A 49,013-nucleotide genomic window follows, 5' to 3' on the forward strand; every position below is an offset into this window, starting at 1 on the left:
ACATATATGTATCACTACAATTATAAAAGATTCCAAAAACGACTAAACCATCGTGCTCCAGTTGAATATCGGATCACGATGGCTGCATAGTCTTTTTAGAGCTGTCTACTTGACGGGGTTAAGTCCATTAACTGGAGCCTTTTTCATATTCCAAACATCTTACCCTGCGCCATTTATTAGATGAAGGACGCTCCAACAATGATAAGAAGTATGAACAATACTACGATTAAAACAAAGCTGTTACCAAAGCCGAAACCTCCGTAGCCATAACCGCCGCATCCGTATCCAAACATATTTATCACCACCCTTTGTTTTTCTAAAGAGAAAACCCTTTTCCATATATATATATTTTTTAAGAGAAGGGACGATTGGACAAACATCATAGTGACAAAAAAAAATCAGTGTTTTCTTTAAAAGTAAAGAGACGTCTGCAATACATGCAAACGTCCCTTTGGAGGTAAATATTTATGTCTTTGGCGGTGGCAATAATAATATATGTCAGATTATTAAAATGGAGTGGACAAGTGCTGATTTAATGAAGAAAAATTTTACTATTATGAAATAGGCTTTTACATCAGTAACAATGACCTAAAAAGAATCATAATTTGTTTAAGAGAGTACGAGAAGGAGCCTACATGGGTTAATAAAAAACTATTCAACTCTCTATACAGGTGGATAACCTGATTATAAATAGCAAAGGGGAGGAAAATATGCAGAATTTCCATAATGATCTTCAATCCTTAGGGATGGATCCTTACCAAGTGGGTCAGTTAGTTCCTATGGATTTTCAAACTCAAGATGCTAATCTTTTTGACGACAGGCGTTGTGGTGGCTGTGGTCGTTGCGGCGGCATGTGTGGTGGCTTTGGTCGTTGCGGTGGCTTTGGCCGTTGCGGTGGCTTTGGTTTTGGTCGTTGCGGTGGATTTTTCCGTTGCGGCGGCTGTGGTAGTTGCTTCGGTTTTAGTTGTTTTGGTATTGGTTTTAGCTGTTTTGGTTTTGGTTTTAGCTGTTTTGGTTTCTGGTGGTAATTTTTGGAAAAATCTATTGGAAAGAAATGCCCCTTCTGCAGGGGCATTTCTTTTTTACCGATAGGAAAGTAGCTGCTTTCCAATCGGCAAGTTGGCTTTATTTTACTCATATTGGACAAATAAAAGTACATAAACTGATAGTGCATATCTAGGAATAATTTGAACGAAGGAGGAGCTGAATGACAGAACTAAACACAAATTCACGTCTCAAGGTGAAAAGAGATACCTTTTATTTACCTGATCCACAAGGTGGTGTGTATTTTAGAAATAATCAAAGTTCATTCCGCTTGGAAGGCGGTACCATCTATCAATGGATTGAAAAACTGATGCCAATGTTCAACGGGGAGCAATCATTAGAACGTATAACAGAAGGATTAACACCCCCATATCGTAACAGGGTATATGAGATTGGAGAAACATTGTACAAGAATGGTTTTGTTCGAGATGTAAGCCAAGATCATCCCCACCAATTAAATAGCAACATTCTCGAAAAGTACGCTTCACAAATTGAATTTATCGAGAGTTTTGTAGATTCCGGTCCGTACCGTTTTCAACAATACCGACAGGCAAAAGTTTTGGCTGTTGGCTCAGGATCCTTTTTGGTTTCATTGGCTGATGCCCTACTTGAATCTGGGCTTCCGAAATTCCATTTCATGATGACGGATTCGGTACCAACAAATGAGGTACGGATTCAGGAACTCGTTCGCAATGCCCGCAACGATGACTCCGAGGTGATGGTAGAACAAATACGATATCACGCTGATGGCAGGGATTTTTGGCAAGAAGCTGTACAGCCCTATGATTGGATCCTATATATCTCTCAAGATGGAAATGAAAAAGAGCTTAGGGAGTTAAATAGGGTGTGCAAAGAGGAGCGGAAGGTATTTGTACCGGCCATCTGCTTAGACCAAGTGGGGCTTGCTGGTCCAGTGGTTCATCCTGAATCAGAGGGATGCTGGGAATCCGCATGGCGCCGAATCCATCAATCTTCCTTGCAGTTAGATCGACAGCAGCAATCTTTTTCGGGTACAGCCGGAGCGATTCTTGCTCATGTCATGGTATTTGAATTTTTTAAAAAGGCTACAGACATAGCAGACTCCAATCAGAGTACCAAAATTTACAATCTTGATCTTGAAACACTGGAAGGAGACTGGATTTCATTCATTCCCCATCCATTGGTTGAGAATTATGATGTTTCGCCTCGACTAGTGGAAGTTCTCGATGTAGGGTTAAAGCAAGAAGAGAGTGAAAAGGATCCAAATCATACCATCTTGGAGTATTTCAATCTTATAACTTCTGTAGAAACAGGTATTTTCCATATCTGGGAGGAACGAGACCTGAAACAGCTTCCTCTATCACAGTGCTATGTTCAAGCTGTTAATCCAGTTTCAGAAGGACCGGCAACTCTCCTGCCGGAGGTGATCTGCTCAGGATTAACACATGAGGAAGCAAGAAGGGAAGCAGGACTCACAGGTATAGAAATGTATGTCTCGCAAATGATAAAGGAATTTACAGATCGGAAAAATAGTGTGAATATACATGGTCGATTCATGGGCGTAGGTGCGGGAGAAACAATCCAAGAGGCAGTTTGTCGAGGTCTTCAGGCATATATTGATGAAGAATTGAAACAAAGAAAGGCCAATCATAACAGCACGATTTTCCAAATTCCACTGGGAACGATAGAAGATCAACAGTGCCGAATATATTTAAATGCCTTAACAACCTTAAATGGTGCACCGACAATCGGCTTGAAAGAGGATATTCTAGGATTCCCTGTCATCGGGGTACGATCGAATGGACGATGGTACACAAGGGCAGGTTTAAATACGGCATTGGCATTACGGTATTCATTACAACAGGCGCTGTTGGATGCGCAAAACGACTTGAATGTAACCGAGAGGGAAATGGAGTCAGCTGTTTTTCTGAAAGAAAAGAAATTTAAGCTCGATATCCCCTCATGTGCAGAAATAACACAATTGGAGTTATTGCAATCTTCATTACAGGTGTTGAACAGAAAGAACAAACAGCTATTCATTTATGATCTTGCGTTCGAACCTTTTTTAAAACAAGAATTGGCAGGAGTTTATGGTGTACAGGTCCGAGAGGGGGAATTCTGATGGCTGCCCAGATTCTTATTGAGGGACAGGGATTATTAGCGGATTTTGTCTCTGATCGATTGTCCGTCAGCTATCTCGTTATGCGTCAAAGCCTATTAGAAGAAATCCCCGAAGACACAGAATTCGCGCTTGTACTAAACGATGCCTGGAATCCATTGGATCATAAAAATGCGGAAGAAAGATTCAGGAAATCAGGAATACCCTGGCTTCGGGGATTCATCTCCTTTGGGGAGGGAATCATCGGTCCGATCGTACGTCCCGATAGACCAGGATGTTCTCGTTGTGCAGACATCCGGCGCATATTAGCTGGACCCGATCGCCGTGAGATGTGGGGATTTCAGATGAGCAGGGTTAGAGGAGAAGGTGGAATGCGAGATGCTTGGGTATCACGAACGGGTCTATCGCAAATCGCCGCGTTGATATGTAACGAAGTACAAAAAGTTTTTCAAGGGGAACCAAGCCATTTGGAAGAAAGGTTCTTCATTATGAACCTGAGGACGTTAACGAACTCTATTCATCCTTTCTTGCCAGATCCATTATGCCCCATCTGCAGTCCATTACCTGATGACACACCGGAATTGGCTCAAATCAAGTTGGAATCCAGTCCTAAAATAAATAGTATGGGTTACCGCACACGTTCGATGGAGGAATTGAAACCATTACTCGTCAAGGATTACCTCGATTATCGCAGTGGGGTGATGAATGGTAAAATGCAGGATTTCTCACTGCCGTTCGCGGATGTATTAATAAACCTGCCGCTGTTTGAAGGGGATGAGGGAGTAGCGGGAAGGTCTAATTCTTATGAAATGAGCGAGTTGACTGCTATTTTGGAGGGCTTGGAACGATATTGCGGAATTGAGCCGCGAGGAAAAAGAAAGATTGTTCGCGACAGCTATCACAATTTAGAAAAAATAGCATTAAATCCAGCAAGGGTAGGTTTACATGAAAAAGAACAATATAAAAAGCCCCATTTTCCGTTTAAAGCATTTCATCCTGATACCCCGATGAATTGGGTTTGGGGCTATTCGTTCTTACAAGAGCGACCTATTTTGGTACCGGAGTTACTAGCATATTACAGTTTGGGTTATGGGGAGTGTTTCGTTTATGAAACCTCCAACGGATGTGCATTAGGGGGGAGTTTAGAGGAAGCGATTTTCCATGGAATCATGGAAGTCGTTGAGCGGGATTCCTTTTTGTTAACCTGGTATGCCAAACTTCCTCTTCCGCGCATTGACCTTCTTTCTGCCAACGATAAGGAATTACGGCTGATGGTCGACCGAGTAAATGAAGTGACAGGTTATGACCTTCATTTTTACAATTCGACGATGGAGCATGGAATTCCAAGCGTATGGGCACTAGCAAAAAATAGAAAATCCAAGGGGCTAAACCTGATTTGTGCAGCCGGAGCGAACCCTGATCCTGTAAGGGCCGTAAAAAGCACGATTTACGAGCTTGCAGGAATGATGGCTAGACATGACGAAAAATTGGATAAAAACCGACAGAAATATAAAGATATGCTGCATGATCCGTTCGCAGTACGTACGATGGAGGACCATGGTTTGTTATACGGTCTTCCTGAAGCTGAAGAACGGCTGGATTTTATATTAGATGATAAGCGTCCATTACGTACGTTTGCTGAAGAATTCAAGCAGCCTCCGGCCAATTCTGATTTGAAGGATGACCTATTGGATATTTTAAACAGATTCCGCCGCTTAAACCTCGAAGTCATTGTGGTTAATCAAACAACCCCAGTTATAGAACGGAACGGATTATTCTGTGTAAAGGTTTTAATTCCAGGAATGTTACCAATGACGTTTGGTCATCACCTTACCCGTGTGAAAGGGCTGGAGAGGGTACTCAAGGTACCGATGGAGCTAGGATTTAAGAAGACACCGTTATCATACGAACAACTAAATCCATATCCTCATCCATTTCCATAATTGAAGAGTAGGAGGTTTAAGTTTGGAGCTCGATACATTTCTATACAATTTGCATTTTGACCAGGAAAAAATCTTTCCGCCTGATTGGCAGGTGGACTGGGAAGATGGACCCCTGCCATATAAACTGTATCGCGGCTTACCAGTGATTCCTCTCAACACAGAAAAACCTTTATCCCTCAAGCGAGGAGATTCTCAGCAAAAACCAAGTCTGGAGGAGCTTGGCCATTTCTTATGGTATGTATATGGCCTAACACAATATTCACAAACCGCAATAAACGTTGGAACTTATGAAAATGATGTCATGTTTGCCCAATCAAAAAGGAGATTTGTTCCCTCCGGAGGAGCGTTGTATCCGAGTGAATTATATGTTTATGTTAATCTAGAGGGTGCTCCAAATGGAATTTACCATTACGATGTAGCCCATCACCGCCTTGTTTTGCTGCGAGAAGGAAACTACGATTCCTACTTATCTAGAAGTCTTGGTAACGGTTTTGATATTTCAAACAGTTTTTGCACCGTTTTTGTCTCGACGATGTTTTGGAAGAATTACTATAAATACAATAACTTTTCTTATAGACTCCAAGGGTTAGATGCAGGAGTGCTAATAGGGCAAACGTTGGCAGTGGCCGATCAGATTGGGTTTTCCTCTCGCGTATGCTATCAATTTCTTGATCCGGCCATCAATCATTTACTGGGATTATCTGAAAAGGAAGAAAGTGTATATGCGGTTATTCCATTAACCATACATCAACCTATCCATTATGTTGACAATGAGAATAATAGAGACATTGTTTCTGCGACTGAATTATGCAGGGAAATTCCCACGTTGAAACATGTTTATTATAACCGATCAAAGAGAGTCCTTGATTATCCGATGCTGAGAAAACTTAATGAGGCATCGAGGATGGAAACGACTGAGTCATTTGTGAAAATCATGAAAAATAAAAGTAAAAAGCTTTCCTTAAGTGCTGAGATGTTATTTTTGCCCTTAACAGAACACGTATCGTACGATTTCGCATCCATTTGCAGGGAGCGTCATTCACTTGATAGCGATTTTGTTTTGGGAAATGTAAGTCAAATTCAACTTTCGACTTTGTTAAAAGAGACATTTTCCTTCTCGTATCAAAATGACCTCGATGGAACAGAAGGGCAGATAGAGACTCGTTTTTCACTGTATGGCAGTCTTTATAACGTCGAGGGCGTTCCAAATGGTACCTACTCCTATGACATTAGTACTCATGCCCTACGGAGAATTAATCAGGGTGATTTCCGGCAACTTTTACATTTTGGATTAACAATGCCCAATGTGAATCTGTTTCAAGTTCCGTTATGTATGCATGTCGTTGGAGATAAGGATTACAACAAAGAGGAATTAGGGTATAGAGGATATCGTATTCAACAGATGGAGGCGGGCATTCTCGTGCAGCGGCTGCTCCTAGCTTCGGGTGCCTTGGGGATGGGGGGCCATCCATTGCTGGGTTTCGATGTGAACCAATGTGATGAACTTTACAGGATCAATTCGAAAGGAAAAACCAGCTTGATTAAAATCCCTGTTGGAACTTATCGTCCCCGCGCCTGGTTAAAGGGAAGTTTGCGAAGCTAGGTTTTATTGCAAAAATAAACTATTATGAAGGTTCCCTTAGTATAAAAAAGTTATTTAACTTTTCTAACCGAAGTGTTAATATTATTCTTAAAGGTTAACATTACAAATTAATATTTTAAGCAATTCCGCTAGAGGTGCCTTTTTAAAGGGCTGAGATTGAAGTGTAACTTCGGGACTCTATGAACCTGATCTGGGTAATACCAGCGTAGGGAAGTGGAAAACTGGATATTTGGAGAACCATCGTTTTTATTCAAATTTTCGACCACTTCCGTAAACATTTGGAAGTGGTTTTTTGTTTTTCACTTTAAATCATAGATAAGCGGAATCTTCTCAAAGGGGGGACTTGTATTTTCACTAGTTTTAATGGGAAAGAGTTCCATATTATCTCCAATGGAAAAATGCCGATCGAGCAATTATGTGAAATTGTAATGGATATTCACCCATATGTAACCGCGATTCACTTACGAGAGAAACAAAGATCAGCTAGGGACCTTTTTCAAGCAGTTGAACTTTTAACAAAGAAAAACATACCGCTATCTAAGATCATTATTAATGATCGGGTCGATGTTGCCTTCGTAACAAGTGTCAGGGGAGTTCAATTAGCCTTTCATAGTTTAGATGCAGACCTTGTAAAAGAAAATTTTCCTCAACTTATGCTAGGGAGTTCTATTCACTCCTACGAGGAAGGAGAAAAAGCAAAAGAGAAGGGTGCTGATTACCTCCTATTCGGTCATGTTTTCCCTTCACAGTCAAAACCGGGTAAGACCCCAAAAGGGTTAGAAGAGTTATCGAGGCTAACACAACTATACATTCCTGTTATTGCCATCGGAGGTATAACCCCAGAGAATACGGGGCAGGTACTTCAGGCAGGGGCAAAGGGGATTGCCGTCATGTCAGGAGTCTTAGAAGCGTCCGATCCGTTATCCGCTGTAAAAACATACATTCATGCATTGGAGGAGGGGTAAAGTGGAAAATTCATTTGATGTTGCCATAATTGGTGGAGGAATTAACGGGACCTCCATTGCCTATCAACTATCAAAAATGGGAAGAAAAGTAATCATCATTGAGAAAGATCAATTGGCTTGCCAAGCGTCAAGTGCGGCTGCCGGAATGCTTGCAGCACAAGCGGAGATTGAACAAGACGGTCCTTTATTCCAGCTGGCTTTAAAAAGTCAGGCGATGTTTTCTGCAATCACAAGTGAGTTGTATGAATATTCAGGTATCGATATCGAGTATGTGAATAAAGGGATGTTCAAAATTGCTGAAACCGAAGAAATAGCAAACGAAGTAAAAAAACAGGTCGCCTTTCAAAGGAAATGGGATCCAACGATTAAATGGCTGGATGCAAAGGAATTACAAGAAATGGAACCGTCCCTTTCGCCAAATGTAGTCGGAGCGATGTATCTCCCTAACGATGGGCATGTGCAGCCAGCAAAGTTAACCGAAGCGTTTGCCAAAGCGGCTGTCTATTTTGGGGCGGAAATACGTGAAAACACCGAGGTCCTTTCGTTTATTTTTGAAAATGGACAGGTGAAAGGGATTATAACCACCAAAGGCATCATACATAGCGAGCAAGTGGTCGTAGCAACTGGGGCTTGGGCGGCGAAATTAATGCGTGAATCTGGGCTGGATATTAGTGTTTACCCTGTTAAAGGTGAATGCTTTTCGATAAGAACAGATAAACCGATCATCAACACGACGATTTTTTCCGATAAACGCTGTTATCTGGTCCCAAAACGAAATGGGGAAATTTATATTGGGGCGACCATGATTGAACATACCTTTGATAACAAGGTAACGCCAGAAGGAATTACTACATTAATAGAAAGAGCCTCTCAACTTGTTCCTCAGATTAAGGAGGCAGCGTGGGAGCGGGTGTGGTCGGGAATTAGGCCGCAAACTTCCGATGGACTTCCTTACCTTGGTGAGCATCCCAACTGGAAGGGACTGTTTGTTGCCTCGGGGCATTTTCGAAATGGGATTTTATTAAGTCCGATTACAGGGAAACTAGTAGCCGATCTATTGGCAGGCAGATTGCTAGATGAGAGTCTTCTCTCAGCATTTCAACTAGAAAGACCTAAAGAAAAGATAGGTTTAGGAGGTTAAATATGAAGGTATTATTGAATGGCGAGATGGTCCAATTGCCAGAGCATGTCTTGTTTGTTTCAGATGTTCTTAACCATTATGAAATCCATGATAAGGTCGTTGTCGTGGAAGTGAACGGTGAGATATTAACCAAGTTAGAACACCAAAGTACTAGATTGGCAGATAAAGATAAAATTGAAATAGTCCATTTTGTAGGAGGCGGTTGATTATGTTAAAAATCGGTTCATTATCCTTTCATTCTCGTTTGTTACTGGGAACGGGAAAGTATCCAAGCTTTGAAATCCAGAAGGAAGCCGTGGAAGTTTCCGAAGCAGAAATCCTTACGTTTGCGGTTAGACGTATGAATATTTTTGAATCAAGCCAGCCGAATTTTTTAGAACAGCTAGACACTAATAAATATAAGCTTCTGCCAAATACAGCAGGAGCAAAAACAGCAGAAGAAGCTGTTCGGATCGCCAAATTAGCGAAGGCTTCAGGGCTATGCGATATGATAAAAGTAGAAGTAATCGGCTGTGATAAGACCTTGCTTCCTGACCCGATTGAAACCCTAAAGGCTACAGAAGAATTAGTGAAGGAAGGATTTATTGTCCTCCCTTATACCTCCGATGATGTAGTTTTAGCCAGGAAACTTCAAGAAGCAGGCTGTCATGCTGTCATGCCAGGGGCATCGCCAATCGGATCTGGTCAAGGAATCATCAATCCCGTTAACCTGAGCTTTATTATCGAACAAGCAGTCGTTCCTGTGATTGTGGATGCAGGGATTGGCTCACCAGCGGATGCGGCTTTGGCAATGGAATTAGGAGCGGATGGAGTGTTATTAAATACGGCTGTGTCAGCGGCCAAGGATCCGGTCAAAATGGCCAAAGCGATGAAATTAGCGATAGAAGCGGGACGATTAGGCTATGAAGCCGGTCGAATCGAGAAAAAGAGATATGCAACAGCAAGCAGTCCAAAGGAAGGAATGAGTATTGGGTGAATAATCGGTACTCAAGGCAAGAGCTATTTTCACCGATCGGAAAAGCAGGGCAGCAACGAATTTTCAATAAACATGTACTCATTATAGGAGTGGGAGCACTTGGGTCAGGTTGTGCGGAAGCACTCGTCCGCGCTGGAATTGGAAAACTAACCATCGTGGATCGTGATTATGTGGAATGGTCCAATTTACAGCGGCAGCAGTTATACTCAGAAGAAGATGCCAAAAACCGGATTCCCAAAGTGATCGCGGCTAAAAATCGCTTAACAGCTATTAACTCGTCTGTGGCCATTGAGGCCATCGTTGGGGATGCTACAGTCGTAGAGCTGGAAGGCTGGGCAGAAAAAGTGGATTTGATAATGGATGCAACAGATAATTTCGAAACCAGAATGATCATCAACGATGTATCGCAAAAAGTTGGTGTCCCATGGATTTACGGTGCTTGTGTTGGAAGCTATGGAATTTCCTACACGATTATTCCTGAAAAGACACCTTGCCTTTCGTGTTTATTAGATACGGTTCCTCTAGGAGGATTAACCTGTGACACAGCAGGGATTATAAGTCCAGCCGTGAATATGGTCGTTTCTTATCAAATAAGTGAAGCAATGAAAATTTTGGTCGGTGATATGGATTCCTTGCGAAACAAACTCGTTTCTTTTGATTTATGGAAAAATCAATTTAGTGCCGTTCAAGTGGATAAATTGAAAAAAGAGGATTGTCCTTCATGCGGCAATGAACGCTCTTATCCTTATTTGTCATTTGAAAACCAAACAAAAACAGTTGTCCTATGTGGAAGAGATTCTGTGCAGATTCGTCCTTCCATTCCTACCGTAATGGATTTAGAAGCTATTGAAAAAATATTGGCAGAAATTGGGGGGGCAGTACAGCGAAACCCTTTCCTTTTATCTTTTACGGTGGGTTCTCACCGATTGGTCGTTTTTAAAGACGGAAGGGTATTAGTACACGGTACGAAGGATATTACCGAAGCAAAGGCGCTATACCATCGATACTTGGGTTAATTTGAGTAATCCAGAGGGACGGTTCTAATGGTCAAATGGTATTCGGTTTCTGACCACAGGAACCGTCCCTTTGGCTTTGTGATGACAAGCACCATACTTTTAGTGATTAAGAAACGCGGCTTCATATAGAAGCCGCGCTTTTTTTATGTGTTGATTTCAGGATACTCTAACTGGTTTGTTACGTAAAGGGATTGGCGGGCATTTATGTCGAGTGAAATAGGAGACTACTAGAATAGTAACCCATCCTGCAAGCATGGCGGTGGTACGGAATGGAAAATAAACAATACCATGCTCTGTCATTGGATAATGAATGATAGCAGGTAAGCCGAGTAATGGTTCCCCGCCACCGATTCGCAATACTAAAGCGACAATAAATCCAGCTAGTGAACCATACCAATTTACACATTTAAAGTATAAAGCACTAGTCAGCTGAGGAAATAAAATACAATAAATTAGGTCGCTCGATAAGTACCATAATGTATAGACACTTTTTGCATTTATGGCAATTAATGTAGCAGTTACACCAACAATGACAACAGTTCTTCTAATTACTTTTTGAAGCTGCTGAGGTGTTGCTTTTGGTTTTACTAATGGTCGATATACGTTCCAAGAAGCCATACCAGAAGCCGAAAGTAATGATGCTGCTACAGCTCCCATAACAGCTGCGGCTAAACCGCCAAGCGCAATAGCACCAACAATATCCGGGGTCATAAATTTAAATACATAGGTGAGAATCATTGAAGAACTTTCCGGAGCTGACGTTCCAAAGGATGCCCAGTTGGCTTTAAATCCTGCAATTCCTATTAGGGCCGGAGGAATTGCAGCTATGAAACACAAGATTCCTGCAGTAATAGACAACCACATAGCAACATTTTCATTTTTTGCCGAAAGCACGCGTTGGAAATAAATTTGCCAAGGGATACCGCCAAAGACAAGTAAGCATGCTAAATCCCACCAATACCAATACTGATTTCCCCAATGTGGATCCTTCCATCCCATTAATGGAGGGAAGAGGCTCATTGAGTCCTTCATGCTGCTTGCGTAATGGTTAAAAGCCGTTGACAGCCCTCCAACATGACCAAATGCGAAGGGTAAAACGAGTATTAAACCAACAAACATAATGGTGATTTGCAATACATCTGTATGAGCAATTGCCCAAAGACCACCAATTATTGTGTATCCAATAGCAACAACCGCGGAAAAAATAATCGATACGGTAAAGCTTAATCCAAGAATCACTCCAATCGCCGTACCTAAAGCAGTTAAAATCGCTGCACTCCAAAATAACTCACCGAGTAGAGCAGGAATATAAAGAAGTCCAGCCATCTTTTTACCGAAACGTTCTTCTAATGGATCCAACATTGTAGTAAATTCGAGTCTACGCATTTTTCTTGCGAAGAAAATGCCCCCAAATATTAAACTTAATGAGTACGCCCATGGCCCCTGTGTCCATACGATCCCAGAACCATAAACAGTTTCTGCCGTTCCTGCAATGTATCCTCCACCGACCCATGTTGCGGTCATAGTAAACATTGAAATCCAAAGGGGCATTGACCGTCCGGCGACAAGCATATCATCTGTTTTTCCTTTGTGTTTTGCTACTGCTTTGGCACCAACATAATAAAACGTACAGTAAAGAAGAAGCATCATTAACAAACCTGGCCAATAAATGCTTTTTTGAGAATAGAGAGAATAAATCACACTAAAACTAGTAAATACAATAAAACCCGCTAGTGCTGTTTTAAATGGAGTCCAAAATATTCGCTTTGGTCTTTCTTGTTGATCGATGGTAATAGTTTGTACATTGTCTTGTGTTTGAGTTGCTTCATTTCCGCCCAAATTCATACCTTCTTCCAAATGGTTTTATTAGGAGCTTATTTATATCATCACTTAACATCTAATGATTTCTAGAATTATATATTGAAAGGATTGGTACAACTTGGAAGAATTAATGGTATAATATATTAGATGTGTCGTGTTATTTGACCATCACATATTAGGGGTGAACGTGTACAGCGCCAACTTTACTCGGTTCACCCTTTTCTCTTGAAGAAATGGTTCCTAAACTTTTGACGGCATTTTTCGGAATCGCTTACATTTTTTTGGAAGGAAAATCTAACTGGATATTTCCATTTAGAGAATCATAGAAGAAGGATTAGATTTGTTCATTTTCCCAATCGTACTAATTACCATCAAACTCTTCAATTAGTTTAATCAATTCTTTTGAACGCAATCCTAGCACCACTTTTTTTAACCAAATATAATATTTAGTTGCTTCTTCTAGTAATTGAAGATCTTTTCGAGCTTTTGTTTGTATAGCATCTGGCACATCAGGATTTTCTAAAAGAGAATTTAATTGTTCAGTTGATTTTTCAATCGCTTGTAAGTTTATTGAGAGTTCACGATTCCACTTTTTGCAGAAAAAGGAAACAAAAGATACAAAAAAGTCTTTCTCTGCCGTATATAAATCTTTTCGTTCTCCTTTTCGCCAAACTTTTTGTACCATTTCGATATCCATTAGAGATTTGATACTGGTACTCATAGATGGTTTGCTCATTCCCAAACTATTGCCCATCTGGTCCAATGTCATTGGTTCATCGCTAAAATATAAAACTCCATAAAGTCTGCCGACTGATGGAGTTACTCCATATAAATCCATCGTTTCAGCTATAGCATCAATAACATTTGCCTCTGCTTCTTCTAGTACTTCTAAATAATCCTTATCATGGGGTTGAAGATCTCGTTCTACCACATTCACACACATCCTCTCCATAATATCACCCCCTTTTTTCGTAAAAAAATACATAAAATATAAATTTAATATAGCAGAGAGAAAATAAAAGTCAATATAAAATATTTAGAAAATTTAGTATTGACGGAATAAAAAGAAAGTTTTATACTTTCGGTAGATTCAAAACGTTAAATTTTTTCTTAATGAATTCCAATTTCTGGAGGTGTTTATTTCTAATGAAACGAATGTACATCAATGGTCAATGGGTTAAGGCAAAAAGTAATGAAACCAAAGAGATTATCAATCCTTTTAATCAAGAAGTGATAGAAACGGTTCCTCGAGGAAGCAGGGAAGATGCAAAGGAAGCCATTGTAGCAGCAAGAAGAGCTTTTGATGAAGGGGAGTGGAGTACCCTTCCAGCAATGGAAAGAGGGGATTTTCTTTTTCAAGTGGCTCAAAAAATAAAAGAGTATAAACAAGAACTAGCTGAGTTAGAGTCGCTGAATACAGGAAAAACGGTTACAGAAAGTCTCGATGATATGGATGGAATTGCTGGCGTGTTTCAATATTATGCTGGACTTGCTGATAAAGACGGGGGCTTGATGATTGAATCTCCCAACCAAAATTCGGTTAGTCGTGTAGTACGTGAACCTGTTGGCGTTTGTGGATTGATTGCTCCTTGGAACTATCCATTGCTTCAGGCATCATGGAAACTGGCTCCGGCATTAGCAGCAGGGAATACAGTAGTATTAAAACCAGCTGAAATCACGCCACTTACATCTATTAAAATGTGTGAGATTTTTGAAGAAGTTGGTTTTCCAAAAGGTGTTGTAAATCTTGTTTTAGGTCCAGGCTCGTCAGTCGGATCAGAATTGGCAGAAAACCCCTTGGTTGACCTTATATCATTTACAGGTGGAACAAATGTAGGCAGACATATAATGAAAGCAGCCAGTGGTAACTTTAAAAAGATTTCAATGGAACTTGGCGGAAAAAATCCAAACATTGTGTTTGCGGATGCCGATTTTGATACTGCGGTTGATTATGCGTTAAATGCCGTTTTCTTCCACGCCGGACAAGTTTGTTCTGCCGGGGCTCGTTTAATTCTTGAAAAATCCATTCACGATCGATTTGTAGAAGCAGTTGTAGAACGAGCAAAGCATATTAAAATTGGAAGCGGTTTCGAAGAGGATACTCAAATGGGGCCGGTTATCTCTGCTGAGCATTTGGCTAATATCGAGGATTATATTCAAGCTGGGCTGAAGGAAGGGGCAACGCTTGTTCTTGGAGGAAAAAGACCTAGTGCACCTGAGCTGCAAAAAGGCTTTTTCATCGAACCAACAATTTTTACAAATTGTCATACGGATATGCACATTGTACAAGAGGAATCCTTTGGTCCTGTACTAACAATAGAGAAATTTGAAACGGAGGAAGAAGCAGTCCGTCTTGCTAATGATAGTGTGTATGGACTTGCAGGAGCAGTCTGGACACGTGATATGAACCGTGCCGAGCGTGTTGTAAGGAAACTTCGTATGGGAACAACATGGATTAATGACTATCATCCGTACTTTCCACAAGCACCATGGGGTGGTTATAAACAATCCGGAATCGGTAGGGAGTTGGGTCATGTTGGGATTGAAGAATATACAGAAATCAAACATATTTACTTGAATACCAAGCCAGAACCTACGAATTGGTTTAAAGAAGTGAAGGGGAAAGCGAGTCAATTAGCAGAATATTAAAATAATTATGAAGCGTTTATGCTTCGCAATTCATTGGAAAACCTTGTGATTTAATGTAAATTAGTTTGTCACTGCATTCAAATTTTTTCAACGTCCAAGGGGGTTTGGAAGATGACAGAAACATATGACATCGTTATTATTGGCGGCGGTAGTGCGGGTTGTGTTCTCGGCAACCGTCTAAGTGAAGATGGAACACGCACTGTACTTGTTCTAGAGGCAGGACGCAGGGATTATGCATGGGATTTATTGATCCAAATGCCAGCAGCTTTGCCGTTCCCCGCAGGGAAGCCACTCTACGACTGGAGATACGTATCTGACCCTGAACCTTATATGAATGGTCGACGTGTCAAGCATGCCCGTGGCAAGGTGCTCGGAGGTTCGGGCTCCATTAATGGCATGATTTACCAACGCGGTAATCCATTGGACTATGAACGTTGGGGAGCAGATCCAGGTATGGAAACATGGGATTTTTCGCACTGTCTCCCGTATTTTAAACGGATGGAAAATGCTCTAGGTTCCGACCCAGAAGATGAACTGCGCGGCCACGATGGTCCTCTCAAACTGGAACGCGGTCCAGCTACTAATCCTCTATTCCAAGCCTTCTTTGATGCAGCTGTTGAGGCTGGCTACTCGCGTACCGACGATGTAAACGGTTATCGACAAGAGGGATTCGGTCCGTTTGATAAGCATGTGTATAAAGGCAGGCGGTTTTCACCTGCACGTGCATATCTGCATCCGGCTATGGTGCGTCAGAATCTCACTGTGAAAACGCGTGCTTTTGTTACTAGTATCGATATCGAAGGTAGACGAGCAAACGGTGTGACCTATCGACGAAATGGCAAGACTCATCATGTTACGGCAGGTGAAGTTATACTCGCTGGCGGTGCAATCAACACGCCGCAGCTACTTCAGCTGTCAGGTGTGGGCGATGCCGATTATCTGCGCTCAATTGGAATCAAACCGGTAGTTCACCTTCCTGGTGTTGGCGAAAACCTTCAGGATCATCTCGAAGTCTATATTCAACACGCTTGTCCGCTGCCGGTTTCCCAACAGCCCAACTTAAAGAAATCGCGGATGCCTTGGATCGGTTTGCAGTGGATACTCGGGCGCACTGGTCCGGCAGCGACCAACCATTTCGAAGGCGGAGGTTTCGTCCGTTCGAACGAGGACGTTGCCTATCCAAATCTGATGTTCCATTTCCTGCCTTTAGCGGTTCGGTACGATGGACAGAAAGCGGAAACTGCTCACGGATTCCAGGTACATGTTGGACCAATGTACTCCGATGCCCGGGGGAAATTGAAGATCCGTTCGAGTGATCCTACACAGCACCCGAGCATGGTCTTTAACTATCTTTCTACAGAACAAGACCGACGTGAGTGGGTTGAAGCGATAAAAGTTTCACGTGATATCCTATCTCAGCAAGCTCTGAAACCTTATAATTCAGGAGAAATCTCACCCGGCCCTTCCGTCCGTACGGACAAGGAGATTTTGGATTGGGTGGCGAAAGATGCAGAGACTGCACTTCATCCAAGTTGTACGGCAAAGATGGGCCCCGATACAGATCCCATGGCTGTCGTAGATCCGCTAACCATGAAGGTCCATGGGCTCGACAATGTACGAGTGGTCGATGCGTCTGCTATGCCTTACGTCACTAACGGCAATATTCATGCACCAGTGTTGATGTTGGCGGAAAAGGCATCGGATCTAATCTTAGGTCGTAAACCGCTGGATCCTTTTAAAGCCGAATTCTACCGTCATGGAGTACATCCGGCCGATGCAGGTACACATAAACCCTTAGTATTGGTTTAAGTGAATCTTAAATAAAAAACTAGCAAACTCCGACATTAGAAAATCCCGTCAATTAACCAAATAAAAAAAGAGGAGTTCGGTACAGCGTGTTCCGTGCTCCTCTTTTTATGAAGGTAAATGTAAACATATATTTTAATTTGGCGGGAGAGAATGGGAATCGAACCCACCGAACGCCTCACGGACGTCCCACTCAGTTTTGAAGACTGGGAAGAGCACCAGCATCTCAGTCACTCCCATAAATAATTTTAATTAAAAATAGAGAAATTGACAAGCATTTTTATTATTAATCTATTAAGAAAGACTATAGAGCCTAATGATTACTTTCGAATAACAGATGAGGGGAATAAAAGAAGATGGCCTATTATACTATTGGGATTGCAGGACATATCGACCATGGGAAAACAACATTAACAAAAGCTTTAACGAATGTTGATACAGACCGGCTAAAAGAAGAGAAGGAACGAAATATCTCGATTGAGCTTGGGTATGCTCCGATACACCTTAAAGAGGGATATCATGTTTCGGTTATCGATGTACCCGGGCATGAAAAGTTTATAAAGCAAATGATTGCAGGTGTGACAGGTATTGATCTAGTTATCGCTGTTATTGCTGCAGATGAAGGCGTGATGCCGCAAACGAAAGAGCATTTCGAAATCTTATCTTTATTAGGTATTAAACAGGCGATTATTGCCGTAACAAAGTCGGATTTAGCCGATGAGGAACTGCTGGAACTTGTCGAAGAGAATATACGTGATTACATCAAGGGTACAGTCTTTGAAACGGCCGATATCGTTTACGTAGATGGGATTTCTAAGCGTGGTATCCCTGAATTAAAAAGAAAAATAATCGAAAGTCTAGACCGATGCAACAAACGAGACGACAATGGAGCTCTGCGTTTGCCGGTTGATCAAGTGTTTACTCTTCAAGGCCATGGCACGATTTTGCGTGGAACAGTGTACGACGGTACGATAACTGTCGGTCAGTCGATAACGGTACTGCCTGATGGTTACAAAGCAAAAATCCGTCAGTTACAATCACAAAATCAAACCGTTCTCCAAGCTTTTGCCGGGCAGCGAGTTGCCATCAATATTTCCGGCCTCAATCGAGATAAAGTACACCGCGGACATGTAATAGTGAACACTGACCATTATGTCGTAACAGATTGTATTGATGTTACTATTCGTACGACAAGATTAATGGAATTTCCTTTGAAACAGCGGGCACCGGTAAAGCTGTATATCGGAACTTCAGAGGTAATGGGAAAAATTGTTTTCTTTGACCGTAATATACTGGAAGTATCTGCAGGGGAGGAAGTGTATTGTCAGATCAGGCTTGAAGAACCTATTGTTGGAAAAAAAGGAGACCCTTTTATTTTAAGGCGCCCTTCCCCAATGGAAACGTTTGCCGGAGGAACAATCATTAATGTAACTGGGAAAAAATATCGCTTTGGAATAAAAACAATTGAAAAATTGAAGCAAATGGAGAAAGGTACGATAATTGAACGGTTAATTTTACTTCTTGAGGAACATAAGTTTTTATCAGGAGAAAGCATAATTAAGCAACTTGGTTTAACGAGCCAAGAATTAAAAGTATTGATAAAGGAAGGAGAAGCAACCGGGCAAATCACGCAGATTTCCGGGCAGTTTGTTGCCCAAACGATCATAACAAGAATAAAGAATGATATTTTGCTTGAATTAGAGAGTTATCACCATCTATATCCGTTACGGCAGGGAATTTCTAAAGCAGAGATGATACAGATTTATAAGAAGTCTTATTCTGAAAAATTGCTGAACGCTGTTTTTGAACAACTAAAAGCCAATAATGATATTTCTTTGAACGGTTCACATGTCTGCCTATGTAGTTTCAAACCAACAATACCGAAACAATGGGAAAGACAAATGAATGAAGTGATTTCCCGGCTTGAACGACAAGGGCTAGAGCCGCAGCCTATTGGGGAATTGATTGCTCAAGCAGGCATTCCTGTTAAGCTCACGGCAGAATTCATTAATTACTTAAAAAATGAAACGATTGCCGATACCCTGGATGAGAAACACTTGGTTCATCGGAAAGCTGTAAATAATGCAATCACCCAGTTAAAAAAAGCATATCCAATCACTTTTTCGTTGCAGGAAGCAAAAAGCATTGTGGAGGTTAGCCGTAAATATCTCGTATCAATATTAGAGCTGCTTGATCGAAAAAGGCTGACAGCTCGTCACGAACAAATAAGAAAATGGGTATAAGAAGAAAAAACGAATACGAGGTGCCATAATGAAAGAAATTTTACTGATTTTATTATTACAATTAATTTATGTCCCCGTTTTAACATTGCGAACCATTTTCCTTGTCAAAGGGATGAGTATGTATGCCTCGTTTTTTGGTTTTTTGGAAGCTCTTGTATATGTATTTGGATTGTCCCTAGTTTTTTCCGGGGAGCAAAGTACGGTAGCGATGGTCGTATATGCGGTGGGATTTGGGATAGGCATTATCATTGGCAGCTACGTAGAAAATTTTTTAGCCCTTGGCTATACGACATTAGTAGTGAACTTGACGAACAAAAATGAACAATTAATAAACCGGCTTCGCGAGGAAGGATTTGGTGTAACGGTATTCCATGGGGAAGGAAGGGATAGCAAACGTTATCAATTGGATATTTTGACAAAGCGCAATCGGGAGCCGGAACTCATGGAACTAATTGAACGATATGAACCGAATGCCTTTATCATTTCTTATGAAGCGAGAAAGTTTAAGGGAGGGTATTTACTTCACTCGATAAAGAAAGTAAAAATGAAACGAAGAACGAATATGCTATAAATGGTAAAAAAATATGAGATTGGGGACAGTTTTTTGTCCCTTTTTTCTTTCAATTCAATTTGTTAAAAATATTCTAAACATTATTTACATTTCGAATTTACCGAATTATAATAAGCTTAGTTACAAAATAACATGATTAGAGGAGGGGTTAGATGAAATTGGAAATGGGGTACTTCCATGTAGAAGACATTGTTTTTGGAGAAAAGACCTTTTTTGAAAATGGTCTATTAACCATTAACAAAAAAGAGGCTTTAGACATTGTTTTTGAAGACGATAACATAACAACGGCAGATCTGATTATCGCTAAAAAAGGAGATCCGATTCGTATTACTCCAGTGAAAGAAGCCGTAGAGCCTCGTTGTAAAGTTTCTGGAGGAGTAATGTTTCCTGGAGTTATTAACAAATTAACCCCTGCCGGTCAAGGCCGCACGCATGTCCTGAAAGGAAGTTGTGTGTTGGCTGTTGGTAAACATTGGGGCGGGTTTCAGGATGGTTTGATAGACATGAGCGGTCCCGGAGCTAAACAAACCATATTCTCACAACTTCTTAATATTTGTTTAGTAGCTGATACAAATGAAGAAAGTGAGAGGCATGAACAACAGAAAAAAAATAAAGCATTACGGTGGGCAGCGATGCGGTTAGCTGAGTATTTAGGGAACTGTGTCAAAGATTTAGAACCGGAAGAACTAGAGGTGTTTGAACATCTTCCTTTAGATCAGCGGAGTGAGGAAATCAACAATCTTCCTAGGGTAATGTATATCTTGCAACTTCAATCACAAATGCTTGAAACCGGTTACAATGCACTTGTATATGGGTGGGATGCTAATCGTATGCTGCCAACTTTAATGAATCCAAATGAATTACTGGATGGAGCGATTATCTCAGGAAGTTTTATGCCGTCATCATCTAAAATTTCAACCTATCAGCATGTAAATAATGCGACGATTAAGCGATTAATGAAAGAACATGGTAAAACAATTAATTTCCTTGGTGTAATTGTGTCGAACCTAAATGTTCAGTTAGAAGAAAAACAGCGTTCCGCGTTTTTTGTTCGTCAGCTGGCTGTGTCTTTAGGTACTCAAGGAGCAATTGTAGCGGAGGAAGGATACGGCAATCCAGATTCCGACTTTATTCTTGTGATTAATGAATTAGAAGATGCAGGTATTAAAGTTGTAGGAATTACAAATGAATGTACCGGTCGTGATGGGAAATCACAACCACTTGTTGATTTGTCAGATAAAGCTGATGCCATCGTATCTACAGGGAATGTATCACAATTTATTCAGCTTGGACCGATGGATATTGTAATTGGAGAACTCGAATCATTAGCAAGAGATGGAAATTCAGGCGGATGGGAAGAATCTGTTTGGAAGGATGGTTCTGTTCAAATGGAAAATAACGGAATGTTTTGCGCAGATTCAAGTACAGGAGATCATTATAAAACAGTAGTTGAGTATTAAGGGGGGAAATCATGAAAAAAGCGATCCATTATATTAACCAATTTTTCGGACAAATTGGCGGGGAAGATAAAGCTGACTTTGCACCGGAAATACGTGAGGGTTTCGTTGGACCGGGATTATTATTAAACAATTTATTATCTCCTGAAATAGAAGTATCTCACACTATTATTTGCGGTGATAACTTCTTTGGTTCGAGGAAGCAGGAAGCAATTGATAGAATTCTAGAATTTTTAGAAGATAAAGAGTTTGACATTTTTATTGCCGGTCCGGCTTTCATGGCAGGGCGTTACGGAGTAGCCTGCGGTGGGATTTGCAAGGCAGTTAAAGAGAAGTTTAATGTCCCAGTAATCACAAGCATGTTTGTAGAAAACCCTGGAGTTGAAATGTACAGGAAGGATATTTATATCTTTCCAGGTGGAAATGGTGCAGTGGCAATGCGAAAAGATATGCCAAAGATGGCGAACTTTGCAAAAAAGATCCTTGCAGAGGAAACCATTTTGCCAGCCGAAAAAGAAGGCTATTTACCACGCGGGATTCGTTTGGAAGCGTTTAAAGAATCAACTGTCAGCGGTGCAGATCGTGTCGTGGATATGTTACTAATGAAATTAAAAGGTAAAGAATTTAAAACGGAAATGCCATTGCCTGTTATAGACCGAGTACCTATCGCCAATCAAGTTAGAGATCTTAGTCAGGCTTCAATTGCCCTTGTCACCTCAGGGGGAATTGTTCCTAAAGGGAATCCAGACCGTATTCAGTCTGCTTCAGCGACAAAGTGGGGAAGATACAATATCTCAGAACTCGATGAGTTAGAGGCAGGGCAATGGGAGACCATTCATGCGGGATTTGACCCTTCTGCAGCGAATGCTAATCCGAACCGTATAGTCCCATTAGATGCTCTGAGATATTTTGAAAAGGAAGGGAAAATTGGAAGAGTCCATGAGTATATGTATTCCACAGTCGGAACAGGAACGACTCAAGCGGAAGCAAGCCGCATGGGAACGGAAATTGCCCAGCTGTTAAAGGATGCAAATGTTTCTGCCGTTATCTTCACCTCCACCTGAGGGACTTGTACTCGTTGCGGGGCAACGATGACCAAAGAAATTGAACGTGCTGGGATTCCAATTGTACAAATGGCTAACCTTGTATCTATCGCGAAAACCGTTGGTGCAAATCGGATTGTACCTACCGTTTCCATTCCATATCCTTTAGGAGATCCGAACACGCCTCTGGAAGAACAATGGAAATTACGCAGACACCGTGTTGAGATAGCCTTGGATGCATTGGCCCGTCAAGTTGAGGAAGCAACTATTTTTGAGGTGAAAATCTAATATACGGGAGGGAAAAACGTGAGTGACAATAAAATATACGATTGTATAATTGCAGGGGCCGGTCCAGCGGGAATGACGGCAGCCGTTTATACTTCCCGGGCAAAAATGGATACCTTAATGATTGAAAAGGGTCTTCCTGGCGGGCAAATGACAAAGACGGAAGATATTGAAAACTATCCTGGCTTTGAATCCATTTTAGGTCCAGATTTATCAAAAATGATGTTTGAGCATTCTAAAAAATTTGGCGCCGATTTTGCACGTGGTGAAATTAAGGAAATTAAAGATGGGTATCCACTGAAAACAGTCATTATGGATGATAGAGAATATAAAGCAAAATCGATTATTATTGCAACTGGAGCAGAGCATCGCTGCCTTGGCATTCCAGGGGAAAAAGAGTTATCAGGTTTTGGTGTATCATACTGTGCCGTTTGTGATGGGGCTTTTTTCGAAGACCAAGAGCTGGTTGTAGTTGGTGGAGGCGACTCGGCAGTTGAAGAAGCCATTTTTTTAACCCGGTTTGCCACAAAAGTAACTATTATTCACCGGCGTGATCAATTGCGAGCCCAAAAGATTATTCAAAAACGGGCATTTGATAATGAAAAAATCGATTTTATTTGGAATCATACGGTGGAAGAAATTCTTGGCGACGGTTTGGTTACCGGTGTCATAATCAAGGATAAAAATACTGGAGAAACTAGGGAATTTCCATGCAATGGTGTTTTCATTTATGTAGGAATGGATCCTATCACCAATTGTGTTAATGGGTTGGGTATTACAAATGAAGATGGATATATAGTGGTGGATGGAGATATGAAAACAAGGATAAAAGGCATTTTCTCAGCCGGTGATGTCAATGAAAAAAAATTGCGTCAAGTCATTACGGCAACAGGGGATGGCAGTATTGCAGCCCTATCTGCTCAACACTATGTAGAAAATTTAGATGAAGAACGAAAAGAAATGGAGATGGAGGTGCAATATGGCAACGCCGGTTATTAAAGGAGCTTCATTTGTCATTACCCATACCCCAAGCTTAGTCAGATATGGTTCTAAACCAGATAGAGAAATTGAGAAGAATCAATATGTACTTGAAGATATTTTAGCGAATTTAAGAAGTTTTGAAGAGGCAGTGGCTTATCCTCCAAACCAAGTTTTCATCGGGAATATGAGACCTGAATTATTAAAAGATTATGAAAGACCCTGGACAAATGCGAAGTTGGAAAACGCAAATAGATTCAGCCCTTGGGGTGAGATTCTTCCTGAAGAAGAGTTTTATGGATGGTTAAAAATTGCCGACAAGTATAACCTGGTATTTTTAGAAGAAAACTTCGTTAATGATCAAGTAAAAGCTAGATTAGAAAAGCACCCCCTTATTACAGCAGAAGATCTTAATGCTTTAGGTAAAGGTGTTCATATTGATGAAATTCAAGAAAAACTAGCAGAAGGAGATGCCCTTCCCCTTTATGTTAATAAGAATCAATTAATTGGAGTTTTTCTGGCAGGGCATGATGAGGACAAATTTCTGTCCGCACATATTTTGCTAGAGAACTTATGCAATAAAGCATCAGGTGTAATTGCTATGCGTCAAGCTCTCCATTCTTTTGATGTCACTCCTGAGCAAATTGATTATGTGATCGGTTGTGATGAAGAAGCTGTTGGTGATCGCTACCAGCGTGGCGGCGGAAATATGGCAAAATCCATTGCAGAACATGCTGGCTGCATTCATGCATCTGGCTCTGATGTTAAAGCATTCTGTTGTGCACCAGCTCATGCTGTCAGCGTTGCAGCTGCTTTTGTTCAAGCTGATATATACAACGAAGTACTCGTAATTGGGGGAGGGTGCTTAGCCAAATTAGGGATGAAATTTGCAGGTAATCTTTCAAAGGGAATGCCGATTACAGAGGATCAAATGGGAGCAATTGCAATCCTGATTGGAAAAGATGATGGGAAAAGTCCTAAAATCCGGACCGATTCGTTTGGGAAGCATGAAATTTCCGCTGGTTCTTCTGCTCAAGCAATCTACCAATCTCTTGTGGTGAAGCCACTTGAGAGAATGGGAAAGAAGATTACAGATATTGGGAAATTTGCAGTAGAACTTCACAATCCCGATGTTACAGAACCAAATGGAAATGGAAATGTACCAAGAGGAAATTACCGTACCATTGGTGCTATGGCTGTAATGAGAAAGGAGATAGAACGCTCTGAATTGGACTCCTTTGAAGATAAATACGGAATGTTAGGATTTTCTCCAACACAAGGTCATATCGCATCGGCCATCCCATTTTTAGGCCATGCGAGGGACATGATTATGAGTGGCGAAATTGAAAACGCAATGTTTGTAGGAAAAGGAAGTCTGTTTTTAGGGAAAATGACAGCGCTATCAGATGGGATGTCATTTGTTATCGAAAAAAACGATGGGGGGAAATAGAATGATTGAGGTAAATAAAAATAACTTTGAGACTGAGGTACTTGAAGCAGACCGGCCTGTGATCGTGGATTTTTGGGGTCCAAGTTGTCAACCTTGCCTTAATTTAATGCCAGATGTTGAGGTGTTAGCAGAAACATATAGTGAAAAGGTCAAAGTGGTGAAACTTAATAGCGTTGAAAATCGAAGAGTTTGTATTAACCATCGAGTTATGGGATTACCATCCTTTTTAATGTTCAAAGAAGGGAAAGAAATTAAAAGAATTTCAGGCGGAGAAATTACAAAAGAAGATATTGAAAATCTTATTAAAGAAAATATTTAAAGAAAATACGAATCTATTTAAATTAAGAGAAAGGATGATTAAAGATGATTTTAACGAATAAAAAAGTGTTTGTTTTAGGGGAAAGAGATGGTGTTCCGGCGCCATCTATTGAGGAGTGCATGAATGCAATTGGGGCAGAAGTTATTTATAAAGATACCCAGTGCTTTGTTTGAACGGCTGCAGGTGCGATGGACCAGTTGGTCCAAGAAGAATTAAAGAAAGCAGCTGAGAAATATGGAAATGAAAATATCGTTGTCATTCTCGGTTCGCCGGATGAAGATAGTGCCGACATTTTTGCGGAAACGGTAACCGTCGGTGACCCGACTTATGCAGGCCCGTTAGCTGGCGTGGCATTAGGTCTTTCTGTTTATCACATTCTTGAGGATGAAATTAAAGCTGAAATTCCTGAAGATGTATATCAAGATCAAATTGGTTTAATGGAATTGTCTCTTGATAAAGAAAGCATTTGTAATGCAATCAAACAAGCAAGAGGTAAATTTTTAAACATATAATTTTAGGAACGCCGATTTTCTTTCTTGAAGGAAATCGGTGTTTCTATATTATTTCTATCATTTTTGGGAGGTTATACAAATTGTCTCAACTAAATAATTCACTGTCTATACCAGCAAATCAGTCTAATCCCAAAAAAACTGTTTCATTTGCTGTTCTATTTATAATCATTGCAGCAGCCGGGTTATGGTATGTAAAATGGTTTCCTTATTATAATAAGGCCATTCTAGCTGCTACCACCCATTCTATTGGGAGCTCGATACTCGGAGACAAAGCAAATTTGCAGGGTGTATCTTGGTCCGGTGCCTGGGCTTACGCTGTCATTTATTTTACTGCTGTTTGGAAAGCAGCGATATTAGGAATTTTACTTGGATCGTTACTGCAGGTGCTGCTGCCAGCTAACTGGCTTTTAAAGGTGCTTGGAAAAACGTCCTTTGGCAGCACTGCGATTGCCGGCCTTGCAGCGATTCCTGGTATGATGTGCACTTGCTGTGCAGCTCCAATGGCAGTAGGTTTACGAAAAAAAAATGTCTCTGTTGGCGCCAGCCTTGCATTTTGGTTAGGCAATCCGACCATTAATCCTGCGACCTTAATTTTTATGACGTTTGTTTTATCGTGGAAGTTTACCCTGCTCCGTCTAATCTTTGGCATTATTTTGACTTTTGGTGTAAGTTTTTTAGCCAATCGTTTTGCCCCGAATGTGAAGTCCGCTGATATTGATAAAATGATTGAAAAAGTAGAGATTGAAGTTTCTGGTTCCTTTATTACCAGATGGATAAAATCGATAGGAAGTATGATTTTGTACATCGTCCCAGCTTATGTTCTTTCTATTTTATTAATGGGTGCCATTAAAGTATGGCTGTTTCCTCATATTGGTGAAGATGCTGCTAACAGTTTAATCACTGTAATTGGTTTTGCCATCACTGGCATGCTTTTCGTAATCCCAACAGCTGCTGAGATTCCTATTATCCAGACTTTTATGTCTTTCGGACTTGGCGGAGGACCAGCAGCAGCACTCTTGATTACCTTGCCGTCTATCAGCCTTCCATCACTTATCATTGTTGCACGCTCGTTTCCGAAACGAGTTCTATTCTTTACAGCTGGATCTGTAGTAGTTTTAGGAATATTAAGCGGTATTGTTGGTATGTTCATTTTATAATTATTATTAGCTTATGGGCAGTATAAGCCTAATCTTTCTTGTAAACCTTCTAAGACTTCTTTTGGCATTTCCCTGACCTTAATATCCCCACCTAGAAAAAGAAGCCAATTTGTTATTTCTGTCAATTCTTCGGGCTTATTAACATTGATAAAAGTCTTTAGAATGGCTGTGGCTTGGTATGGATTCGTATAGGAAATGGAAACTTTTAAAGGATGGTATTTTCTGAACTGGGCAATCGCTTTTGGACCAAGTTCAAGGATAAGGTTGATTATTTCTTCCTGCTTACTTAGTTTTTCTAAAATTCTTTTCTTACTTAATCTTTTTTTTGTCGGGTAGGGTTTGACATTAGTGAGATCGTCCACAGAAAAAATCTGCTTCTTTTCTTCCTTTAAGTCAAACCCTTCAATCATCCAAAGGCTTTTCTCGCGATAAAGGTGCAAGAGATAAATAGGATAAGACTTTATTACATTCTCTTCGTTGATGGTAATCAATAAATAGCTATCCAAAAGGAGGATTTGGATTAATTTTTCTAACATGGGATGGGGGAGGTCTGACAGATCAAGCAGGTCGGGATTATGGGGATTGGTACCTTCAAATAGCAAGATTTGATTTAAAAGAACAAGGTCATCTTGCTGGTTTTTTGAGATAAGTCCTAGTAATTTTTCAGCTAAAGACTGACGACTCTTTAGATAGGGGAGTTGTTGATTTCTTGTGGCCATAAAGGCAATAAAAAGAGCTTTGACCTCATTATCGGTAAAGCGGACATCGGGCAGGACAGAGTTGTGCATGACAAAGTAGCCCCCATCCCTCCCAACTTCAGCGACAAGCGGCATCCCCATGGCTTCAATTTCTCTAATATCTCTAATTGCTGTTGAACGAGAAATGTTAAATTCTTGCATGATTTCAGAAATGGTAAAGTGAGCGCGGTTGTTGATATACCGCATAATGATATTAATCCGTTCAACTTTTTTCATCGGGACTCCTAAACAGTATCATTTTTTGACATGATTTAAGGCTATGATAAAGCTATCAAGTGAAGAACGCAAGTCATTTGATAAATTTAAAAAAGGAAGGTTTTGAATATGACAGATTATACATTAGAGGAAAAAGATAGCTTTACCGTTTTAGGTTTTGGAACGGAGCTTAAGAGCAATTACACAGACTTTGCTGGTTTAAATAAGGAAAAGTCAGACTTTTGGCAGGCCGTCAGCCAAGATGGAAGGCTTGATGCTTTAAAAGCCATAGCTTCAAATGACTACATTTTTGCCGTGAACGAAGCGGTGAATAACAAGATGATGCATTATGCTGGCGTCATGTCAGAGGCATCGGTACCAGAAGTAGACAGAGTTATCCAATTTCCTAAGGGGGAATACCTGGTTGTTAAAGGGGAAGGGAAGACGGCTGATGAATTGAATAATAAGCTTGCTGGCATTGCCTTTGGTCAAGTCTTGCCAGAAGCAAAGAATTTTGCCTATGTTGGTGCGCCAAATGCAACGGTTGAGATGGGGCAGCGAAACGGCTTAGTTTTTGGTGAAATGTGGATTCCTGTTGTTAGGAAATAAAGATATAAAAGGAGGGATGGAAATGTCCAATAGCGTTGATTTTAAAAATGTGTCTCCGGTTGGTTTAGAGTCTTCACCTGTAGTAGAAGCGCTTGCTGGTTTACGTGCTCATGAAGCCCGTTACTTTATGAACAAATACAAGCATGAATTTACAGTTGTACCAGCAAGCGAGTCCTGCGAGACCCTTGATTATGTGAACCGAATCCTGAAAGAACGTGATATTGAGTTTGCGGCCAGACCTTTAGAAACGTCTCGTTTTCAAGTGGAAAATATCAAAATGGCCTACGTCTTTTATGAGGATGGTCTTTCAGTTAACGTTATGTATACGGTTGATGACCCTAAGAAGCGGGCCGTAGGTTTTAAGCTTTCTGAGGGGATGGAGGTACCAAAGGAGTTAGAAGAGAAGTTTAAGTTTGCCAGGCAAAAGTCTAAACTGGCTGGAACAATTCGGGGCTCGTTTTTTGTCATTAAAGGAGAATATTAAAGTAAGCAAAAGCGCAAACGATAAAACCCTTACAAATACTGATATATCAATATTTGTAAGGGTTTTTTTGTTATGCCGGCATTATTAGGATAATTTCATTAACCAACCATAACCCAACTAGTTTATAATATAAGGATGTCTAAATTGGATTGTAGTAGTCGATTCCTATGACGTTAAGAAGATTTAAGAAGGTGAATTCCATCGATATCATTGAAACACGGGTGAGAGGTTTTATTGGAGATATTCAACACCCTAAACAAAAAAAGAAAATAAATATTAACGATTTAGAACTTCAGCTGCGCAAGCTTTTGGATGATTATTATGAAATGGACGGTTATACATTGTTTTATCATGCAATTGAAATTTTGCAGGCTGAGGGACAACTGATCCCTATTCAAAATAATCAATACAATGGAAAAACCCCAGCCCTTGCCTTATATTACTGGGTTAATATAAAAGTTCAGGAAAACAAATGGGATCGTCTTGAGATGATGAAATTAGGTGACCAGTTTGATTTTTCCTTTTATGAACGGCATCCCGAATGGCAAACGAAAGAGGAATGGGTACGAATCCAGAATGTATATACATTTCTCCAATCCAGTGAGGAACGGGAAATCGTGTCAGTCGAAGAAAGAAGCCTAGAGCTCTTTGGTCATGAAAAATTCTTACTCGACGGTGATAGCTTTCCTGATGGAAAAGGCTTCTTAGCTAGAATTGGAGTATCAGAAGAAAAGCTTAAAATGGTAAACTACGGGGAGCCTTTTGTATTTTGGATGAAGCAAGGGAAAGAAATAAAAGATATTCAGCGGGTATTGATCGTCGAGAATCTATCTTTCTTTCATACTTCCATTAAGTTATTGGAAGCGGGTCAACTCGATTATGAACCTGAACTGATTATTTATGGTGAAGGGACGAAAATTGAAGGGAGCTTTTCCTTTTTCTTTCGCATGTTTCCGCCAAAATCCTATCTTTTCTATTACGCAGGAGATCTTGATGCCGCGGGATACGGGATTATCATTCGGCTTATTGAAAAATACCCGGACTGCTGTATACAGCCAGCCTTAAAAATTTATCGCAAAATGCTTGAATGTCGGGAACAAAGGAATGACCAAAAACAAGGGCAAACACAAAACATCCAATACCGTGATTTATTTTTTCAATGGTTTATGGAAGAGGAGCAAGAGCTATTACGGCAATTATGGCAGGAAAATAAGCGGATCCCACAAGAAGTTTTAACAATTGAAACATGGAGGAAATGGATGTGAACGAGTCATGGGAAGGATTTGGCAAGCGTTTGCAACGATTAAATCCTCTGTTTGAGCTGGGGAGGGGGATGGAAGTGGGTGAGCTGAAACCTCATATCCAAACCATTCTCATGCAAGTGCTCCTCACAATCTTTTATAGAGAATTAAATGATGATGATCATAGACGTAAATCAGATATCAAATATATCGTTGAAGACTCGATTAAGCAAATGAAGCTTTTAGCAGACGATAAGCAAGTTGAGCGGATTACAAGCGGGCTTTTATATCAGGGAAAAGAAGAGTATAGTAAACCGTTTGAAGCCTTATATTACGATGAAATAAGACAATCCTGGGAGACGCAAACATTTCGGTATGTCACAATGGATGAATTATATACGAATCTGGAGATGGGCGGATCCATTGTTTATAAACTCACAGATGTCGCTCAGGAAATGATTTTTATGAGCAGGGAAATGGCGGAGGAATTCTCAATCACGATTGAACAACTTTATAGTATGCAGCTGATTAAAAACGGTAATTTTAGAAAAGCTACCAGAAACCTCGATCACCTCATTTCACGCGTAAACCGCTTAATGGCAAATGAATTCACTTTTCAAAAGGAAATGATCAACAATCCCAAAATCTTATTGATGGAAGAGGAATGGCAAAGGGCCGACAATCGTGTTGAGATTGAAAAGCAATTTGAAGAGGAAAAAAATCACTTCCGTACGATTACTAGTATGATAGAAAAGACAAAACGAAGAAACGAAGAAGATGATTATATTCAGAAAGAATTGATTCTCCTTCAAGAAAAAATTGGCCATACAAGGCAATTGCATGACCGCTTTGCAAAACTAGTCATTCAAAATATTTCATATGAGATGAAATTAAAAGCGGAAAACCCTTCTTTGTTTTGGGAAAACAGCCTGGTTTCTTTTCGAGAGCATTTTTATGAAAATTGGTTCATGAAGGAAGGCGTTCATCATTTCGAGACGATAGAAACAGTACTTTCTCCTTTATTTTCACCAAAGAATGAATTTATTTTGCCATTGGATTGGATTTGGGGTGAACAAGAATTCGATGAAAAACAACTAACGGATGCTGTAATGGAAGAGGAGGCAGAAGAAAGCATTACTCGTCTGAGAGTAACGAACTGGGATTCTGTCATTAAAGCATGGAGTTATGTTTTTCAATTTTTACAAACAAACGGAGAGTTTTCGTTAGCTGATCTAGCAGAGTTGCCATTAGAAGTGCAGGATTTATGGTTTGAAGAATCTGAAACGATCGATTTGTGGATGATGTTCGATAAAAAGCCACTGAAGGTTCAAGTGTTGCATCGAAAGGAAGAAACCCTAAGCGATGAGAGGGAAATTCTTCTATATAAACTAATGAAGGAATATCCGCAATTTCAAGTATTTGAAGGCTTGAAGATCTATACTGTGTTTGATCATCGGGCGGAGCCATTTCTATGGTATCAAACGAAAATGACCCCTTTTAAAATATGTGTTCAGGAGGAAAAACGATGAATGCAGAAAGTATCAAAAGAGCATCAGCTGTCTATTTTACACTATTAAAAGATAAAGTCATCGACGAAAACAGTGAACACTTCCAGACCTATTTTGATCCGGAAGTGAGACAGACGGTTCTTTTATTAGCAGACGAATCAGGTACATATATTATTGAATCGCCTAAACGCATCCACTTAGTTGTCCAGCCAACCGGCTCGGTCTTTGCTACGAATTTTACCCATTTGAAAGAAAAGCATCGGCAAGTGGAAACGAAAAAACACTTCCATCTTATGAGTGTTGTCATTATGTCTTTTTTAGCAGCCATAGACCGTAACCAGGCAGCAAAAATCCGTACCAAGCGCGAAGGGATTAGCTATTACGCATTAGAACGGCAAGTCAACGACTTAATGGTGAAATGGGAGAGCATTCTTAAAGCTAAACCGGACTTCGGAGAAGAGGAACGAATTGATATGAAGGAAGTTGTGACCACATGGAAATACATGGAGGTTGACACGGAAGATTATGGGATTAAAAAAGGCAATAGACGAACCCGAATCGGTTTAATTGCCAGTGCTATGCGCTTACTAGAGACAGAGGGGTTGATCGTCATTCTTGATCGGGACGATATAGCTAAGGTGATACCAAAACAAGAGCTTTTTGAGCGAATTGAATACCTGTATCACGATTATGATCGGTATGAACTTTTAAAAAAATTGATGACGACGGAGGAAGATATGCATGCCGAAAATCCATCGAATTAGAATTGTCGGCCTGAAGTATGATGGCATGCAAAAGCAATACAAAGATACCACTTTTAATTTCCATAATGATGTGACATCAACAAATGGCCTCATTGCGATGATGAATGGGGGTGGAAAAGGTGTGTTCCTTCAAACCATCTTCCAAATACTCAAACCTGGAACTTCATGGGGAAAACAGAACAATCGTTATTATCAGCAGTTTTTCTTTAACAATAAAGAGCAATTTATTCCCTATACCTTTCATGTTCTTATTCAGTGGGAATTGGACGGCGCAGACCGGCGGCATCTAGTGACGGGAGGAATGTTCTCAGCTGAGCAGCGGGTTTCATTGAGTGAAGAAAGTGGAAATGAAAGTAAAACATTGGAACAGGAAGCAAAAATCCTCCCTAATATTACATTTTATACAAGAGAATTTGAACGAAAAGAAGAGGCTGCGCTTGAGCATATTCCACTCTATGAAAATGATGAGGTTGCTGAAACCGAAAGCTTAAAGGACTATTTAAAATGGAATGGATATGACGTTTACCGAGATACAAAGAAGCACTATCGCATCCTTGATACATATGGAATTAACCGTAAAGACTGGGATATTATGAAGGACATTAATAAGGATGAAGGCGGAGTTGGCAAATACTTCGAGGGGGCTGAAGATGATCATTCCCTTTTCCAAAAACGAATCATCCCTACTGTTAGTCAAGTCTTACATCGGACCGAACATCAAAAGAACGATCTTGTTGAGATTTTTAAAAGTCAGGCAAGTATTGCTAAGGATCTGCCAGTTCTCTTAAAAAGAGAGCAAGCCCATAAAGAGTTTTTAGAAGACATTGTCCCATTTGAAGAGCACTTAGCTAAAGGAGTAGAACATAAAGAAATTGTTCAAGCCAGTATACAGGCAGGCAGGCAGCTGCTTGGTGCCTTAGAGCATTTGAAGCAAGCGGAAGAGGAAACCCTGCTCACCTTAGAGAAAGACATGGAGAAATTAACTGTAAGGCAAGCGGATTTACGCTACGAAAATGATAATTTAGAGTTTGCCAAAGCTCACAGAGAGGTCATGAATTGGGATAAGAAATTAGTGGAAGAAAGGGAGAAACATACTTCCTTCCAAGCGATTGTGAAAGAGAAACAAGAACGAAAAGAGCAATTGGTCTTTCAGTTATTAGTAAAAGAGTGGAGTGAAAATGAACAAACGATTCGCTCTCTTTCTCAGCAGATAGCGACAATGGAACAAAATAGCGGCTTAGAGCAAGTAAATCAAAGAATGGATGAAATCAAGCAAATTGCTAAAAAGCAATGGGAGCAATCCTATCTATCGATTCAAGAAGCGGTTAAGCAGTATTTGGGTTTTCAAAAGTTCTTAAAGAAAAAAGGAACGGAGCTAGCTCAACAGGATAAACAAAAGACAAAAGAGATTGCTCAGCTAAGTACTGAAATTGATTTTCTGTATACACAAATGCATACTTTTGAGTCTAAGGAAGCGGCACTCATCCAAGAATTTGGCGACCGCTTAACCTATGACTTAAGGGGATTGATCGACAGTCTTTATAAACAAATCGAAGACAAAAAGGCTAGATTAGTAGAGTTGCAAGCAAAAGATAAAGAATCTAGTGAGAAGCAAAATCAGCTTGCCACTTCACATGGTACGCTCGTCCAATCCATTCAGTTTTCAGAAGAAAAATGGGAAGATATAAACCAAGCAAATGAAAAGCAAAAGCAAAAAGAGGCAAAACTATTAGAAAAGCTTCTTGGTTTAATAGATGATGTCACAGCGCCGTTTACTCACTCGCTCTTATCGAAATATGCAATGCAAATTGAAGAAATACTAGGTAATAACCGAGAACAAGCGGAACAGATGAAAAAAGAATTATGGGTAACACAACTTGACCATTCCTTAAACGATGAGCCCTTCTGGATCGCAAATAAAGACGTGAAAGAATTAAAGGAATGGATAGATGAGAAGACTGGAATTGATGTGTTTTATGGAACCCAATTTCTCCAATCATTACGTCCAGAAGAAATGGCGCATACCCTTCATACGTATCCGCTCCTTCCATACGGGTTGGTCGTAAGCGGGCAGCAATGGCAAAAAATTAATCAGCAGGTTCTTACAGGAAGAATGTTTAAAAGTCCAGTTCCGATTTTCTTGCGTGAGGAAATGAACAGCGAACATCACCAGCCATCGTTTGTGATTATTAATGGAACCGAGAAAGAGCTATTAAGCGATAAAAATCAATTCACTAGCTGGAAAATAAAGATTGCGAAACAAATAGAAGAAAAGAAAGAGGCTCTTGATGAAATTGAAAAAACAGAAGCCTCCTTGCGTCGTATTTTAAAAGAAATCGATCGTTTCTTATCCAGTGAGCTTTCCATTGATATCGAAAAAGCTCTTTATCAGGAACAAAACTCTCTTCTGTCTCTGAAAACGAAATTACAGGAAATCAAAGCGCAAGAAGAGAAAGAAAAGGAATTACAGCTGGAGTTAAAAGATGAGCTGGAAAAGACAAAAGGCAGGATAGAAAAGTTTACAAGAAATGTAGAAACGTTGGAGGCGTTTGATCAAGACAAAACTCTTTATCAAGAAAATAAACGGGTAAAACTAGAAAAAGAGAAACAACAGGAAGCCTTGACCATTCAGCAGCAAGAAATCGGAAAAGAACACCAAAAGACAGTTGAACAGCAAAACCAGTGGAATCAAACGTATTTAGAATGGAAGCTTACAACTGAACAAAATATAAAGGAGATTAAGTTCTTTATTGAAGAAGCGGTTTATCCTGCGGATGAAAAAGCAGACCAATGCGAAGATGTCCCTCGGTTATCACCACATTTTTTACAAGAGATAAATGGAAGTATCGAAGAACTAAAACAGCTCCAAAAATCAAAAGAAGAACAGGCTAGAGAATTACTTGTTCTTCAAGCAAAAAAAGAAACCGAACAAAAGCAGCAAAAGAAATTAGAGAAAAAACTCAATGCGCATGATGTGGATTGGAATAAAGCTCCAGAACCAGATGAACCTATGAGTATATTAGAAAATATGCTGCAAACGGCACAGAAGGAAGTAAAGACAGCAGAAAAAGAAGAACGGGAACAAGGAACGGCTGTAACAGTGGCGGAAACATCCTTAAAGCACGCGGTTGGACAGCGTGATAAGTCCGGAAAGAAAGTCGAAAAGCATGGAAAACAACCTGAACAATGGGCAGATATTGATTTAGAAGTAAAGGAAGTAGAAATTAAAGACCAGACGAAATTAACGAAAGAGGAAGTAAAGAAGGCGGAGAAACACCAAAAAGAAACGGAAACCAATATTGCGGGCTTCGAAGGTGATTTGTTAACCTTATCCGTGATCTTAAAAGAGGAAGCCGCAGCATTTACTAATAATGATTTGGAACAAATTATGAGTCTAGGGAAAGCATGTATCATATCCTGGTGCGAAGAACATCAAGCTATTCAGGAAGAAGGTCAAGAGAAGCATGCGAAAATTGATCAATCCTTGCGTAATTTAAAGCTCACGATTGAAGGCAAAGATTGGGAGATTCGTTTTAAAAATGAAGTGTTAACAACACTAGACCATATGGATACAAGGCATTATACGCATATCCAGACCATCGTTAAAAATATGAAACGTTTTTCACAAAGTGGATTAGAACAATTAGAACGCGACAAGGAAAGAGCGGAAAAGGCTCAAAACTTCTGGGCCAGCCGTGCCAGCATGAAAGTGATGAGCATATCAGAGGCCATTCGTTCCATGATTGCGAAGATGAAGCTGAAAAATGAACGAGGTTCCTTTCCGCTCGTCCAGCTCAAAGAAGACATCTTACCTAAAAAGGCTGAAGATATCGAACCACTGCTGAAGCAGCACTTTGTAGCTGCCATAAATAAAATTACCAAACAATTTGATATGATTGATGATCATAATCGAGCATTAGATGAAGAAATAAAACAACTGATTAGTGATGAGCAAATATTATTTGTATCACTTCGAAATCGATATCCAGAGCTGCTGGTCTATAATATGCGGACAGATAATGCCTTTATGTACGGGAAACCGCAAAAGGAGCATTATTCAACCTGGCAGACAATAAATCAAGGTTCTAAAACGAAATCGGATGGCAGTGGAGGACAAAAACTATCAGCTCGAATGGTTATGATGATGATGTTATTATCGGTTAAAAGCGAAACCGATCAAAGCTGGGTTCCTTTAGTCTGTGATAATCCGTTCGGACAAGCTGCATCGGCACATGTCCTTGACCCGATCTTCGCAGTTGCCGAAAAACTGAAGTTCCAATTCATCGTCGTCACACCGCCTGAACTTGTGAAAACGGAAATCAGCCAAAGATTTGATGCCTATTATAAATTGGACTTTATTCGTGAAAAAGGAAAAGAAATTGTTTCAGACACAATTGTTCCAGCATTTCGGATTTACCAGGGAGAGGAAGTCGTACAATAAGATAACACAATGAAATCGACTAGGCTGGACATGATAACAATATACACAAGAATTGACGTATGAATTGACATACGTCTTTTTCTTTATTTATCAAGGTTTTGCGGATTTTTATGTAATAAAATTAATGAGTAGTATTCTAATAAAATGCTACTCGTCATAAGATGTATTCAAGAAATAAATTGGTAAAAATTCACATATTTTATAATAAGAAATATTAAAGGGAGAAGTGAGTAAAGCGACAATAAAAAGGGAGTTACCTGACAATTATTATTTATTGGTTGAAGAATTACAAGCACTCTTAAAGAAATTCGGGTGCATAGAGAAAATGCAGTTTTTCGGAGTTAGAGCAATAATGACAGGTAATTATTATTATTGGAAATTAAGATATAATGGACAAAATTTATTAGTAAGGGTTCCTGATCAACCCTATAGCAAGAAAGACAAACACGAAACCTATTTAGTTAGTTTCAGTAACATTTTTAAAATTTTTTGGTATTTTTCACCAACAAGGGAATTAAGGGAAATCACGATAACTGTAAAGGATTAACCGCTTATCAGTTTTTATCTGAAATGAATTATTATAATACTGATGCAAAATTACTAGATTAAAGAAATACCGATAATAGTAATCTTATTAGTAATCTCAAAATATTTCTTGTTCAACTAATGGGTACAAGAGTTAAAATGTGTTGCCGTCAATAAAGCAGCTTTTCATCTTGAACAAACGGGAGTTTTGAAGTAATAAAAAAAGGACTACTTAAGCAATAGTCCCACATTTGTAAAGTTTTAATGTTCTTAAGAAATCCTTCTGTTAATGACTGTGCATCTCCTTGCACCCCTGCTAATTAAGCTCCGTGCCTGAGCCAATGTGATTGGGACAAAAACTCCTTGGTCCATGTTGTTTTCTACATCAAACAATGCAAAAGCCTCACCATCAACGATGAATACACAAATGAATTCCACTTCTACATCATTAGATCTTGGGGGACGGGATGCAATCTCACAAAGCATGATTTGTCCAGTAGCGAGCAATGCTCTTGCCTCCCTACGGGAAATTCGAATAAACACGAATTCCTCAAATGCAACATTAGTATCTTCCACTTCAATTTCAACTACAAGAAAAAAGCCATTTCTTCTGGTTTGGAGTATACAATTTGCCCCAATGGAAACAGGATCACCCATACTCATATACTATCACCTCCTTACTACTATTAAATTCCTTAGCGAAGGAAAGGTGTGGACAAATTATAAATTAATTTTGCTTATCTTAAAGGGTGCAGTTTACTTGAAGAAGGATTATTGGATTGTTAGGTGAATTTTAAAAGAGAGTAAATAGGAAGTGAATAAGTAAAGGAGAGATATTTTTTGAATTACTTTATTTGTGAAACTTGTGGAGTTCAGTATGAGAGTTCAATCGAAGCACCAAAACAATGTTTGATTTGCGAGGAAGAAAGACAATTTGTTAGTTCCAAAGGTCAGGTGTGGACCACATTAGAAAAGCTGATAGAGGTGGGTACATATAGTAATATCATTAAGCTCCAGGAAGAAGGATTACATAGCATAAAGACTAATCCAAGTTTTGGAATCGGACAGACAGCTTATCTTGTACAAGATAAAAATTACAACTTATTGTGGGATTGTATTACATATATTGATCAATCAACCATTTCACATATTAATAAATTAGGCGGAATTGATGCTATTGCTTTATCACATCCACATTATTACTCTAGTCAAGTAGAATGGGCTGAAACATTCGATGCTCCAATTTACATACACGAAGATGATAAAGAATGGGTGACTAGATCTAGCGAAAAAATCATTTTTTGGTCTGGAGAATCTCTAGAATTGCAGGAAGGTCTTATCCTACAAAGAATTGGAGGACATTATAAAGGCGGTACTGTTTTAGAGTGGAAAAATGGAAGCAGTCAAAATGGAATTTTATTGAGTGGAGATATAGTACGTGTGGCGGCTGATCGTAAATGGGTGAGTTTTATGTATAGCTATCCTAACTTCATTCCTTTGCCCATTGTAACTGTTGAAAGAATTGCAGATAGGGTAAATGATTTTACATTTAATCGATTATTTGACGCATTTAATCTGATTATTAGAGAAGATGCAGATTTGGTGGTTCAAAGGTCAGCAAAAAGGTATATTGAAGCACTAAATGGAACATTATTTAATACTTAATTTACTAATTTATTAGGAAAGCTTGAAGAACCTATGAATAAACTTTTTCCTCAAATTCAGTTACCTATATTTCTATCTGAACATTTAACAGTAAAGTTAGTAAATATAGATGACTAGGGGACTTCAGGGGTATGCATTGCCAGCCAGGAAACCAGATGGCAAAGACATCTGGCTTGCTAGCTAGGCTTGCATACCCGCCTCTCCTAGTAATGTTGCTAGTATGGATCTCTTATACTAATTAGCAGTATGCCCTGATTTAGTGATTAGTCTACTGACCTTAATTTTTTGTCCAGTTAAGTGTAGTTCATTCAACGCATATATAATAAAATGGCATCAATTTGCTAGTACTCCTTGATACTCTTCCTTACTTTCAAGAACACTTTTTGCGTAAGGACATACAGGAATAATATATAAGTTTTCATCTCTAGCATATTCTGCTATCTTGTTTACTAATTCTTTGCCTAATCCACGACCATTATGTCCCTCGTATACAACTGTATGGTTTACAATAATTAAATTTCTTCCATTTACATCTTTTCCGCTTGGGATAAATTGAATTCTTGCAATAATTTCATTAGATTCCTCAATATAGAATTCATTCTTGCCCATTTTAATTTCAGTCATTTCCACATTCTCCTAACTTTTTTAGTTTTGTTTATTTTTGCTCATAAGTAAGTGCTCTGCTTGGACAACGATCAATCACTTCCATGATTTTTTCAGCTGTTGCATTCTGTGGTGATACCCAAGGTCTTTTCTGGGTATTGAATACACTTGGCAATCCCTTTACACATTCTGCTGCATGTTTGCAAATATTGGGTTTCCAATATATTTTGATACCTTCAGCTTCATAAGTTTTAATATTTTCGCTCATAATATCCTCCTTCTAATAGTCTGTGGGAATAATAATTTTAAAATTACTCTTAATTCTTCCCCTGATCTAAATTTCACAAAACTGTATGATGGGTTTTTACCAACAAACGAGCCACTTGGTAGCAACATGATAAATTTTTGAAAAACAATATTAATTTAATAGTACTTTATGTTATGAGGAATCTCCAATTTGAGACTTGTTATTTAAAAATAAAATAATGTAGACGTAGTGAAGTTATTTATCATTGGATTTTTTATTCCACAGAAATATAAGCAGTAAAGGGGCAGCATTCCTATTATAGTTGAAAATAAGTTTAAAGGTTGTAAAAGAATGTACTGATATGAACGAAACTGTCAATACCCATTAGGGGGATGGAAACCAAAAGCAGATTGAACCGCCACAACTGAAAAATCTTTCAGTTAACAGTAAGGATAAAAGCTCGCCTGGCAGTGATTGAATAAAAAGTTTTCTCGGCTTTTTCTACAAAAAATAAATATAAAAGTACGTAAAATAAAGTAAAAAATTTACAGATATGATTTCATTACGATTTACCAACAAATTCATCAAATGGGTGCTCATTTAATTATTGCTTACAATAAGCGGGGTGAAGGTGAAATTGGATTACACTCAAATTATCGGGTGCTTGAATTTAAGAAAGGATTGCTACGGCGGTCAGTTTTCTTGTTTAACCAACGGGGCAGGATAGTTCAACAAGAATTGACACAAAAGGTCGTCAATGAAGCGAGCTTCTTTTGTCAATTTTTTAGAATAAGGGATTTCTAGTTGGAATATTATGTTAAAATTAAAGAGAGCAGATCAGTTTTTAGGGTATTGATGGTGAGAGTAATTGGGGAAAACGAGGTGACCTCTTGAGAGTAATGAAAAAGCTACCAATTTCACATTTGCTGAAGAAGCGTAGATTTTGGGGTTATGGTGCCGCTATAGCGGTAATGCCTTATCTGTTAATCAAAATCGCCTGGACTTTCGGTCTCTTCATGCCGACCGAACAAATGGGTGAACCAAGTTGGCGCACTGCAAACGCAGTAACAATGGTTCTAGCTGCAGTTGGTATCCTGTTAGCATTGGCCTTTAGCATGACATGGGGTGAGCGACTGCCCGCCTGGTTGGTTGCCTTGCCCGTCTGGGTAGGTACTGGTTTACTTATACCTATGCTGTTGCTGGCACCTGTGCTTGGTCCTGCTGCTATGATACGCGATCAGCAGGCAGGAGCTGCCAACGTTTGGGTATATGAGCAGATTTTCGTAATGGTCTCACTGGTTGGAGTCGGCATCTGCCTACCTTTCGCCTTAGCTGGATACGCTAAAGCGCGTTGGCCAGAGGCATTTGCTGATCCAATTGACATTGAATTACTCCCGGGCAACAGCCAGAAACTGCAAATCACCTTAGCTAGGCTTGTCGCGGCTGGCTGTATCCTGCTTGGATTTATTAAGCTATTCTGGGCGGTTGGTGGAACTATTGGTATCAACCCAGCTATGTTGGATAAACGCGATTTATGGTGGCATCTATTGTCGTTGAGTACCGGTGTGTGGGCCTTCGCGGGGGCGTGGGGTTTATTGGTACTGACCACCCGCCGCAGGTCGAAGTGGTTCTTCCCTCCTATGGCAGCAGCATGGATCTCTTCGGGAATGCTGTTCTCTTATAACCTCTTTAACCGCTTGTCCGCCACTCGCCCCGATGCACAACCAGCTCTAGAGTACCCGCTTGCATATGTACTAGCCACCGAGTTAGGTAGCATCTTAGGAGTGATGATGGGAATAATTATCCTGATGGTACTGCACGACCGCCAGAGAGCAATGCGGAGTTCTAGAATGAATTAATGTTCCTAATATTGAATTATATTTATAAAAAGAAAATAAATTAAATGAAAAGGCCCCCAATTGGTGGCCTTAATACCCTTGTTCAACTATCGGGTGCAAGAGTTAAAGAAAATGATCGCTGCGGCGGTCATTTTTTCTTGTTGTACTAACGGGGCAGTTTACTTAAATAATAGTTTTAGAAAAACAAAATTGGAACATCCATTCAAAAATTATGTAATAGAGGATAGGGATTTCCCAAATCCTCCTCAAATATTCAATAGCTTTTCTTTAACAACAGTGTCCGTAATGGTGCCAAGGATGATGAAAACCGAAACCACCATAGAAAGGATAATGGTGATGATGAAAACCGAAACCATACGGATGATAGCCGTATCCCATCATCGGATAACCAAATGATCCATAGTAAGGAGGCATTTAGACACCTACTTTCATTCTATTTTTTATTACACTTTAGACATATGTCTTTTGGATTGGTTATGAGCTTATCTAATTTGAAAATAGGCACAACTGAATCGGGTCTAATCTATTTAAATTACCAAGAAATGTTATTTGTAATTAGAAACATAGTGAGCTTTAACAAAGTGGAACATGAATTGATTTTCTTCAAGGAGGATGCCTTTTTAATAAAATATAAAAAGACCACTCCATGTAACTGAGCAGTCTTAGCATCGAGGGGGTGATTCCCATGGACAATATATGACAAATACTAAATCTTAGAACAATTAATGTTGTCCTTCTTCAACTAAAGGGGCAGGGGTAGTGAAAGAAGGTATTTCACTTCATACTGAAGAATTATAGATAAATGACTTATGAAACTTTCTAACTTTTTGCAATTATAATCAAACCGTTTACAGCCTCCCTTCGTTTCCTTTAATAGTACTGATAAAAATCATGTATGAAATGGAGGAAGAATCATGAAGAAGACCGTGTTCCTATCAGCTCTACTGCTCTTTGTCATTATGGGTGCCGGATTGTCAGCCTATGCAAAAATGGACCGTAAGCCAGCGTTCCAGGCGACACTAAATTCTAGCCAAAGTGATTATGTCATCCGGGTGTTCGGACCGGGCGGACCACTTGGACCGATTAAGGAAGCTGCTGAACATTTTTCAGCTGAAACGGGAATCAAGGTGGAAGTAACAGCCGGACCAGAGGGAAATTGGATCGGCCAGGCAAAGCAAGATGCAGATATTATTTTCGGTGGCTCCGAGTATATGCTGCAGGACTTCATCTTTAACCACCCCGAAATGATCGATACTAAATCACGTACGGAGCTTTACCCGCGTGCCGCAGGAATATTGGTGAGGAAAGGAAATCCTAAGAAGATTGAAAGTCTGGAGGATTTGACGAAAAAAGGTGTAAAAATAATCGATGTGAATGGGGCCGGCCAGCTTGGCCTGTGGGAAGACCTGGCAGGCAGAAAAGGGCTGATTGAAGGCATTTCCCAAAATATTAACCTTTCTGTAAAGTCGAGTGCCGAAGCCATTGAACGATGGAAATCGAATTCCAGCCTGGACGCCTGGATTACCTATGAATCGTGGCATTACCGGCTCCAGGATGTGACCGACCTGGTCGAACTGCCCGAAGAAGAAAAGCTCTATCGTGGAACGCCAATCGCCCTGACGAAAATCACTGATCAGAAAAAAGAGGCACAGCAATTTATTGATTATTTAAGAACGGAAGAATCTCACCAAATCTTTCAAAAATGGGGCTGGAAGTAAGGATGAGCCTTAAATCTAAAAAACTGGTATTCGTATGTTAATACATAGTTCGAAACCATTATGTAATAGCTTATTCAAGTAACGGGTGCTTTAGTTAAAGGGTGTTTTTCGGGATTGATCGCTGCGGCGGTCTTTTTTCTTGTTGTACTAACGGAGCAGGTTACTTCAAGTAGGAATTAATCAATTCAATGAAGAATTCAATGGATTATGCCATTATAGGAGGATTTTAATGTCCAATTTTATAAATGTAAAGGACTTAAAAAAATGGATCCTAGAGAACGATTTAGAGCGAGAAACTATTCAAGGGTTTTGGGAGAATTTTAATAGTTGGAAAGAAGAGTACCCTGAAGAATATGAAGAAACATTTATGGAAGGCTTTAAGCCTGAGAAACTTTCCATTTATATTAAATCAGTTTCTTTTACAATTACAAATTATCCAGATGAGGATTTTAATCACGTAGTTATAAGACTCAATTTTGAGTACGATGATTCAGTGATAGGGGAATATAGAATGGTTTTTGATTATGAAACTGGTGAAGTATTTGATGATATATTTAGTGTGTATTAATTCTGCACCGTTCTTCAGCTACGGGTGCTTAATCAAAAATAGAGGAGTAATTCGATGAAAAATAATTGTTGTGAAAATATGACCCGAAGAGCTAATTATAAATGCGAGGAGCATTCTAATCCATTCGATTGTCCCGATAATTTAATATTTTACAATGAACGATTTGATGAGTATGGGTTAATAATTCACGATGGTGGTAATTCCAGTTTACAAATAGAATATTGCCCGTGGTGCGGTACGAAACTGCCCAATTCAAAAAGGGATTTATGGTTCGACACGCTGGACCAATTAGGCTTTGACGAGCCGTTTGAACAAGACATTCCTAAAAAATTCAAAACCGATGAATGGTACAGGAAATAAAGAGGTTTCTTGTTCAGCTAAGGGTACAAGAGCAAAAGATTGGAGCTGTCAATTTGGCAGCTTTTCTTAATCCATTAACGTAGCAGTTTAATAAATAAAGGAAATAATTTTTATTTTAAAGATTGATTAATATATCTCAACTAAGGCGTGTGTCATATTAAATGAAAAAGCAATTTAAAAACCAGCACCGAATGTTAGAAAGTTTCGGTTTTGAATTTATTGTAGTTTGTCCCAATTGTAATGGTAAATCAAAGGTTATTTCATTGGGAGACCATTCCCCATATAGCACAGGAAATGCAAAAAGGTTTCTCTGTTTACTCTGTGGAATGACCAAAGAATTTGTACCAAAAAATAATTGCTTTAACCAATCTTTAATTTCATACGGTAGTGAGTGGAATGATGGCTTTATAAATATTGGAGGGGCATTTGATTGGTATTTTGGCTACCCTTTATATCTACAAATAGCTTGTTGTGGTCATACTTTATGGGCATATAACATCGAACATTTAGAGTATATTAAAAATTACGTTGAAGCTGACCTAAGAGAAAATGGAACTTATTATTTAAGCGTGGAAAGCAGATTACCCCTCTGGATAAAATCTGCCAAAAATCGTGATGCGGTTGTCAAAGCTATTTCAAAACTAGAACAAAAGGCAAATCACAACTAAAAAAAGTAACATCAAAAATATATATTGTGAAGTGTTTCACTTAAACTAACGGGTGCTTTATTGTAGTAATAAAAAAGAACCCAATTTCTCTAATTTAATACAGAAAAATTGGGCTTTTTAGGCTAATAGGAAAGTAAGTGCAACACGCCTCTGTCTTCGCCCTTAGGGGCTCGCCAATCCGCGAGTTTTCTTTATATTGAAATTTCCTTAACGTTGTAAATCCGCATTTTCTTGACGCTACCCCTTTTTGAGTAGAGCGTAAATTAATAAACTTCCTAAGTCCTTCCGAGATTTGTTCTTCATTGGCATAGGAATAGCTTAACCGAAGCCATGAGGATGGCTCCTTTAAGGGGTCACATATTTGTCCGGGAACAAAGGATATTGATTGCTCCAGACTCTTGACCAATAAGTCTTCTGTTGACAGGCGGTCTGGGAGTTGTACCCATAGATTTAAGCCACCATTTGGGCTGGTCCATTGCCAATCTGTTACGGACAGTTCTTTCTCCATGATTTCCTTTCGTATTTGCAGCGCAATTCGCAGTTTCTCAACATGTTGCTGCAGTCTTGGTGATGAAAAGTAATGCAGGAAAATCTTCTGATTTAAAAGCGGTGATCCATTATCGGCTAATGATTTTACTGCTAGCAGTGATTTCATCACGGAAGACTGACCGTTCATCATGACGGCTATTCGCAGCCCTGGTGATACATATTTGCAAAAGCTTTTGATATAAATCACCATGGAGGAAGTATCATAGGTATACATGGGCGGTGGCGGCTCTTGGTCAAAAAAGATGTCGTAGTATGCATCGTCTTCAATTAAAAGACAGCGGTATTGCTCGGCTAACTGGACTAATTGTTTTCTTTGAGCCGATGGGACCGTGTATCCGGTTGGATTATGGAAGGTTGGATTAAGATAAAACAGACGAGGTTTGTGTTTTTTCATTATGAATTCAATCTGCTCTAAATCATATCCGTACGGATGGATATCGACGCTTACAATATTGGCTCCTTGTGCTCGAAAAATATCAATGGCAGAACTATAGCTCGGCCGCTCTAAAAGGATAGTGTCTCTTGATTTTACAAATGCCTGTGCTATCAGATGAATGGCTTGCTGGGAACCGGCCGTAATTAATAGCTCATCTGGATGTGTAATCGTTTTATAATGCTGATTAAAATAGTCAGAAAGTGATTGACGCAGTTCATGATCGCCTTGAACGGTGGAGTAGGTGGATAGAACCTTTGGGTAGAGATCAAAAACTTTTTTTACATAGTCCGATATGAAGCGATTTGGCAAAAGATTAGGGTCAATTAATGCCTGCGAAAATTGATAGGAAACAGGGACCTGATGGATTTCCGATAAATGATTTTTTTGCACATATGCAGAAACGATCGGATTTTCCAGGCTTTCAATTTTATTAATTTCACAGGATTGGACATAATAGCCGGATTTATCTTTGACATAGACTTTATTTTCCTGTTTAAGATGCTGGTAGGCCTTTAATACGGTTAAGCGATGAACCTTCATCTCAGCGGCTAAATTTCTAATTGACGGGAGCTTTTCATTCTCTTTCCATTCATTGAGTTCGATTCGGTGTAATACATAATCGTATACTTGTTTAAATAAGTAATCTCTATTCATTTCTTTCCCTCCCAATCCCTTTGATTTTAGCATGTTTCTTCTTGATCTGTTCTAATGATTTTCATCTGTTCTATTATCCTTCACCTATAATGGAGCAAAAAGGGAGGAATTGACATGGTATTGTTTGGTTATTTGTTTATGTGTCTGATTTTTAGTACAACATTTCTTGCGATAAAAATAGGGATTGATGCTGGCTTGCCGCCTTTTTTCTCAGCAGGTATTCGCTTTTTTTTAGCAGGTTTGATTGTATTTGTCATTATGACGTTAAAAAGAAAGACTACACTAAGGATGTTTTTTCGTATGGAGATGCTATTGTCGGGGATTGGGCTGACTTTTGGTACTTTTGCCACATTATATTGGGCAGAGCAGTTTGTCCCGTCAGGAACGGCAGCCGTCTTGTCAGCTACCGGTCCGATGATGATACTGTTGATTCAAACTTTTATTTTAAAAACGAAAGCAAATCCGAGTTCCTTTATTGGATGTTTTATAGGAATAGCGGGGGTCTTTCTCCTCATTTTACCGAGTTTTACTTTTCTTGTTAATTCCTTGGTGCTGGGCGGCTGTCTCTTAATTATGGCAGGTGAGGTGTTTTATGCATCAGGAACGATTTATTCAAAAAGGGTGATCAATCGGTTTGATAAAATTTCCCCGATTGCTTTAAATGCCGTTCAAATGATGCATGGCGGGATCCTGTTAATGATTTTGTCTCTTGTGACGGAGGATTTCCAAGTGTCTGCTTTAGTAAGTCCGGCAGCAATCGGATCGTCCCTTTATTTGATAGTAGTTGGATCAATGTGCGGACATAGTCTCTATTACTGGCTTGTCTCCAAGACAAACACGGTTTTCCCTTCAACCTGGCTTTTTGTTTCACCAATTCTTGCTATGGTGCTGGGAATCGTTTTTTATCATGAAACTCTTTCATGGTTGTCTGGTATTGGTGCATTGACGATTATCCTTGGAACCATAATCATTTCGCTGCCAAATTTAAGGTCTTATCCGCACTCCTCAGTTAAAGTTTTAAGTGGCAGATAAAGAAGCACGGTGTTGGATACTTCCCCGCTGGAGGTGGCTTTAATAAGGATTAGGATGAGATACTCTTAAACCAAACTTCATATTCGACTTGGAATTAAAGATTAATCTTCAAAAATCGGGCGCTTTAATGGAGGAACGACAAAAGCTCATTTTCTCTATTGTCATACTGAGGAATTGGGCTTTTTAATATTGGAATATCCTTAACGTATGTTTTCAGCGTTTCGTTGGTGGCACTCCTTTAAGGACTTTTATTTAAAAGTGACAATTTACATAAGCTTTATGTTTTCTTAATTCTTTGTACATGATTTTCGTGTAAATAGGAGTAGTAGACCTACTCCTTTCAACCAGCACCTAGCTGGACTTTTTTTGTTACATTTCTCTAGGTAAAAACATAAAAAATTGTAAAGCTAACACTATTCCCGTACCCCTCCGAATTAGAACACCCAAAAATTGGCTTAGTATCGGCGTTGTTGTAACCAGGGGCAAAGTAGCAAAATGCTATTCCACAATCGGTCGCAATCCTGGAACAAGTATAAGAGTACATTTTTCATTTTAGGGCCAAATTGAGGAGGATCTTTTTAAAAGAAAATTGGGTATTTATCGAGGAGCTTCTGAAGAATTGTACTTAAGCTAACGGGTAGCTTTAGTGAAAAAAAAGACTGTCTTTTTGGACTTAACCCCGTCAAGTAGACAGCTCTAAAAAGACTATGCAGCCATCGTGATCCGATATTCAACTGGAGCACGATGGTTTAGTCGTTTTTGGAATCTTTTATAATTGTAATGATACATATATGTTTCTATTGCTTGTATTAACTCTTTCTCTGTTTTACAATCAGTTTGATACAACATTTCTGTTTTAAAGTGGGAAAAGAACGATTCAACACAGGCATTATCCAGGCAGTTTCCTTTGCGAGAGTGGCTGCCCTTTATGCCATATTTGTTTAATCGTTTGTTGTATTTTTTAGACGTGTACTGGAATCCCTGATCCGAATGGAGGATGGTTCCGTGCACGTTTCTTTTTTTATTTAGGTCCTCCACAGTATCCAAAACTA

Annotated in this window: 44 protein-coding genes, 1 tRNA gene and 1 riboswitch; of the genes, 35 read left to right on the plus strand and 10 right to left on the minus strand. The window is 39.6% G+C overall.

Translation table 11 applies throughout. The features are described 5' to 3' along the window. The first annotated feature begins 6 nt into the window (after positions 1 to 6). Complete coding sequence (locus LC455_RS32000; RefSeq protein ID WP_354669989.1) at positions 7 to 90, plus strand: hypothetical protein; 84 nt, start codon at positions 7 to 9, stop codon at positions 88 to 90. A gap of 86 nt (positions 91 to 176) precedes the next feature. On the opposite strand, the gene LC455_RS32120 is transcribed toward LC455_RS32000, so the two are convergent. Continuing rightward, positions 177 to 383 (minus strand): YjcZ family sporulation protein, encoded by a 207-nt coding sequence (locus LC455_RS32120; protein WP_440446438.1) that lies wholly within the window; start codon positions 381 to 383, stop codon positions 177 to 179. A 363-nt stretch (positions 384 to 746) separates the two neighbouring features. On the opposite strand from LC455_RS32120, the gene LC455_RS29510 reads away from it, so the two are divergent. From LC455_RS29510 to LC455_RS29550, 9 genes are all read left to right on the plus strand, one after another. Beyond that, positions 747 to 1,028, plus strand: a complete 282-nt coding sequence (locus LC455_RS29510; protein WP_369075775.1) for a hypothetical protein — start codon at positions 747 to 749, stop codon at positions 1,026 to 1,028. A 179-nt stretch (positions 1,029 to 1,207) separates the two neighbouring features. Beyond that, positions 1,208 to 3,145 (plus strand): putative thiazole-containing bacteriocin maturation protein, encoded by a 1,938-nt coding sequence (locus tag LC455_RS29515; protein ID WP_223596422.1) that lies wholly within the window; start codon positions 1,208 to 1,210, stop codon positions 3,143 to 3,145. Continuing rightward, positions 3,145 to 5,085: a TOMM precursor leader peptide-binding protein gene (locus LC455_RS29520; RefSeq protein WP_223596423.1), complete on the plus strand. Its 1,941-nt coding sequence runs from the start codon at positions 3,145 to 3,147 to the stop codon at positions 5,083 to 5,085. Before LC455_RS29515 ends, LC455_RS29520 begins: the two co-directional genes overlap by 1 nt. Before the next feature lie 22 nt (positions 5,086 to 5,107). Next, positions 5,108 to 6,688 carry a SagB family peptide dehydrogenase gene (locus LC455_RS29525; protein ID WP_223596424.1) on the plus strand — a complete coding sequence of 527 codons (1,581 nt, stop codon included), beginning with the start codon at positions 5,108 to 5,110 and terminating at the stop codon, positions 6,686 to 6,688. A gap of 120 nt (positions 6,689 to 6,808) precedes the next feature. Further along, positions 6,809 to 6,917: riboswitch (TPP riboswitch) on the plus strand. A gap of 151 nt (positions 6,918 to 7,068) precedes the next feature. Next, positions 7,069 to 7,653 carry a thiamine phosphate synthase gene (locus LC455_RS29530; protein WP_317851497.1) on the plus strand — a complete coding sequence of 195 codons (585 nt, stop codon included), beginning with the start codon at positions 7,069 to 7,071 and terminating at the stop codon, positions 7,651 to 7,653. A gap of 1 nt (position 7,654) precedes the next feature. Next, positions 7,655 to 8,794, plus strand: coding sequence for a glycine oxidase ThiO (gene thiO / locus LC455_RS29535; RefSeq protein ID WP_223596426.1), 1,140 nt, complete (start codon positions 7,655 to 7,657; stop codon positions 8,792 to 8,794). Between the two features lie 2 nt (positions 8,795 to 8,796). Beyond that, positions 8,797 to 9,000 carry a sulfur carrier protein ThiS gene (thiS, locus tag LC455_RS29540; RefSeq protein WP_223596428.1) on the plus strand — a complete coding sequence of 68 codons (204 nt, stop codon included), beginning with the start codon at positions 8,797 to 8,799 and terminating at the stop codon, positions 8,998 to 9,000. Positions 9,001 to 9,002: 2 nt separating this feature from the next. Then, a complete protein-coding gene (locus tag LC455_RS29545) occupies positions 9,003 to 9,770 on the plus strand; it encodes a thiazole synthase (protein WP_223596429.1) in 768 nt (255 codons plus the stop codon). Continuing rightward, on the plus strand, positions 9,767 to 10,786 hold the full coding sequence (locus LC455_RS29550; RefSeq protein ID WP_223596430.1) for a thiazole biosynthesis adenylyltransferase ThiF: 1,020 nt from the start codon (positions 9,767 to 9,769) through the stop codon (positions 10,784 to 10,786). Before LC455_RS29545 ends, LC455_RS29550 begins: the two co-directional genes overlap by 4 nt. 156 nt (positions 10,787 to 10,942) lie before the next feature. On the opposite strand, the gene LC455_RS29555 is transcribed toward LC455_RS29550, so the two are convergent. Then, entirely contained in the window at positions 10,943 to 12,547 is a 1,605-nt protein-coding gene (locus LC455_RS29555) for a sodium:solute symporter family protein (protein WP_440446440.1), read from the minus strand. A 421-nt stretch (positions 12,548 to 12,968) separates the two neighbouring features. Then, positions 12,969 to 13,559: a choline uptake/conversion transcriptional regulator CudC gene (cudC, locus tag LC455_RS29560; protein ID WP_440446439.1), complete on the minus strand. Its 591-nt coding sequence runs from the start codon at positions 13,557 to 13,559 to the stop codon at positions 12,969 to 12,971. 194 nt (positions 13,560 to 13,753) lie between these two features. Between cudC and betB the strand changes: the two genes are divergently transcribed. Next, positions 13,754 to 15,256: a betaine-aldehyde dehydrogenase gene (gene betB / locus LC455_RS29565; protein ID WP_223596432.1), complete on the plus strand. Its 1,503-nt coding sequence runs from the start codon at positions 13,754 to 13,756 to the stop codon at positions 15,254 to 15,256. A 111-nt stretch (positions 15,257 to 15,367) separates the two neighbouring features. Next, entirely contained in the window at positions 15,368 to 17,065 is a 1,698-nt protein-coding gene (betA, locus tag LC455_RS29570; RefSeq protein ID WP_223596433.1) for a choline dehydrogenase, read from the plus strand. Between the two features lie 138 nt (positions 17,066 to 17,203). On the opposite strand, the gene LC455_RS29575 is transcribed toward betA, so the two are convergent. Continuing rightward, a tRNA-Sec gene (locus LC455_RS29575) sits at positions 17,204 to 17,300 on the minus strand. Between the two features lie 118 nt (positions 17,301 to 17,418). Between LC455_RS29575 and selB the strand changes: the two genes are divergently transcribed. The 9 genes from selB to LC455_RS29620 all read left to right on the plus strand — a co-directional run bounded on the left by selB (position 17,419) and on the right by LC455_RS29620 (position 27,077). After that, entirely contained in the window at positions 17,419 to 19,305 is a 1,887-nt protein-coding gene (gene selB / locus LC455_RS29580) for a selenocysteine-specific translation elongation factor (RefSeq protein WP_223596434.1), read from the plus strand. 28 nt (positions 19,306 to 19,333) lie between these two features. After that, complete coding sequence (locus tag LC455_RS29585; protein ID WP_223596435.1) at positions 19,334 to 19,876, plus strand: DUF2179 domain-containing protein; 543 nt, start codon at positions 19,334 to 19,336, stop codon at positions 19,874 to 19,876. Positions 19,877 to 20,028: 152 nt separating this feature from the next. After that, positions 20,029 to 21,336 (plus strand): glycine/sarcosine/betaine reductase component B subunit, encoded by a 1,308-nt coding sequence (locus LC455_RS29590; RefSeq protein WP_223596436.1) that lies wholly within the window; start codon positions 20,029 to 20,031, stop codon positions 21,334 to 21,336. 11 nt (positions 21,337 to 21,347) lie between these two features. After that, positions 21,348 to 22,664 (plus strand): glycine/betaine/sarcosine/D-proline family reductase selenoprotein B, encoded by a 1,317-nt coding sequence (locus LC455_RS29595; protein ID WP_223596437.1) that lies wholly within the window; start codon positions 21,348 to 21,350, stop codon positions 22,662 to 22,664. A gap of 18 nt (positions 22,665 to 22,682) precedes the next feature. Further along, on the plus strand, positions 22,683 to 23,660 hold the full coding sequence (gene trxB, locus LC455_RS29600) for a thioredoxin-disulfide reductase (protein WP_223596439.1): 978 nt from the start codon (positions 22,683 to 22,685) through the stop codon (positions 23,658 to 23,660). After that, positions 23,641 to 25,089, plus strand: coding sequence for a glycine/sarcosine/betaine reductase complex component C subunit beta (grdC, locus tag LC455_RS29605; protein ID WP_223596440.1), 1,449 nt, complete (start codon positions 23,641 to 23,643; stop codon positions 25,087 to 25,089). The genes trxB and grdC overlap by 20 nt, the downstream gene beginning before the upstream one ends. Position 25,090: 1 nt before the next feature. Beyond that, the gene (locus LC455_RS29610) at positions 25,091 to 25,408 is read left to right on the plus strand and encodes a thioredoxin family protein (RefSeq protein WP_223596442.1); all 318 of its coding nucleotides are present in this window, start codon (positions 25,091 to 25,093) and stop codon (positions 25,406 to 25,408) included. A 44-nt stretch (positions 25,409 to 25,452) separates the two neighbouring features. Further along, the gene (gene grdA, locus LC455_RS29615) at positions 25,453 to 25,920 is read left to right on the plus strand and encodes a glycine/sarcosine/betaine reductase complex selenoprotein A (protein ID WP_223596444.1); all 468 of its coding nucleotides are present in this window, start codon (positions 25,453 to 25,455) and stop codon (positions 25,918 to 25,920) included. An 80-nt stretch (positions 25,921 to 26,000) separates the two neighbouring features. Next, positions 26,001 to 27,077, plus strand: a complete 1,077-nt coding sequence (locus LC455_RS29620; RefSeq protein ID WP_223596446.1) for a permease — start codon at positions 26,001 to 26,003, stop codon at positions 27,075 to 27,077. An 11-nt stretch (positions 27,078 to 27,088) separates the two neighbouring features. Here LC455_RS29620 and LC455_RS29625 read toward each other — a convergent pair whose 3' ends face one another. Continuing rightward, positions 27,089 to 28,051 carry a helix-turn-helix transcriptional regulator gene (locus LC455_RS29625; RefSeq protein ID WP_223596447.1) on the minus strand — a complete coding sequence of 321 codons (963 nt, stop codon included), beginning with the start codon at positions 28,049 to 28,051 and terminating at the stop codon, positions 27,089 to 27,091. Positions 28,052 to 28,159: 108 nt separating this feature from the next. On the opposite strand from LC455_RS29625, the gene LC455_RS29630 reads away from it, so the two are divergent. The 7 genes from LC455_RS29630 (at position 28,160) to LC455_RS29660 (ending at position 37,624) form a co-directional block, all read left to right on the plus strand. Then, the gene (locus tag LC455_RS29630; RefSeq protein WP_223596449.1) at positions 28,160 to 28,639 is read left to right on the plus strand and encodes a GyrI-like domain-containing protein; all 480 of its coding nucleotides are present in this window, start codon (positions 28,160 to 28,162) and stop codon (positions 28,637 to 28,639) included. Next, positions 28,626 to 29,123: a phage tail protein gene (locus LC455_RS29635; RefSeq protein ID WP_223596451.1), complete on the plus strand. Its 498-nt coding sequence runs from the start codon at positions 28,626 to 28,628 to the stop codon at positions 29,121 to 29,123. Before LC455_RS29630 ends, LC455_RS29635 begins: the two co-directional genes overlap by 14 nt. A 167-nt stretch (positions 29,124 to 29,290) precedes the next feature. Beyond that, positions 29,291 to 30,388 (plus strand): Wadjet anti-phage system protein JetD domain-containing protein, encoded by a 1,098-nt coding sequence (locus LC455_RS29640; protein ID WP_223596453.1) that lies wholly within the window; start codon positions 29,291 to 29,293, stop codon positions 30,386 to 30,388. After that, complete coding sequence (locus LC455_RS29645; protein ID WP_223596455.1) at positions 30,379 to 31,893, plus strand: hypothetical protein; 1,515 nt, start codon at positions 30,379 to 30,381, stop codon at positions 31,891 to 31,893. Before LC455_RS29640 ends, LC455_RS29645 begins: the two co-directional genes overlap by 10 nt. Beyond that, positions 31,890 to 32,636, plus strand: a complete 747-nt coding sequence (locus tag LC455_RS29650) for a DUF6063 family protein (protein ID WP_223596457.1) — start codon at positions 31,890 to 31,892, stop codon at positions 32,634 to 32,636. Before LC455_RS29645 ends, LC455_RS29650 begins: the two co-directional genes overlap by 4 nt. Beyond that, positions 32,614 to 37,077 carry a hypothetical protein gene (locus LC455_RS29655; RefSeq protein WP_223596459.1) on the plus strand — a complete coding sequence of 1,488 codons (4,464 nt, stop codon included), beginning with the start codon at positions 32,614 to 32,616 and terminating at the stop codon, positions 37,075 to 37,077. Before LC455_RS29650 ends, LC455_RS29655 begins: the two co-directional genes overlap by 23 nt. Positions 37,078 to 37,303: 226 nt before the next feature. After that, a complete protein-coding gene (locus LC455_RS29660; RefSeq protein ID WP_223596461.1) occupies positions 37,304 to 37,624 on the plus strand; it encodes a hypothetical protein in 321 nt (106 codons plus the stop codon). 248 nt (positions 37,625 to 37,872) lie between these two features. On the opposite strand, the gene LC455_RS29665 is transcribed toward LC455_RS29660, so the two are convergent. Then, positions 37,873 to 38,265 (minus strand): hypothetical protein, encoded by a 393-nt coding sequence (locus LC455_RS29665; RefSeq protein ID WP_223596463.1) that lies wholly within the window; start codon positions 38,263 to 38,265, stop codon positions 37,873 to 37,875. A 177-nt stretch (positions 38,266 to 38,442) separates the two neighbouring features. Here LC455_RS29665 and LC455_RS29670 point away from each other — a divergent pair, with 177 nt between their 5' ends. Then, positions 38,443 to 39,267: an MBL fold metallo-hydrolase gene (locus LC455_RS29670; protein ID WP_223596465.1), complete on the plus strand. Its 825-nt coding sequence runs from the start codon at positions 38,443 to 38,445 to the stop codon at positions 39,265 to 39,267. A 333-nt stretch (positions 39,268 to 39,600) separates the two neighbouring features. Here the strand turns inward: LC455_RS29670 and LC455_RS29675 are convergent, their stop codons facing one another. Beyond that, positions 39,601 to 39,891, minus strand: coding sequence for a GNAT family N-acetyltransferase (locus LC455_RS29675; RefSeq protein WP_166262147.1), 291 nt, complete (start codon positions 39,889 to 39,891; stop codon positions 39,601 to 39,603). 31 nt (positions 39,892 to 39,922) lie between these two features. Then, positions 39,923 to 40,138: a (4Fe-4S)-binding protein gene (locus LC455_RS29680; protein ID WP_223596467.1), complete on the minus strand. Its 216-nt coding sequence runs from the start codon at positions 40,136 to 40,138 to the stop codon at positions 39,923 to 39,925. A gap of 878 nt (positions 40,139 to 41,016) precedes the next feature. On the opposite strand from LC455_RS29680, the gene LC455_RS29685 reads away from it, so the two are divergent. The 5 genes from LC455_RS29685 (at position 41,017) to LC455_RS29705 (ending at position 45,290) form a co-directional block, all read left to right on the plus strand. Next, positions 41,017 to 41,976: a hypothetical protein gene (locus tag LC455_RS29685; protein WP_223596485.1), complete on the plus strand. Its 960-nt coding sequence runs from the start codon at positions 41,017 to 41,019 to the stop codon at positions 41,974 to 41,976. A gap of 914 nt (positions 41,977 to 42,890) precedes the next feature. Next, complete coding sequence (locus tag LC455_RS29690; RefSeq protein WP_223596469.1) at positions 42,891 to 43,694, plus strand: extracellular solute-binding protein; 804 nt, start codon at positions 42,891 to 42,893, stop codon at positions 43,692 to 43,694. 229 nt (positions 43,695 to 43,923) lie between these two features. Further along, on the plus strand, positions 43,924 to 44,262 hold the full coding sequence (locus LC455_RS29695) for a hypothetical protein (protein WP_223596471.1): 339 nt from the start codon (positions 43,924 to 43,926) through the stop codon (positions 44,260 to 44,262). 54 nt (positions 44,263 to 44,316) lie between these two features. After that, positions 44,317 to 44,622 carry a DUF6980 family protein gene (locus LC455_RS29700; RefSeq protein ID WP_223596473.1) on the plus strand — a complete coding sequence of 102 codons (306 nt, stop codon included), beginning with the start codon at positions 44,317 to 44,319 and terminating at the stop codon, positions 44,620 to 44,622. 161 nt (positions 44,623 to 44,783) lie between these two features. Continuing rightward, a complete protein-coding gene (locus LC455_RS29705) occupies positions 44,784 to 45,290 on the plus strand; it encodes a hypothetical protein (protein WP_223596475.1) in 507 nt (168 codons plus the stop codon). Between the two features lie 94 nt (positions 45,291 to 45,384). Here the strand turns inward: LC455_RS29705 and LC455_RS29710 are convergent, their stop codons facing one another. After that, positions 45,385 to 46,929, minus strand: a complete 1,545-nt coding sequence (locus tag LC455_RS29710) for an aminotransferase-like domain-containing protein (RefSeq protein ID WP_223596477.1) — start codon at positions 46,927 to 46,929, stop codon at positions 45,385 to 45,387. A 114-nt stretch (positions 46,930 to 47,043) separates the two neighbouring features. On the opposite strand from LC455_RS29710, the gene LC455_RS29715 reads away from it, so the two are divergent. Continuing rightward, complete coding sequence (locus tag LC455_RS29715; protein ID WP_223596479.1) at positions 47,044 to 47,961, plus strand: DMT family transporter; 918 nt, start codon at positions 47,044 to 47,046, stop codon at positions 47,959 to 47,961. 705 nt (positions 47,962 to 48,666) lie between these two features. On the opposite strand, the gene LC455_RS29720 is transcribed toward LC455_RS29715, so the two are convergent. Further along, a partial coding sequence (locus LC455_RS29720) for an IS3 family transposase (RefSeq protein WP_223596480.1) occupies positions 48,667 to 49,013 on the minus strand: 347 nt, incomplete at its 5' end.

The sequence above is a fragment of the Neobacillus bataviensis genome (assembly GCF_019969725.1).

What these genes read in the sequence shown, in the direction of transcription:
- LC455_RS32000 (WP_354669989.1), top strand. Translation starts at nt 7, where the DNA reads ATGTATCACTACAATTATAAAAGATTCCAAAAACGACTAAACCATCGT.
- LC455_RS32120 (WP_440446438.1), bottom strand. Translation starts at nt 383, where the DNA reads ATGATGTTTGTCCAATCGTCCCTTCTCTTAAAAAATATATATATATGG.
- LC455_RS29510 (WP_369075775.1), top strand. Translation starts at nt 747, where the DNA reads ATGGATCCTTACCAAGTGGGTCAGTTAGTTCCTATGGATTTTCAAACT.
- LC455_RS29515 (WP_223596422.1), top strand. Translation starts at nt 1,208, where the DNA reads ATGACAGAACTAAACACAAATTCACGTCTCAAGGTGAAAAGAGATACC.
- LC455_RS29520 (WP_223596423.1), top strand. Translation starts at nt 3,145, where the DNA reads ATGGCTGCCCAGATTCTTATTGAGGGACAGGGATTATTAGCGGATTTT.
- thiS (WP_223596428.1), top strand. Translation starts at nt 8,797, where the DNA reads ATGAAGGTATTATTGAATGGCGAGATGGTCCAATTGCCAGAGCATGTC.
- LC455_RS29545 (WP_223596429.1), top strand. Translation starts at nt 9,003, where the DNA reads ATGTTAAAAATCGGTTCATTATCCTTTCATTCTCGTTTGTTACTGGGA.
- cudC (WP_440446439.1), bottom strand. Translation starts at nt 13,559, where the DNA reads ATGGAGAGGATGTGTGTGAATGTGGTAGAACGAGATCTTCAACCCCAT.
- betB (WP_223596432.1), top strand. Translation starts at nt 13,754, where the DNA reads ATGAAACGAATGTACATCAATGGTCAATGGGTTAAGGCAAAAAGTAAT.
- betA (WP_223596433.1), top strand. Translation starts at nt 15,368, where the DNA reads ATGACAGAAACATATGACATCGTTATTATTGGCGGCGGTAGTGCGGGT.
- selB (WP_223596434.1), top strand. Translation starts at nt 17,419, where the DNA reads ATGGCCTATTATACTATTGGGATTGCAGGACATATCGACCATGGGAAA.
- LC455_RS29585 (WP_223596435.1), top strand. Translation starts at nt 19,334, where the DNA reads ATGAAAGAAATTTTACTGATTTTATTATTACAATTAATTTATGTCCCC.
- LC455_RS29590 (WP_223596436.1), top strand. Translation starts at nt 20,029, where the DNA reads ATGAAATTGGAAATGGGGTACTTCCATGTAGAAGACATTGTTTTTGGA.
- grdC (WP_223596440.1), top strand. Translation starts at nt 23,641, where the DNA reads ATGGCAACGCCGGTTATTAAAGGAGCTTCATTTGTCATTACCCATACC.
- LC455_RS29610 (WP_223596442.1), top strand. Translation starts at nt 25,091, where the DNA reads ATGATTGAGGTAAATAAAAATAACTTTGAGACTGAGGTACTTGAAGCA.
- LC455_RS29625 (WP_223596447.1), bottom strand. Translation starts at nt 28,051, where the DNA reads ATGAAAAAAGTTGAACGGATTAATATCATTATGCGGTATATCAACAAC.
- LC455_RS29630 (WP_223596449.1), top strand. Translation starts at nt 28,160, where the DNA reads ATGACAGATTATACATTAGAGGAAAAAGATAGCTTTACCGTTTTAGGT.
- LC455_RS29640 (WP_223596453.1), top strand. Translation starts at nt 29,291, where the DNA reads ATGACGTTAAGAAGATTTAAGAAGGTGAATTCCATCGATATCATTGAA.
- LC455_RS29645 (WP_223596455.1), top strand. Translation starts at nt 30,379, where the DNA reads ATGGATGTGAACGAGTCATGGGAAGGATTTGGCAAGCGTTTGCAACGA.
- LC455_RS29650 (WP_223596457.1), top strand. Translation starts at nt 31,890, where the DNA reads ATGAATGCAGAAAGTATCAAAAGAGCATCAGCTGTCTATTTTACACTA.
- LC455_RS29655 (WP_223596459.1), top strand. Translation starts at nt 32,614, where the DNA reads ATGCCGAAAATCCATCGAATTAGAATTGTCGGCCTGAAGTATGATGGC.
- LC455_RS29665 (WP_223596463.1), bottom strand. Translation starts at nt 38,265, where the DNA reads ATGAGTATGGGTGATCCTGTTTCCATTGGGGCAAATTGTATACTCCAA.
- LC455_RS29675 (WP_166262147.1), bottom strand. Translation starts at nt 39,891, where the DNA reads ATGACTGAAATTAAAATGGGCAAGAATGAATTCTATATTGAGGAATCT.
- LC455_RS29680 (WP_223596467.1), bottom strand. Translation starts at nt 40,138, where the DNA reads ATGAGCGAAAATATTAAAACTTATGAAGCTGAAGGTATCAAAATATAT.
- LC455_RS29685 (WP_223596485.1), top strand. Translation starts at nt 41,017, where the DNA reads ATGAAAAAGCTACCAATTTCACATTTGCTGAAGAAGCGTAGATTTTGG.
- LC455_RS29690 (WP_223596469.1), top strand. Translation starts at nt 42,891, where the DNA reads ATGAAGAAGACCGTGTTCCTATCAGCTCTACTGCTCTTTGTCATTATG.
- LC455_RS29695 (WP_223596471.1), top strand. Translation starts at nt 43,924, where the DNA reads ATGTCCAATTTTATAAATGTAAAGGACTTAAAAAAATGGATCCTAGAG.
- LC455_RS29700 (WP_223596473.1), top strand. Translation starts at nt 44,317, where the DNA reads ATGAAAAATAATTGTTGTGAAAATATGACCCGAAGAGCTAATTATAAA.
- LC455_RS29705 (WP_223596475.1), top strand. Translation starts at nt 44,784, where the DNA reads ATGAAAAAGCAATTTAAAAACCAGCACCGAATGTTAGAAAGTTTCGGT.
- LC455_RS29710 (WP_223596477.1), bottom strand. Translation starts at nt 46,929, where the DNA reads ATGAATAGAGATTACTTATTTAAACAAGTATACGATTATGTATTACAC.
- LC455_RS29715 (WP_223596479.1), top strand. Translation starts at nt 47,044, where the DNA reads ATGGTATTGTTTGGTTATTTGTTTATGTGTCTGATTTTTAGTACAACA.